The sequence below is a fragment of the Streptomyces malaysiensis subsp. malaysiensis genome (genome assembly GCF_040653035.1).
GTDB lineage: Bacteria > Actinomycetota > Actinomycetes > Streptomycetales > Streptomycetaceae > Streptomyces > Streptomyces malaysiensis.
The window spans coordinates 57,672-114,215 of record NZ_JBEZNG010000021.1; the positions used below are offsets into that span (position 1 = coordinate 57,672).

Sequence of the window (56,544 nt, forward strand, 5' to 3'; positions counted from 1 at the left end):
GGCCCGCGGGCCGGTCGACGAAGACGGTGGCGACCCCGGCCGCCATCTCGGGGGCGAGATAGCGGTGGTCATGGCCGGCCGGGATGATGACGAGGCCGTCGACCCGGCGGGCGCACAGCGCGAGCACCAGCTCCTGCTCGCGGTCGGGGTCCTCCGCGCTGGATCCGTTGATCAGCAGTGCGCCATGGGCGCGGGCGACCTCCTCCACGGCGCGGCTCAGCGGGCCGTAGAAGGGGTCGGCCAGATCCTCCAGGACCAGTCCGATGCTCGCCGTACGGCCCTTGCGCAGAATGCGCGCGCTGTCGTTGCGGCGGAAACCGAGCGCGGTGATGGCCTCCTGGACGCGGCGCTCGGTGTCGGGGGTGACCCCCGGCTCGCCGTTGACCACTCTGGAGACGGTTTTGAGGCCGACCCCGGCCCGCGCGGCGACATCCTTCATCGTGGGGCGGGTGCCGTAACGGCGTGTGGGGGTGCGGCTGGCGGTGCCCGGGGCGGTGTCGGTCACAGTGCGCTCGTCCCGTCGCTGGTCGTCGTGGGGGAAGGAGTGACGAGCATAACTGCTGGACAACGTTGTCAGCGCCGGGAAGACTGTTGTCGCACACTGAACACGCCCATGCCCCACCAGCATGCCCACCAGGAGAGTCGACACCTATGCCACGTGACCTCATCGCCGCACTGGACATCGGCGGGACCAAGATCGCGGGCGCTCTGGTGGACGGGAGCGGAAAACTGGTCGTGAGAGCCCGTCGCGCCACCCGTGCCCAGGAGGCGGGCGCGACCGTGATGCGGCAGGTCACCGCCGTGCTCGAGGAGCTCGCGGCCACACCGCACTGGTCGCGGGCCGCCGCCGTCGGCATCGGCAGCGCGGGCCCGGTGGACGCCTCCGTGGGCACCGTCAGCCCCGTCAACATCCCCGGCTGGCGGGACTTCCCGCTGGTCGCCGGGGTCCGGGAGACCACCGGCGCACTGCCGCTGACGCTGGTCGGCGACGGGCCCGCGATGACGGCCGCCGAGCACTGGCAGGGCGCGGCCCGCGGCCGTAAGGGCGCGCTGTGCATGGTGGTCTCCACCGGCGTGGGCGGTGGGCTGGTCCTGGGCGGACGGCTGCACCCGGGCCCGACCGGCAACGCCGGGCACATCGGCCACATCAGCGTGGAGCTGGACGGCGACCCGTGCCCGTGCGGCGGACGCGGCTGTGTGGAGCGGATCGCCAGCGGCCCCAACATCGCCCGCCGCGCCCTGGACGGGGGCTGGCGGCCGGGGCCGGACGGCGACACCAGCGCCCGGGCCGTAGCCGCCTCGGCACGGGCCGGTGACCCGGTCGCGCGCGCCTCCTTCGCACGGGCCGCCCAGGCCCTGGCCGCCGGGATCGCCGCCACCGCCGCGCTCGTCGAGATCGAGGTGGCGGTCATCGGCGGCGGGGTGGCGGGCGCCGGGGACGTGCTCTTCGCGCCGCTGCGGCGCGCCCTGCGCGACTACGCGACCCTGTCGTTCGTCCAGGGGCTGGAGGTCGTCCCGGCACAGATGGGCACCGACGCGGGGGTGGTGGGCGCGGCCGCCGCGGCGGCCCAGGAGGCGCGGCTTGAGGGCTTCGGCCCGGCGGCGGGCACACATCCCACCGGCGACTGACCTCGGCTCTTCACCGTCCGTCCCTGACCCGCTGTCACCGTCTGCCCCTAAGCTGTTCGCCCGGAGCCCGGCAGTGGCCAGGCGGGGCCGAGGAGCGCATCGAGGGGAAGCGGAGCGGTGGCACCGGTGGACATGGGCGGCGATCTGTCCGGCAGGCTGCTGGGCGGGCGGTATCGGGTCACGGGCCGGCTCGGCCGCGGCGGTATGGGCGTGGTCTGCAAGGCCGTGGACGCGGTGCTCGGCCGCGAGGTCGCGGTCAAGGTGTTGCGCGCCCACACCGACGCCTCCAGCGCCGAGCTGGCCGATCTGCGCACCCGGATGCAGCGGGAGGCACGGGCGGCGGCCCGGATCCGGCACCCCGGTGTGATCACGGTCCACGATGTCTCCGAGGAGAGCGGGCTGCCCCTCATCGTCATGGAGCTGATCGACGGGCCCTCGCTCGACGATGTGATCGACGAGCGGGGCACCATCGACCCCCGGGAGGCCGCGGGGATCGGCGCCGAGATCGCGGACGCGCTCGGCGCGGCCCATGGCGCCGGGGTGCTGCACCGGGATGTGAAGCCGGGCAATGTGCTGCTGGACCGCGAGGGCCGGGTCATCCTCACGGACTTCGGCATCGCGAGCCTGGAGGCGCCCGAGGACGGCGCGACCACCAAGCTGACCCGCAGCGGCGAGCTGATCGGCTCACTGGACTATCTCGCGCCGGAGCGCGCCCAGGGGCAGGACCCGAGCCCGGCCTCGGACATCTGGGCGCTGGGCATGACGCTGTACGCGGCGGTGGAGGGCTCGTCGCCGTTCCGCCGCACCTCCGTATGGTCCACGCTCACCGCGATCGTCACCGAACCGCTGCCCGAGCCGCGGCTGGCCGGGCCGCTGGCGCCCGTGTTGTACGCGCTGATGGACAAGGATCCGCGGGGGCGGCCGTCCGCCGCCGAGGCGCGCCGGATGCTGGCGGAGGTGGCGGCCGGGGAGACACCACGGGCCGTGGCGCCGCCGCCCGTTCCGCCGCCCGTTCCGCCGACCGCTGGGTCCGCGGCCGCCCCGCCGCCTCCGGGCTTCGGCCCGCCACCGGAGGTGGAGCCGCTGGTGAGCGGCGAGCCGGGCGCGGGGGATCGCGCCGACCCACGGGCCGCGGGGCGCGGGCGCCGTGGAGCGCTCATCGCGGCCGCGGTCGCCGCCGTCGTGCTCATCGGCGGCGGGGTGACCTACGCGCTGGTCGGAGGGGATGACCACACCACGGCGTCGGACGGGACGAAGGAGCCGCGGCGAGGGGCGGGGCCCGGGGAGACCGTCTCGCCGGGCGGCGGAGGGGCGAGCGGCACGCCGGGGCGGGGCAGTGCGCGGCCGGGTGACAGGGCCTCACCGCCCGCGTCCCGCGCCCCGGACGGCGGCGACCAGGGCGGACCGGCATCGGCCAGGCCCTCCGGGGCCGCGCCCGTCTGCCATGACAGCGGCGGTGGGCGGTACGACTGCGAGGTGTGGCGGGACGCCACCTCCTACACCCACGGCGGTGAGCCGGTCGGCACCCTCGAGCACGGCGTCAACTACCTCTACTGCCAGGAGAACCTGGGCCGCCGGGAGACCTACGGCAAGTGGACGAATGTGTGGTGGGCCAGGACCGACGACGACAACGGCCATCGCGATGTCTATGTGAGTGTCGTCTATGTCAAGGGCGGGGACAATGACGCGCCCCTCCCCGGGCTGCCCGAGTGCTGAGCCAGGGACGGCCGCGGGAAGGGGCGGATCTCATGGGGGCGGGACGGCTCAGCAGGTGAAGGCCGCGTCGGCCCAGTCCCCGTGGTCGCTGGTGATCCCGTCCCCGCCGTCGGTGACGATGAGCCGGACCGACTTCGCCCCGCCGATGGCGGCGTCGAGGGCGGTGGCCGGATCGGCGTTGGTCAGCGTCTTGGTGGATGCCACCTTGGTGTCGTCCGCCCAGACCTCGAAGGCGACGGTCCCGTCGGCGCCCTCCTCGTCGTCCACGCCGACCTGTGCGCCGAAGCGCGAGCACCGGCCGCCGGTGTAGTACGTGACCTCGCTGGGCGCGTGCACGCCCAGGCCCTTGTCGTATGTGGTGCCGCCGATGGTGAGCGGATGGCCGTCACCGGCCTCGCTCTCGCCGACGCTGGTGTTCTTCTCCACCGGGCCCCAGCCGTTGAGCGCGCTCAGCCAGGACAGATCGCTCGCGTACGAGCGTCCGGAGGGCGGTGCGACGGCCACATGGACCGTCGAGACCAGCCGCGCGGTGGCCTTGGTGCCTCCCGGTGAGCGGTAGTCGGCGCCGACCGTCAGCTCGTACGCGCCGGGCGCGGCACCGGCGGGCGCGGTGACCTGCCAGCGTGTGGCCAGCTTCGAGCCGGTGGGCAGCGAAGCGGCCCGGGTCGGCGAGACGGCCTTGATCCGCCAGCCTTCGGGGCCGGTCAGCCGGACCGAGACCTGCTGGGCCGGGGTGCGTCCGAGGTCGGTGAGGGTGGTCTCGATCTGGTCCGTGGCCCCGGCCTCGGTCAGCGCCGTGCCGTCGAGGCCGAGTTCGGTGGCGGGCGGGTAGGAGGCCCAGCGGGCGTCGGCCGAGACCCGGTAGAGCGCGGTGCCATGGGCCGGGACGGTGGCCGAGACGGCTCCGGCGGTGTTGTAGTCCTTGTGCGCCCACAGGTCGCGCAGCCGGTACGCGGTCGCCTCGGGCAGCCCGGCGCCGGTCGCCGTGGTGGCGATGTGCTGCGGCCGGTCGGTTTCGTTGAACAGCGCGACGGCTCGGCTGCCGTCCGCCAGCTCCTTGGCGATGACCCAGCGCCCGCCCTCGGAGGAGACCACGGTGCCCTGTTTGCCGAGCGGGTCCTGATCGACGGCGATGACCTCGTGGTTGCCGAGGATCTCATAGGTCTCGTCGGTGGCCTTGCGCAGATCGGTGCCGATCAGCAGCGGAGCGGCCATGATCGACCACAGCGAGAAGTGGCTGCGGTACTCGGTGTCCGTCATCCCGCCGTTGCCGACCTCCAGCATGTCGGGGTCGTTCCACCGGCCGGGCCCGGCGTACTGGGCGAGCGGCAGGTTCTGCTTGGCGATCGACAGCATGCTGCCCCAGCTGTCGCTGATGTCGCCCGTCGTGCGCCACAGCTGGCCGAATTCGCCGGCCCACTCCCAGGGCTTGTTCTCGCCCCATTCGCAGATGCTGTAGACGATGGGGCGGCCGGTGGTCTCGGTCGCGGCCTTCAGGGCGTCGCGCATGGCGCGGTAGCGCTGCTTGGCGTCGATGCCCTGGTTATTGCAGTTGTCGTACTTCAGGTAGTCGATGCCCCAGTCGGCGAACTGCTGGGCGTCGGACTTCTCATGGCCGAGCCCCCCGGGGAAACCGGCGCTGTTGCAGGTCTTGGTGCCCGCGCTGGTGTAGATGCCGATCTTCAGTCCCTTGGAATGGACATAGTCGGCGACGGCCTTGATGCCGTTGGGGAAGCGGACCGGGTCGGGGACCAGCTTGCCGTCCGCGTCGCGCTGCGGCAGCGCCCAGCAGTCGTCGAGATTGACGTACTGGTACCCGGCGTCCTTCAGCCCCTTCGCCACGAAGATATCGGCGATGCCCTTGACCATCGCCTCGTTGAACTCCGCCCGGCAGTGGGTGGAGTTCCAGTTGTTGAAGCCCATCGGAGGGGTGAGGGCGAGCCCATCACCGGGCGCGGCGCCCGGGGCGGAGGCCGATGTGGTGACCTCGGCGGGGTGCGACGGCTGGGCTACGGCCGGGAGTGCCAGGCCGACCGTGGCCAGCAGGCCGGCGCTCAGTGCTCCGATGACTCTTCGTCTCGCGGGTCGAAAACAGCGGTGGCGCACGATGCGGGTCCTCCGTTCCCAACGGGGTGACGCAGTGTCATGACTGCGTCACATGCGAGCGTTTACGGTAGACCCTGTTGGAGTCTGTTGGAAGAGATGCGATAACAGTTGTTCGATACCTCGTCAAAACCCTTGACGATTCGGCTGGGGTGCGGGTGAGATCCCCTCACTCGCGTTCGGTTGTGTTTGATTGAACCTCTGTGGAGGGGCACATGGCACCGTCATCGTCAGGACATCGGATCTCCCGCCGTGCGCTACTACGAGGCACCGCGGCCGGAGCCGGCGCGGTCGCCCTTCCGATGCTGCTGACCGCCTGCGGTGGTCCGGGCAACGAAGTGAAGATCGGCTCCAACGCCTCAGACGCCGTGCCCCGTAAGGCGTTCGACGAGGTGTTCAAGGCGTACGAGAAGAAGTCCGACAAGAAGGTCAAGGTCAACACCGTCAACCATGAAGCCTTTCAGGAAGGCATCAATCGCTATCTGAAGGGCACCCCGGACGACGTCTTCATGTGGTTCGCCGGATACCGCATGCAATTCTTCGCCGAACAGGGCCAGCTCGCCGAGATCAGCGATCTGTGGAAGGGCTTCGACGGCTTCTCGGACGCGCTCAAGGCGCAGTCCACCGGCAAGGACGGCAAACAGTACCTCGTGCCGTACTACTACTACCCGTGGGCGGTCTTCTACCGGAAGAGCGTCTTCGCCCAGCGCGGCTATGAGGTCCCGAAGACCTTCGATGAGTTCCGGGCGCTCGCCAAGCGCATGGACAAGGACGGCCTCGACGCCATCGCTCTTGGCGACAAGGACGGCTGGCCCGCCATGGGGACCTTCGACTATCTCAATATGCGGGCCAACGGCTACGACTTCCATATCTCCCTGATGGGTGGCAAGGAGTCCTGGACCGATCCCAAGGTCCGGCACGTCTTCGACCTGTGGCGCGGTCTGATGCCGTACCACCAGAAGGGCGCCAACGGGCGGACCTGGCAGGAGGCCGCGCAGAGTCTGGCGCAGAAGAAGTCCGGTATGGCCGTCTTCGGACTGCCCCACCCCGGACAGCAGTTCTCCGACGCCGACCGCGACGATCTGGACTTCTTCCCGTTCCCCGAGATCGACTCCGCCTATGGCCAGGACGCGGTCGAGGCGCCGATCGACGGCTTTCTGCTGGCGAAGAAGTCCAAGCGGCAGAAGGAGGGCAAGGAGTTGCTGAAGTACCTCGCCACTCCCGCCGCCGAGGAGATCTACCTCAAGCGGGACCCGAACAACATCGCCGTCAACGACAAGGCGTCCAGCTCCTCGTACAACGCGCTCCAGAAGAAGGCCGTCGACCTCATCTCGAACGCCAAGCAGATATCGCAGTTCATGGACCGCGACACCCGGCCGGACTTCGCGTCCCAGGTGATGATCCGCGCCATCCAGCAGTTCATCAACAAGCCGGACGACATCGACACCCTGACCAAGGACATCGAGTCCCAGAAGAAGACCATCTTCGCCGGCAACTAGGAGATTCGCGCCGTGCCGCTCATCAACGCGCGGCGTGCCAAACGGCGGGGTCCCCGGAGGTTCACCTCCCGTGACCTCGCCGTCATCGGCGTGCTGCTGGGCATACCCGTCCTGCTCGACCTGGCCCTGATCTGGGGCCCGACCCTCGCCTCCATCGGTCTGTCCTTCACCAACTGGGACGGTATCGGCGATATCCATTGGGTCGGCATCGACAACTACAAGACCCTCTTCACCGACTATCCGCCGTTCTGGCCCGCCGTTCGCAACAATGTGCTCTGGGTGGCCTTTCTCGGCTGTGTCGCGACCCCCTTCGGGCTGCTGCTGGCCGTCCTGCTGGACAAGGGCGTCCGGTTCAGCCGCTTCTACCAGTCCACCCTCTATATGCCGGTGGTGCTCTCCCTCGCCATCGTCGGCTTTATCGCGCAGCTGATCTTCTCCCGTGACCAGGGTGCGCTCAACGCGATTCTCTCGAACGAGAACGACCCGGTGGACTGGCTCGGAAACCCGGACCTCAATATCTGGATGGTGCTGCTGGCCGCCGCCTGGCGGCACACCGGGTATGTGATGATCCTCTATCTGGCCGGGCTGAAATCCGTCGATCCCTCGCTCAAGGAAGCCGCCGCGATCGACGGCGCCAGCGAGACCCAGACCTTCTTCCGGGTCGTGCTGCCCACCCTGCGGCCGGTCAACATCATCGTCGGCGTGATCACCGTGATCGAGGCATTGCGCGCCTTCGACATCGTCTATGCGATCAACCACGGCCGCAACGGGCTCGAACTGCTCTCGGTGCTGGTCACCGACAACATCATCGGTGAGGCCAGCCGGATCGGCTTCGGCTCCGCGATCGCCGTCGTCCTGCTGACCGTGTCCCTGGGATTCATCGTGACCTATCTGGTCCAGGAGCTGAGAGGGGGGAAGAAGGGATGAGCACCACCCGGACCGCCCCCGTACGGACCGTGGCCCCGGTGACCGGCCCCGGCAAGCGCCGGGTGACCCGTGGCCGGCTCGGGCTGCACGCCTTCCTCATGGTCGTGTCGCTCGCCTTCCTCGCCCCGCTGCTGCTCGCCGTCTACGCCTCGCTGCGGCCCTACGAGGAGACCGCGAAATACGGGTATTTCTCGCTGCCGCGCCATCTGTCGTTCGACTACTACGCGAAGGCGTTCAACGACTCCGGGATGGGCAAGTACTTCGTCAACTCGCTCATCATCGCGGTGCCCGGGGTGCTGCTGACGCTGTTTCTCGCCTCGTTCGTCGCGTTCTGTGTGACCCGGTTGAAAATACGCGGCGGACTGGTGCTGCTCATGGTGTTCACCGCGGGCAATCTGCTGCCGCAGCAGGTCATCGTCACCCCGCTCTATGTGCTCTTCACCAAGATCGATCTGCCCTATTGGATGTCGGACTCGATGACGATGTACGACTCCTACTGGGCCGTGCTCGCCGTTCAGGTCGCCTTCCAGGTGGGATTCTGCGTCTTCGTCCTCGCCAACTTCATGCGCACCATTCCCGATGAGATCGTGGAGGCGGCGCGGGTGGACGGGGCGGGGGTGTGGACGCAGTACTGGAACATCACACTTCCGCTGTGCCGGCCCGCGCTCGCGGCGCTCGCCACCTTGCAATTCACCTGGATGTACAACGACTTCCTCTGGGCCCTCGTCTTCATCTCCGACGGCGAGAAGCTGCCCATCACCTCCGCGCTCAACAATCTGCGCGGCCAGTTTTTCACCGACTACAACCTGCTCGCGGCGGGTTCGGTGATCGTGGCGCTGCCCACGGTGCTGGTCTTCCTGCTGTTGCAGCGCCACTTCATCGCCGGACTCACCCTCGGCGCCAGCAAGGGCTGATACGGCGGCTGATGCGGGATCTGATGCGACAGGGGTCGCCGTGGCTCAGGTGGCCGCGGTGACCCCTGCGGCACGAGGGCCCCACGACCCCCGACGACCCGCCGCCACACCTCTCCCGGTCATGTGCCCATACGGGACGGAGCGACGCGATCCGTCACTCGGTCGTCTTCGCGCGTTTCCGTGGCAGGGTGATGCGGGCAACTGTCAGGAGGCGATGGAATAGGGGGAAATGTGATCGTCTGGCTGAACGGTGCGTTCGGTGCGGGTAAGACCGCCGCGGCCCGTGAATTGGTGGACTTCATGCCCGGCAGCACGTTCTACGACCCGGAGTTGGTCGGTAACGGTCTGCGGATGATGCTTCCGCGCAAACGACTTGAACAGGTGTCCGACTATCAGGATCTGCCCTCCTGGCGCCGGCTGGTCGTGGACACCGGAGCGGCGCTGATCGCGGAGGTCGGCGGCCCGCTCGTGGTCCCGATGACGGTCCTCAGACAGGAGTACCGGGATGAGATCTTCGGCGGTTTCGCCGCCCGTCGCATCCCCGTCCGGCATGTTCTGCTCCACACCGATGAAACGATCCTTCGCGAGCGCATAGCCGAGCGCGAGGAGATACCGGGGGACGCGGACGCGAGCGAGTCCGTACGCCAGTGGTGCCTGGCCCATCTCGCGCCCTACCAGGCGGCCCTGACCTGGCTGACCACCGACGCCCATGTCGTGGACACCACCGGGCTCACCCCGCGCCAGACCGCCCAGCACATCGCCGACGCCGTCCGCGAGGGCGCCGGGCACTGCGACATCGTGCAGACCCCGGAGCCGAGGGCCGAGACGCTGGCCGCCGGGGTCCTGCTCTTCGACGAGGAGGACCGGGTGCTGCTCGTCGACCCCACCTACAAACCCGGCTGGGAGTTCCCCGGCGGCGTCGTCGAACCGGGCGAGCCCCCGATGTGTGCCGGGTTGCGCGAGGTCACCGAGGAGCTGGGGGTACGGCTGGACGAACCGCTGCGGCTGCTGGTGGCCGACTGGGAGCGCCCCCAGCCGCCCGGCTACGGGGGGCTGCGGCTGCTCTTCGACGGCGGCAAGCTCTCCAGCGCGGCCGCCCGGGAGGTGCTGCTGCCCGGCTCCGAACTGCGCGGCTGGCGCTTCGTCACCGAGAGCGAGGCCGCCGCGCTGCTGCCCCCGGTGCGGCTGAGCCGGCTGCGCTGGGCGCTGCGCGCCCGTGAGCGGGGCCGCCCGCTCTATCTCGAAGCGGGCGTCCCCACCGACTGATCCCACCGACTGATCTCACTGGCTGACACCACCGGCTGATCCCACCGGCTGACACCACCGATTGACCGACGGCTGATCCCGCCGCCCGCCGACCGCGTATCTGGCGACACGGCGGGAAGGGGGGCTCAGCCCTTGCTCTCCGCGTACATCCCCAGGAACAGCGCCTCGGTGAGCGAGAGCTTCTCCAGCTCCTCCGGGGAGACGCTCTCGTTGACCGCGTGGATCTGCGCCTCCGGCTCGCTCAGCCCGATCAGCAGGAGCTCCGCCTCCGGGTAGAGCGAGGCCAGCGTGTTGCACAGCGGGATCGAGCCGCCCTGCCCGGCGATCGCCATCTCCTGGCCGTCGTACGCCAGGCGCATCGCCTCCCGCATCGCCGCGTACGCCGGGCTCGTGGTGTCCGCGCGGAACGGCTGGCCCTGGCCGATCTGCTCCACCGAGAGCCGGGCGCCCCACGGCACCGAGGACCGGAGGTGCTCGGCGAGCAGCCGGTTGGCCTCCTCCGCGTCCACGCCCGGCGGCACCCGCAGGCTGACCAGCGCCCGCGCGCTCGCCTGGACGGACGGCGTGGCGCCGATCACCGGCGGGCAGTCGATGCCGAGCACGGTGACCGAGGGGCGCGCCCAGATGCGGTCGGCGACCGTACCGGAGCCGATCAGTCCGACCCCGTCGAGCACCTTGGCGTCCTTGCGGAAGTCCTCTTCCGGATACTGCAAGCCGTCCCACTCGGCATCCGGGTCGAGGCCCTTGACGGTGGTCGAGCCGTCCTCGGCACGCAGCGAGTCCAGGGCGCGGATCAGCGCGGCGAGCGCGTCCGGGGCCGCCCCGCCGAACTGACCGGAGTGCAGATTCCCCTCCAGGGTGTCCACCGAGACCCGCAGCAGTGTCATACCGCGCAGCGTGGCCGTGACGGTGGGCAGCCCGACCCGGAAGTTGCCCGCGTCGCCGATCACGATCGTATCGGCGGTCAGCAGCTCCGGATGGGCCTCGGAATAGCGCTCCAGACCGCCCGTGCCCTGCTCCTCCGAACCCTCGACGATCATCTTGACGTTGACCGGGACCCCGCCGTTCTCCTTGAGCGCGCGCAGGGCGGTGAGATGCATGATCACCCCGCCCTTGCAGTCCGCCGCGCCGCGCCCGTACCAGCGGCCGTCGCGCTCGGTCAGCTCGAAGGGCGGGGTGTGCCAGGCGTCCTCGTCCAGCGGGGGCTGCACATCGTAGTGCGCGTAGAGCAGCACGGTCGGGGCACCGGCAGGACCGGGCAGAAAGCCATAGACGGACTGGGTGCCGTCCGGGGTGTCCAGCAGCGCCACCTCCTCGAACCCCTCGGCGCGCAGGGCGTCGGCGACCCACCCGGCGGCGGCCTCGCATTCGCCGCGCGGGAACTGCGCCGGGTCCGCGACCGACTTGAAGGCCACCAGCTCGGCCAGCTCGGCCCTGGCACGCGGCTGGAGGGCGGCGACGGTGGCGGCGAGAGGCGCCTTCTCCATGGGGGACACTCCTGGGATGCGACGGGCAGACGGCGGGATGCGCTGCGATGGGCACGTATGTACGGCTTGATGCCGCGCGGCCGATCATCCCACAGCGGGGTCATCCGCCGGGGAGCCGTAGGATGCCGGGAAGGCGCATCAGGTCGGTCGATTGGGAGCGGATCCACACGTGAGCAGCGACAACGCAGCCCCGGACAATGAGACGGTATGGGACGTCGTCGTGGTGGGCGCGGGCCCCGGGGGTGCCTCCGCGGCCCACGCCGCCGCCTGCGCCGGGCGGCGGGTGCTGTTGTTGGAGAAGGCCGAACTACCGCGCTACAAGACCTGCGGCGGCGGCATCATCGGCCCCACGCGTGACGCCCTCCCGCCGGGTTTCGAACTGCCGCTGCGGGAGCGGGTGCACGCCGTGACCTTCTCGCTGAACGGCAAGCTGTCCCGCACCCGCCGCTCCAAGCAGGCGCTCTTCGGGCTGATCAACCGGCCGGAGTTCGACGCGGCCCTGGTCGAGGCCGCCAAGGACGCGGGCGCCCAGATCCGTACGGGCGTCGCGGTCAGCCGTGTCGAGCAGCACGGCCCGGCCGTGCCCGACCGGCGCACGGTCGCCGTGGTGCTCGCCGACGGTGAGACGGTGCTGGCGCGGGCCGTGGTCGGCGCGGACGGCAGCGCCAGCCGCATAGGCGCGCATGTCGGCGTGAAGCTGGACCAGGTGGATCTCGGTCTCGAGGCGGAGATCCCCGTCCCGGAGACCGTCGCGGAGGACTGGGCGGGCCGGGTGCTCATCGACTGGGGCCCGATGCCGGGGAGTTACGGCTGGGTCTTCCCCAAGGGCGACACCCTCACCGTCGGCGTCATCTCGGCGCGCGGCGAGGGCGCCGGGACCAAGCGCTATCTGGAGGACTTCATCGCCCGGCTCGGCCTCGCCGGGTTCGAGCCGAGCATCTCCTCCGGCCATCTGACCCGCTGCCGCTCCGACGACTCGCCGCTGTCGCGCGGCCGGGTCCTGGTGTGCGGGGACGCGGCCGGGCTGCTGGAGCCGTGGACCCGCGAGGGCATCTCCTACGCGCTGCGCTCGGGCCGGCTCGCGGGGGAGTGGGCGGTGCGCGTGGCCGAGGCGCACGACGCGGTGGACGCCCGCCGGCAGGCCCTGAACTACGCCTTCGCGATCAAGGCGGGGCTCGGCGTGGAGATGGGTGTGGGTCGCCGTCTGCACACGGTCTTCTCACGCCGCCCCGGGATGGTCCATGCGGCGCTCACCGGCTTCCGACCGGCGTGGCGCGCCTTCACGAAGATCACCCGCGGTACGACGACGTTGGGCGACCTCGTCCGCACCCACCCGGCCGCCCGCCGGGCCCTGGCGGCGATGGACCGGGGCTAAGCGCTTAGCTGGAAGTGCCCCGACCTGCCGTCGATCGTCTGCGGCGCCGTCGTGGCTGGTCGCGCCCCCGTGGCGGCGCCGCATTCGATACAGCCCCGCGCCCCTTCGGGGCGCCACCGAACCGCAGCCGACTTCCGCCGATCCGCTTAGGCGCTCCGCCGGGGAGGCGCTCCGTCGGGAGCGCCCCGAGCTGCCGTCGATCGGCTGCGGCGCCGTCGTGGCCGGTCGCGCCCACGTGGCGGAGCCGCACATCGACACAGCCCCGCGCCCCTTCAGGGCGGTTTTCGAACCGCGGCCCGACCTCCGCCACTTCCGCCGCTTCCGCCGATCCGCATTCGCTGAGCGGTCCCGCGGCTGTCGCTGACGCGTCGGGCGAGGGACGTCGTATGCCGTGTGGCGCGGTGGTCGCGCGGCGCACGGCGGTGCCGCGTCCCGCGATGGCCCGGCGTCGGACGACGGACTCGTGTGGCACGGCGGATCGGCTGACGGGATCGCGCCGCGCGACGGGATCGCGTGGCGGATCGGTCACGCGTCTCCTTCGGTGATGCGGAAGACCGGGTGCATCGGGGCGATCCGGCTCAGCTCGGCTCGGGGGAGCTGGCGGGTGACGCCGTCGAAGAACGCGCCGACCTCCCATCCCCACCGCTTCAATCAGCCCCGTAGCACCGCCGCCTTCTCCTCGCTCTCGGGGAGTCCGGCGGCGGTGAACGGCGGCGTTCGCCGCCCGGTGCGCAGCCGCCCGCCCCGGCCGCCCGCATATTGCGCCGCCGGGCCGGGCCTGGCGTGCCGGACCGGGCCTGGGGTGCCCTACTCCGCCGGGAGTACGTGCGGGCACCGCGCACGGGGGACGCCGGGTGCGCCCGGCCGGTTTAGCGTTGCCTCTATGCACGGATTCACGGGGGAGCACGACCCGGGGCAGTGGCCGGGGCAGGGGCCGGGCGGACGGTGGCGCCGGATGCCCTTCGGCCCGGCGCGCCCGAGCGTGCCCTGGCGCTCCTCGCTCGTCATCGCGGTCGTCCAACTGGTGGGCACGGGGTTCGCCGCGCATAAACAGCCCGACCGGATGGACCTCGGGCCCGCGGCCGCCGTGCTGCTGCTCGCCGGGCCCGCGCTGCTGCTCATGCGCCATCGCCGTCCGGGGACCGCCGTGGTCGGCACGGCGGCGGTGACGGCGGTCTACCTCGCCGTCGGCTATCCGTACGGACCCGTCTTCTTCAGCGTCGTCGTCGCCTGTGTGACGGCCGTCGCCGCCGGGCGGCGGGTCGCCGCGTGGAGCGCGCTCGGACTGCTGTGGGGGAGCCATCTGCTCATCGGCCACTGGCTCTACCGCTGGCTGCCGCCGGACGGTGACGGGCCCGTCGACTGGGGCCAGGAGCTGGTGATCACGGCCTGGGCCATGGCGATCGTGGCCGCGTCCGAACTCGCCCGCGTACGGCGTGAGCAGTGGGCCCGCGTACGGGCCGAACGGGAGGCGGCGGCGCGGCGCCGGGCGGATGAGGAGCGGCTGCGGATCGCCCGCGAACTGCATGACGTCCTCGCCCACAGCATCTCGGTCATCAACGTCCAGGCGGGCGTCGGGCTCGCCCTCCTCGACCAGGACCCCGAGCAGGCCCGCACCGCGCTGACCACCATCAAGGCGGCCAGCAAGGAGGCGCTGGGCGAGGTCCGCCAGGTTCTCGACACCCTGCGGACCTCCGGCGCGTCCGGCGCCGCGCCGCGTTCGCCCGCACCCGGCCTGGACCGTCTGGAGGAGCTGACCGGGCAGGCGGCGGCCGCGGGGCTCGCGGTGCGGGTGGAGGTGGCGGGCGTGCGGACGGCCCTGCCGCCCGGCGCCGATCTCGCGGCGTTCCGTATCGTGCAGGAGGCCCTGACCAACATCGTCCGCCACTCCGGCTCCCGGAACGCCCACGTTCTCCTGCGCTATGCCCCCGGTGAGTTGGAACTGCGGGTGGACGACGACGGCCCGGCGGCCGGGGGCGAGGTGACGGGCGGCGGGAACGGCCTGGTCGGCATGCGGGAACGGGCCGCCGCGCTCGGCGGCACGGTGGAGGCGGGCCCCCGTCCGGACGGCGGCTTCCGCGTCCGGGCCCGGATCCCGTTCAGGGGCGGGGCCCCGCACAAGGATGGGGTCCCGGGGGTCCCGCAGAGGAACGGGGTCCCGGGGGCCCCGCACACGGATGGGGTCCGGCAAGCGGATGGGGTCCCGCACAGGGATGGGGCCCCGCACGCGGACGGGGTCCCGTACAGGGATGGGAAGGAGACGCCATGAGCGGTGCGGAGGGGCACGAGGTGAGCGATGGGGAGGGGCACGAGGCCGTGATCCGCGTGGCGCTCGCCGATGACCAGAGCCTCGTCCGCGCCGGTTTCCACGCCCTGCTGGCCGCGCAGCCGGATATCGAGGTGGTCGGCCAGGCGGCCGACGGGGAGCAGGCGCTGGCGCTCGTACGGGAGCAACGTCCCGATGTCGTCCTCATGGACATCCGCATGCCGGTGCTCGACGGCCTCGCCGCGACCCGCGGGATCACCGGGGACCCGGCCCTCGGCGAGGTGAAGGTGGTCATGCTGACCACCTTCGAACTCGATGAGTACGTCTTCGAGGCGATTCGCTCCGGCGCCTCCGGCTTCCTGGTCAAGGACACCGAACCGGAGGAGCTGCTGCGGGCGGTGCGCGCGGTTGTCGGCGGCGACGCGCTGTTGTCGCCCGGGGTGACCCGCCGCCTCATCGCCGAGTTCGCGGCCCGCTCCAGGGAACCCGCGCCCGCGGAGGCGCTGGCGGAGCTGACCGAGCGGGAGCGGGAGGTGATGGCCCTGGTCGGCATGGGGCTGTCGAACCAGGAGATCGCCCGGCGGCTCGTGGTCAGCCCGCTCACCGCCAAGACCCATGTGAGCCGCACGATGGTCAAGCTCGGCGCCCGGGACCGCGCCCAACTCGTCGTACTCGCCTATGAGTCGGGCCTGGTCCGGCCGGGGTGGCTGGGCTGAGCGAGGCTGTGTGCGCTCAGAACGGCCGCTGCGCTCAGAACAGCCCCTCCGGGTCCTCCGCCGCCCGCTCCCGCGCCGCCACCGGCGCCGTCGTCGGGGCGTCCGCCGCGGCCGGCGCCAGCGGCCAGCCCGCCAGCTGACGCGTGTCCAGCAGCAGGGCGCGGCCGTCCGTCCCGGTCAGGTGGAGGTCCGGGCCCGCCACGGCGTCGATACGTCCGGCCACGGTGGTCTCGGGGACGAGCCGGATCAGCCCCGGCGCCGGACGTACCCGGTCCAGATGGAACGCCACGTCATGGTGGACCGGCTCGAAGGGGGCCAGGGCCAGCGACTCCGGCAGACCGCCCAGGCCGCGTGCCCGCTGGTGGAGCGCGGCGAGGTCGGCGGCCCGCCGCTCCGGCGGCGGCGGGGCCTCGCGGGCCGTGCGCTTGGCGGCGTAGGGGAAGCGGTCCGGGACGCCGAGCGCGGCGCCCAGCACGGCCTCGGCGCGGCGCGCGGCCATCAGCGGGCCACGGCCCAGCAGACAGTACGAGAGCGCGGCCTGCTCCAGCAGCCGTGCCCCCTCCCGCTCGGCCGCGGTGATCCCGACCTTGACCAGATCCGGGCCGAACCAGGCGAGATAGACGTCGTAAGGGCGCGGATCGTCCGTACGGGTGTCGGCGGCCACGGAGTACGAGCGGTCCAGCCGGGCGCAGTCCGGGCATTGGGCCGATACGGCGGAGGCGGGAACCTCGGCCCCGGTCGGGCACGGGGTGTGCCGGGCGCCCCTGCGGACGCCGACGCAGTCGCGCCGGGGACCGGTGGTGAAGGAGAGCGGGCGGTCCGGCGTCAGCGGGGAGAGCCGTTCCCCCTGGGCCGGATGGCGCCAGACCAGCGCGGGTCCATGGCGGTCCCAGCGGGCCCCCGCGCACTGCCACAGTGGTGCCGGCCGCGGGCCCCGCGTCATCAGCGCCTCTGCCGGGAGAAGAGCCACAGCGCCCGCACCAGCCGGACGGCGAATCCGACGGCGGCCACCGCGACGGCGGCCCCCTGCCAGACCGCCTCCTGGGTCCGGCCCAGGTCGCCGAAGAGCGCGGGGCTCGCGACCGCGACATAGAGCACGGCCGCCAGCAGACCGGCCGTGACCAGGGCGAAAACAATCTCGACGGTGAGCGCGTCGCGCTCGTCCTGGGAACGGGGTCCGGTCATTCCGTATCAGCCCTCCGTCGGGTGTCCGGTGGCCGCCGCCGGCTCCGTCCGCTCCGGCTCGGGCCGCCCGGCACGGTGCTTTCGGCGTACGTACAGTTGTTTCCGTACGCGTGCCACGACCGTACCGTCAGCGGCGACCACTTCGTTCTCGAACCACGGCAGTGCCTTGCCGCCGTCCGCCGTGGCCTCGCGGATCTCCTCCAGCCGCTCCTCGGTGACCTTGAATTCGGCGAACACGTCACCGCGGCCGGGCGAGATGAAGTCGATCTCACCGGCCTTGTCCCAGACGATGTAGTCCCGGCCGAGCCGGTTCATCACCAGCAGCATCCAGAACGGGTCGCTCATCGAGAACAGCGAGCCGCCGAAATGGGTCCCCACGTAGTTGGTGTTGAAGCGGCGCAGCCGCAGCCTGACGCGGGCGCTGCTCCAGTCCTCCGCGAGGTGGACCACCCGCACTCCGGCGAAGAGATAGGGCGGCCACCAGTTCATCGCACGGCGCAGGCCGCGCGGAGACATCGATCGACGTGACATGACAAAAAGCTAACATGGGATATTACTCGCTGGTAACCCTCGTGGTCGGTGTCTCAGATGCCCGAGCGCTCCCGCCACAGCTCGGCCAGCTTCCCATCGCCCTCCGTGCTCAGCGCGGTGATCGGCAGCCGGTTCCAGAGCGCGAGATACAGATCGCGGGCCGGGCCGCCGAGCTCGCAGTCGGCCGCCCCCTCGCCGTGGCGCTCGGTGCGCGGGGCGTCCTGAGACAGCCGTATCGTCCAGACCGCGTCCTGGTCCATGGCCCTCACCCGGAGCGTGCCCGGGGTGTCCGTGCGCACCTTTGACCGGTCCAGGCCGTGGAAGCCGGCCAGCAGCTCATCGACCCCGTCGGCCGCGAACTCAGGGGTGAACGGGGAGAGCTCTCCGCCCCGCGCCGATTCCGCGTCGACCCGGTGGATGGCCGCCTCATGGGCCTGGCGCCGCGCCCAGAACGCCAGCGAGGAGGACGTCGGCAGGAAGGTGAAGCACTTCAGCTCGGGGTCGGCCTGGGTGAGGGTGTCCACCAGCCGGCCATGGGCCTCGCGATACCACGCCACCAGCTCGGCGTCCGGCGGCGCCGGGTCCACCGCGGGCCGGACCGGCTCCGTCAGGCCCTCGCCGACGATCCGGGTGGCCCAGCCGTGCACCCGGCCGATATGGGACAGCAGGTCCCGGACGCGCCAGTCGGGACAGGTGGGCACCGGGGCGTCCACCCCGGCCTCGGCAGCGGCGTCGGCCAGCAGCCGGCCCTCGCGGTCCAAGATTTCGATCAACTCGACAGTCTCCATGGCGGAATCGTGCCAGCCGCCACTGACAACGGCCGGGCCGGAGCGGAGGGGGATGTCAGCTTCCGGCCGGGCGCACGGCGTTTCGCGTGCCGTACGCGACGACCGCCGCCACGGCGGCCAGCGCCGCGACCGTGGTGAGCGCGATCGGCAGCGAGTACCAGTCGGCGAGGAAGCCGATCGTCGGCGGGCCCAGCAGCATGCCGCCGTAGCCGAGCGTGGAGGCCGCGGCGACCCCGCCCGGCCCCGTCAGCGCGCCCGCCCGCGCGATGGCCACGGGGAAGAGGTTGGCCAGGCCCAGCCCGGTGACCGCGAAGCCGAGGAGCGCGAGCCAGATCATGGGCGAGAGCGAGCCCAGCAGCATTCCGGCCGCGGCCGTGGTACCGCCCGCGATCAACGCCCTGGTCTGGCCCAGCCGTTCGAGCAGCGCGGTGCCGCTGAGCCTGCCGACGGCCATCATCAGGGCGAAGACGGAGTAGCCCGCGGCGGCCAGCCCGGCGGACGCGTCGAGGTCCTGGTGCAGATGGAGCGCCGCCCAGTCGGCCATCGCGCCCTCGCCGTACGCCGTGCAGAGCGCGATCAGGCCGAAGACGGCGACGAGCCACCGTGCGCGGCCCGGCCGCTCCGCGACGGGGGAGGGCTCAGGGGGCGCGGTGTGCTCGGGCCCGACGGTGGCGTGCTCGGACTCGGCCGCGGACCCGGCCTTGGCGTCGGACTCGGCCTTGGTCGCGAGCGCAGGCTCGGTGGCGGACTCGGTCTCGGCCGTGGGCTCGGGCTCGGTGGCGGGCCCGGACGTGGCCGTGTGCTCGGACGAGGTGGCCGGCCCCGGCTTCGCCGCGGACCCGGGGCCGCCCTGGGGCGTGGGCACCGGCAGTGAGATCAGCGTCCGGCCCGCGGCCGCCGCGAGCAGCAGCCCGAAGACCGCGAGCAGCGACAGATGGCGGGTGGGGGAGAGCTGGTCGGCGATCAGCCCGCCCAGCCCGGCCCCCGCCATCCCGCCCAGGCTGAAGGCGGCGTGGAAACCGGGCATGACCGGGCGGCGCAGGGCGGCGATGAGGTCGACGGCGGCGCTGTTCATGGCCACGTTGAGCGCGCCGAATCCGGTGCCGAACACCAGCAGCACCAGGCCGAGGGCGAGCGCGGAGTGGGTCAGCGGCGGCAGCGCGACGGAGCCCGCGAGCAGCACACCGGAGGCCACCGTCGTCGGGTGGCTGCCGAAGCGGCGGCACAGCCGTCCGGTGGCCATCATCGTGGCCGTACCGCCCGCGGACACCCCGAGCAGGGCCAGCCCCAGCGCGCCCGCCGAGGCGCTCGTCTGGTCCTTGATCGCGGGGATCCGGGCGACCCATCCGGCGAACACGAAACCGTCGAGGAAGAAGAACGCGGTGATGGCGGCGCGGAGCCGGGCGAGGTCGCGAGGTGTGGCGACGGACCGGCGCGCGCCCGGGATGGCCGTCCGTGTTTTGTTTGGAGTCGGCACAAAGTGAGAATAGGGGCGTGACCCAGACACGGACAAGGCTCGAGCGCGGCCGAAGCGCTCTTGGCCCGGCACTGGCACTCGTCCACACCGGCCGCGCCCCCACCCGCGCCGTGCTCACGGCCGAACTCGGCGTGACCCGCGCGACCGCGGGCGCCGTGGCCGCCGAGTTGGAGGCGCTCGGCCTGATCCAAGTCGACTCGCGGCCGCTCGGGGCCGCCGGGGCACAGGGCCGTCCCTCCCACCGGCTGTCGATCGCCCCCCATGGGCCGGTCGCGCTCGCCGCCCAGGTGCACGCCGACGGCTTCCGCGCGGCGCTCGTCGGACTCGGCGGCCGGACCGTGGCCACCGCCCCGGGCTGTATGACCGTGCCCGCGGATCCGGCGCATGTCATCGACGCGGTGGTCGAGGCCGGTGCCCAACTGCTAAGGGAGACCGGCCGCCGCTGCGTGGGCGCGGGGCTCGCCGTCCCGTCCGCGGTCGCCGAACCGGAGGGCACCGCCCTCAACCCGCTGCATGTCGCCTGGCCCGCGGGCGCTCCGGTGCGCGAGCTGTTCAACCGCAGCCTGGCCGCGGCCGGTATCCGCGGCGAGGACGGGGGGCCGGTCACCGGCTTCGCGGGCAATGACGTCAACCTGGCCGCGCTCGCCGAACACCGCCATGGCGCGGGCGGCGGCGCCCAGCATCTGCTCTGCGTCGCCACCGGGCACCGGGGCGTCGGCGGCGCGCTGGTGCTCGACGGTCGGCTGCACACCGGTAGCGCGGGGCTCGCCCTCGAGGTCGGCCATCTGACCGTCAACCCCGAGGGCCCGCCCTGCCACTGCGGCAGCCGCGGCTGTCTGGACATCGAGGCCGATCCGCTCGCCTTCCTCACGGCCGCCGGGCGCGACCCGGGTCCGGAGGTGTCCCTGTTGCAGCAGGCCCGCGATCTGCTGCGCGAGGAGTACGCCACGGAGCCGTCCGTACGGGCAGCCACCGGGCAGCTCATCGACCGCCTCGGCCTCGGACTCGCCGGTCTGGTCAATATCCTCAACCCGGACCGCATCATCCTCGGCGGGCTGCACCGCGAGCTCCTGGAGGCCGACCCGGAGCGGCTGCGCGCGGTGGTGGCGGAGCGGAGCCTGTGGGGCCGGAGCGGGGGCGTGCCGATCCTGCCGTGCACACTGGACCACAACAGCCTGGTGGGGGCGGCGGAGTTGGCGTGGCAGCCGGTGCTGGACGACCCCCTGGCGGCCCTGGGCGTGGGCTGACCCACTCACCGGGCGGCCCGGGGGCATGGACCCCTGAGGGGCGCCGCGAGAGCCGCGGTCGGGGCCGGGATCGGGGACGCGTCCTTACGGCGGTCACCACTGCCGTCCCCGGGGGAGTTCGGCCAGGTCCGGGGTCGACAGATGGAGCACCTGGTAGCGGTCGCCGGGCTCCGAGGGCGGTGCGGAGTCCTCCCAGAGCGTGAAGTGGATCAGCTCCCAGCCGCGCGGGTCGATGCCGAGGGCCGTCGTGTGGACGCCGTCCTTACGGGTGCGTTCGGCCAGCCGTGCCAGCGCGTCCTCGACGGCGGCGACGGGGTCGGCGGCGGCCGGGACCGGCGTGGCGTGGCGGGTGGCGGTGCGCGGCACGGCGCCCGCTGAGGGGCCCCGCTCGAAGGCGAGCCCCTGCCAGTGCTCGACCGAGGGCCTGCCGAAGTCCCGGACGATGCCCTGGAATCCGGGGCCCCACAGAAAGCGGTTCATGGCCTCGGGTGCGGTCCACAGATAGAACGGGGCGTACTGGTGGACCGGTGAGCCGTCCACACCGCGCTCCCGGATCCCGTACGCCTTGAGCCCCAGCCCCGAGAAGTCGTCGAGCAGCGGCCCCTTCGTCTCCACCCGGCGCCGGATGATCCTCATGTCGTAGTCGGCGGGCAGGGTGATCCGGTACTGCATGGCGAGCATCGGCGAACTCCTGTCGGCGGGGCGTGCGTTCGTATGCGTTCGCCGCGATCGTACACACTAGTAGGTACAGAAGGGATCGCCTCAGCGCAGCCGTACTCCCCGGGAGGTACCGGGACTGTCGTCGGCCGTACGACGACCAGGGCACCGTAAGGAGGTGATCCTCGGGAGTGGCCTTGAGACAAGGGCCATGAGAACACCACTCCCGAGGAGCGCGATCATCATGAACATCCTGGCGCACGGCTTCGCCGACGGCGACGGACCCGGACCGTGGATTCTGCTCTTCCCGCTGATGTGGGCCCTGGTCGTCGGCGGCGCGGTCTTCCTGTTGAGGCGCGCCGGATGGCGCCGACGTGCCCCCTGGCGACAGGGCCCCGTGGACTTCGGCGAGCGATCGCCGATCGCGGTGCTGGGCCGTCGCTTCGCGGCCGGTGAGATCGATGAGGACGAGTACTGGCGCCGACTGTCCGTCCTGGACGAGCAGTTCGGACGCCATGCGACGAAGGGCGGGGCCCTCTGACCGTGGCCACCGGGGGCGCCGACACCCCCGGGCGTTCGGTCCGGTCGGGCCGGTCGGTCCGATCGTCAGGGCCGGGCAGGTCGTCAGGGTCGGGCAGGTCGTTCGGGTCGGTCCGGTCGTTCGGGTCGGGCAGGGCGGTCCGCTCGATCCGGCCGGTCCGGTCCGGTCAGGCGGGCCGGGGCGTCAGGGCCGCCTGGGCCATCGCGGCTGTCCGGGCCGCCGGGCCCCTCGGGCCGTCCCGCCTCCCGCGAGGCGGGACGCCCGCATGCTCAGCGGGAAGCCGCCGACCGGGCGGCGGCGGGGGCCCGCTCGCGCACCGCGGGCGCCGGAGCGGCGGCGGCCGGTGCCGGGGCCGGTGCCGGAGCCGCGGCGGCGGGGGCCGGGGCGACGGGCGGCGCGGGGGCGACGGGTACGGGACTGGGCGCCGTGGCGGCAGGTGCCGGTGCCGTGGCGGGCTCCCGGGCGGGCGCGGGGCCGGTGCCGGGTGCGGTGAGCGCCGGCGCCGGACGGGAGGCGTCCGTGCGATGGGGCGGCGCGGTGCGGCCCGCTCCGTGCGCCGGGAGGGGCGACTTGGCGGTCGCGGTGGGGCGCGGCACGGCCAGCGTGAACCAGACGACCTTCCCGCTGCCGTCGTCCCGCGCATGCATCCCCCAGCTCTGGCTGACGGACGCGACCAGCGCGAGCCCCCTGCCGTGGGTGGCGAACGGATCGCAGGTCCGGAGGCGGGGCAGCCGCGGATCCTGGTCGCGGACCGAAACGGTCAGCCGGTCCAGCATGAGAGCGATCTCCACCGTGCACTGCTTGTCCGGTTCGGCGTGCCGATGGACATTGGTGAGCAGTTCGGTGACGCCGAGCGCCGCCGGGTCGATGAGCGGATCCAGATGCCAGTAGCGCAACTGCGCCGACACAATTCTGCGGACCTGTCCGATCCGCGACGGCAGGGCTTGCAGCTCCACCGTGCAATGCCTGCTAGGACGACTGATCACGGCTGCGACTCCCTGAAGAAGTTGGGGCTAGCCTGATTCAGATGCGGGCGACGAACACGTTCAGCAGTGGTGGCTGCTGGGCGCGACCGGTGGGACGGTTCTCAGCGTCACCGCTTGTTGACCCTCAGTGATACTGATACTCGTCCAGCGTCGGTCCGGCCGCGCGCATGCGCAACTCGGCCGTCTCACCTCTTCGGCGAGTGCCCCCGGGCGGACCGGACGGCGTCGAGGAAGCGGCTGGCGGCGCCGGAGCCGGACTTGGCCGAGGTGGACTTGGCGTCCTGCGAGCCGAGGGTGAGGCGATAGCGGGTGCCGTTGACGGTGGCCATGGCCTGGTCCCCGTCCACGAACCAGGGCTTGCTCGCGCGCACCGACTGCACGGGCGCGCTGTCGATCTCGCTGCCGTAACTGGTCAGCAACTGAAGCCTGCCGTCCTTGATCATGACCTGTCCGGCGCGGGTGACCGAGCGCAGGAACCGCTCGATCCGCACTCCCCTGGCGTTGAACTCGTTATCGGCCATCACAACCGCCTCCCCGATGGCTCCGACTGGCACGTGTGCCGCTGCCTCTCATTTTCCCTGTTGCGCAGTGTGCCCGTGACCGGGCCCGGACACCAGGGCGCACTGGGGGACAATGAGGATCGAAACGGCATGAGTATGCCACTCGGGCCGGGCAAGGGCACAAGCAGGAGGAGTGGGCGTTGGACGGCGAGGCGCGCGGGATCATCGGGACGATCGACGTGGACCGCAGCGATCACGGCTACCGCGAGTGGCTGAAGGAGGCCGTCCGTAAGGTGCAGGCCGATGCCCAGCGGTCCGCGGACACCCATCTGCTGAGCTTTCCGCTGCCCGAGCGCTGGGGGATCGACCTCTACCTCAAGGACGAGTCCACCCATCCCACGGGGAGTCTCAAGCACCGGCTGGCACGCTCGTTGTTCCTCTATGGGCTGTGCAACGGCTGGATCCGGCCGGACAAGCCCGTGATCGAGGCGTCCAGCGGCTCGACCGCCGTGTCCGAGGCGTACTTCGCCAAGCTGATCGGGGTGCCCTTCATCGCGGTGATGCCCCGCACGACCAGCCGGGAGAAGTGCCGCCTGATCGAATTCCATGGCGGCCGATGCCATTTCGTGGACGACCCGCGGACGATGTACGAGGAGTCCGCGGCTCTCGCGGCGGAGTCCGGGGGTCACTACATGGACCAGTTCACCTACGCCGAGCGGGCCACGGACTGGCGGGGCAACAACAACATCGCCGAGTCGATCTATCAGCAGCTGCGTCTGGAGCGGTATCCGGAACCGGCGTGGGTCGTCGCCACGGCGGGCACCGGAGGCACCTCGGCGACCATCGCCCGCTATGTCCACTACATGCAGTACGACACCCGGGTGTGCGTCGCCGACCCGGAGAACTCCTGCTTCTTCGACGGCTGGGTCCACCAGGACGCCCACGCCTTCAGCGACCGCGGCTCACGCATCGAGGGCATCGGCCGCCCCCGGATGGAGCCCAGCTTCGTACCGGGCGCGATCGACCGGATGATGAAGGTCCCGGACGCGGCGAGCGTCGCGGCCGTCCGCGCCCTGGAGCGGGCCATCGGCCGTAAGGCGGGCGGCTCCACCGGGACAGGGCTGTGGAGCGCCCTGCGGATCGTCGCGGAGATGGTCGCCGCGGGGCGCACCGGGAGCGTGGTGACGCTGCTGTGCGATCCGGGGGAGCGGTATCTGGACAAGTACTACTCGGATGTGTGGCTCGAGGAGCAGGGGCTGGACATCGAGCCGTATGTGAAGACGCTCGACGTCTTCCTCACCACCGGCGACTGGACCGATTGAGGTCTCTCCCGCCGACAGGACCGGCTGACGTCCGCCCGTACGGCCCGTCAGCCCGCCGCCACCATCCGGTCCAGGTTCCGCACCGCCTGGTGGAACGCGCGCCGCAGACCCGGCCGCAGCGCCCGCACGGCACCGCGCAGCAGCACCGTGCCGTCCACCGCGAAGACATAGCGCACCACGGTCCCGCCGCTGCCCGAGGGCCGCAGCGTCCACTCCTCCAGCAGCGCCCGCAGCCCCGGCGCGTTGGTCTCGTCGACGCGGTAGGCATAGCGCTCGTGCGGATCGGAGGCCATGACCGTCTCATGGAAGCGGGTGCCGCCCACGAGCCGGATCTCCCTGCGCTTGCCGCCGTCCGTGGCGCGGGCCTGCTTCACCTGCCGGTACCACCGCGGCCAGCCCTCGACGTCGGCGAACGCCTCGAACACCGCCTCCGGAGGGGCCGAGATCTCGGCGACGAAGACGAGCCGCACCGGGGCGGTCTCGGCGTACTCCAGTCCGACCGAACGCAACCGGTGTGTCATGGGCACACGATAACTGCCGGGGTGTCAGATGTCTGCGGTGCGGGACGGCTCGCCCGCCACCACCAGCTCCGGCAGATACTCGGAGATCTCCGCCCGCGCCTCCTCGGGCAGCCCCGGGTCCGTGACCAGCGCGTTCACCTGCTCCAGCGAGGCGAAGGAACTCAGCCCCACCGTGCCCCACTTGGTGTGGTCCGCGACCACCACCACCCGCCGCGCGGCCCTGACGAAGTGGCGGTTGGTCTCCGCCTCCGCGAGGTTGGGCGTCGACAGACCAGCCTCCACCGATATGCCGTGCACTCCGAGGAACAGCACATCGAAGTGGAGCGAGCGCACCGCCGCGTCCGCGACCGGCCCCACCAGCGTGTCCGACGGTGTCCGCACCCCGCCGGTGAGCACGACGGTGGCCGCGCCGGGGCGCGGGCCCACTCCGCCGAGCGCCGCCGACCGCTGGGCGTTGTAGAACACATCGGCGACCCGGACCGAGTTCGTCACCACGGTCAGATCCGGCACCTCCAGCAGCTGCTGGGCCAGTGCGAAGGCCGTGGTGCCCCCGGCCAGGGCGATCGCGGTGCCCGGTGTGACCATCGCGGCCGCCGCCTTCGCGATGTCCTCCTTGGCGCTCAGCTCGAGACCCGACTTGGCCTCGAACCCGGGCTCGTACGTGCTCGCCTCGGCGATCGGCACGGCCCCGCCGTGCACCTTCTCCACCACACCCAGCCGGGCCAGCGCGTCCAGATCGCGACGGACCGTCATGTCCGAGACATTGAGCTTGCGCGTCAGCTCATTGACCCGCACCCCACCGCGCCGCCTGACCTCATCGAGGATCAGGGCGCGCCGCTGCTCCGCGAGGAGGTTCTGGTTGTCGCTCACCCGGCCTCGTCTCCTTCCGGTCGGCCCTCGTCGCCCGCGCGTTCATCTTCGCACGGGGTGGGGACAGCCGATCGCCGGAGCACCCAGGGTCACGATTTCGCCACGCCCGCCCTGTCATGGTCGGGGCAGGCGGCCGGTGGGCACAATCCTGGAGCCGAACGACCGCACCACACCGGAATCGGGGGAGACGGTGCCAGCGACCATGCCCAAGGACACGCCGCCCGACGCGGCGGAGGCGATGACGGCCCGCAAGGGCGGAGCGCCGCCACCCGATCTCGAACTCCTCGTCCACGGAGTGGGCGGCACCACTCCCGAGGAGATGCTGGGCGATCCGCGCACCAGCCTGGTGACCGGCGACGAGACGGCGGCGGTCTACCGCAGGACGGTCGACCTCGACGCCGAGCGGCTCCCGCCCGAGGAGCGCGAGGGGCCGGACCGCGAGGGCCCGATCCGCGAGGCGTACGTCTGGTGCAATCTCACCTCGGGCAACAGCTCGCGCGCCCTGTGGCTGCTTTTACTGCCCTTCATGGTCGCCAACCTCGCCCACTGGATGCGGCCCCCGGCCGACCGGCGCGAGCGGACCGTGCGCACCTACGGCCTGTTCGTCCGGCTCGTGGCGCTCACCTTGACCGTGCTGCTGATCGCCGGGGCCTGCGAGGTGGGCCTGGACCTGTTCGCCTGGCAGTGCGCCGGTTCTGCCGACTGCGCCGGGGGCAAGTCCTGGCTCGGCTTCCTGTCCCCGGAGAACCACGGCTGGTGGAGCCAGCCCGGCCGCAGGCTCGCGCTCGCCGCGGTGCTGCCCGGCGCGCTCACCGGACTGCTGTGGTACCTGTCCAACCGCACCTGGAGCGCGTACGAGTCCTCCCCGCCGCTGGAGCGCCCCGTCGACGAGTCCGCCCCCGAGGCGGGCAACCGCCCCGCGCTGTGCCTCCCCGGCTTCTGGTACGGCCGCAGGATCGTCGCCCGGCTGCGCGCCGCGCACACCGCCGCCGGCTTTCTCACCGTCGCGGCGGGCCTGACCCTGCCCACCACCGCCTACGACCGCGGACCGGGCGGCAGCGGGTTGCCGGACGCCGTGGGCTGGGCGCTGCTGACGCTGCTGGTCATGGGCGCGGTCGCGGTGGTGGCCGTGGTGTGCTTCAGAGGCCGCAGCGAGACCAAGGTCGACGGGGAACTGGACCGCATCACCATCACCGCGCTGCCCGGCGCGGCCCTCGGGGTGCTGGCGCTCTCCGTCCTGTACGCCGGCTGGTCCCGCCCCGACTGGGCCTCCTCCGGCAAGCTGCCGGGCAACCAGGCGTTCATCGTCATCGTCATCGGGGAGGGCGCGCTGATCGTGGCCATGGCGGTGTGCGCCCTGGTCCTCCACCGGGCCGCTCCCGGCCGCACCCCGCTGTATGGGCTCGCCGGGCCCGCCGTGGCGGTGCTCGCCTGCGGGCTCGGCGCGGTGCTCTCGGGCGGTGTCGCCCAGCGCATCGCCGACTGGCTGGACGGCGGCGCCACCCCCGGTGAGGGGCCGGGCATCGCCCCGCCGGTCCTGCTGACCTGGCTGGCCACGGCCATCCCGGCGCTGCTGCTGGCCCTGGTCGGACTGCTGGTGATCTTCACCGTAAGGGTGTGGCGGACGCGCGACCGGCTGCTGCCGACCATCATGGACGGCTATCCGGGGGAGCGGCCCGACGCGGTGCGCACCCGGCGCATCGCGAGCACGATCGCCCGCGCCGGCCTCACCGACTCCGCCCCGTGGATCGTCGGTCCTTTCGCGCTGCTGACCCTGCTGTTCGGCGCCTGCGCCGTCACCGGGGCCTGGGCCACGCACCAGGTGCCCGGGCGGGCCGCCGACAGCGCGCCCGGGGTCGTGGACGCCGCGGCCCAGACCGCGCAGGCCCTGGGCTCCTGGCTGATGGGGGTGGCCTGCCTGATGCTGGTCACCTGGGCCCGGCGCGCCTACCGCAGCCCCTCCGCCCGCCGCACCATCGGCATCCTGTGGGACGTGGGCACCTTCTGGCCGCGCGCCGCCCACCCCTTCGCGCCCCCGTGCTACGCCGAGCGGGCGGTGCCCGACCTGACCTGGCGGATGGAGACCTGGACCCGCAGGCACGGCGGCCGGCTGGTCATCTCCGGCCACTCCCAGGGCAGTGTGCTGGCCGCCGCGGCGGTCTGGCAGGTGGACCACCGCACCCGCGGCCGGGTCGCGCTGCTCACCTACGGCTCACCGCTGGAGCGGCTCTACGGGCGCTGGTTCCCCGCCTACTTCGGCCCCACGCAACTGCTCTCGCTCCACGGCGAGGTGCGCTGCTGGCGCAATCTGTGGCGCTACACCGATCCGATCGGCGGCCCCATGCTGCTGCCCGATGGCAGCGGGCCCGAGGTCGACTGCGACGCGCTCAAGGACCCGCTGGTCTACGGCCGTACGCCCGAACACCCGCTGCCCGCACCGATCCTGGGCCATGGGGACTATCAGGCCGACCCCGTCTTCGACCGGGAGCGGGCCGGGCTGCTGGCCCGGCTCCCGGAGCAGACGCCGCCACCTCCCCAGGAGGGGGCCCCGGTCAGATGAGCTCGGGCAGGTCCTCGGGGTAGAGCAGTGTGAGGTCCTCCGTGGTCGGGTCGCTCATCTGGGCGACCCGGCCGGCATGCCGCTCCACCATCGCCTCGAAGGTCTGCCGGGCGGTGCGGCCGTTGCCGAACGCCGGGCCCTTGGGGAGCGCCGTGAAGTACTTCAGCAGGGCCTCCGACGCACCGTCGCCGATCCGGTACTCATGCTCCTCGGCCTGCTGCTCCACGATCCGCAGCAGCTCCTCCGGGGCGTAGTCGCCGAAGGTGATGGTGCGCGAGAAACGGGAGGCCACACCGGGGTTGACGGACAGAAAGCGCTCCATCTCCGCCGTGTACCCGGCCACGATGACCACGACCGCCTCCCGGTGGTCCTCCATCAGCTTCACCAGGGTGTCTATCGCCTCCCGGCCGAAGTCCCGGCCGGAGTCCTCCGGTGACAGGGCGTATGCCTCGTCGATGAACAGCACCCCGCCGCGCGCCCGGTCGAACGCCTCCTGGGTGCGGATGGCCGTGGAACCGATGTGCTCACCCACCAGGTCCACCCGGGAGACCTCCACCAGATGGCCGCGCTCCAGCACTCCGAGGGAGGCCAGGATCTCCCCGTAGAGCCGGGCGACCGTCGTCTTACCGGTGCCGGGGGAGCCGGTGAAGACCAGATGGCGGCGGACCGAGGCGGCCTTGAGCCCGGCCTCCTGACGCCGCCGGCCCACCTCGATCATGTCGGTGAGGGCGCGCACCTCGCGCTTGACGCTCTCCAGCCCGACCAGCGCGTCCAGCTCGCCCAGCACCGCGGAGGACGGGCGGATGTCGACCGGGGGCTCGGCGGCGGGCGCGGAGGTCTGGGCGGACCGCTGCGCCGGGACGCCGCCCAGCAGCCCGCCCGTGGAGGCGGCGGTCTCCACGGCGGGCGCGGTGACCGGCGGGTGGGCGGGCGTGGTCGGGGAGCCCAGCGCCGTGGTGGCGCTCTCGTCGCTGGTGCAGTCCTCGACGATCGGCCCGGCCTCGGAGAACTCGTACCCGCCGCGGGCACACCGCTCCGTACGGCACTTGGTCAGGGTGGTGCGGCAGCCGTCGATGATGTGGAAGCCGTAGCCCCCGCTGCCGGTGACCCGGCAGCCGGTGAACGTGCCGCGGCCCTCGGCGGACACATAGAACCCGGCCTCGGTCGGCCCGGTGACCGTGGTGCGCTCGACCGTCGGATCGGCGCCCTTGGTGACGATCACTCCGGTGGCGGCGCCGTCGATGGTGCAGTTGGCGAGCGTGCCGCCGCTGCCGTGGTCGCGGAACCACGCCCCGGTGGCCGCCTCCCGGATGCGGCAGTCGTCCAGCTGGACGATGGCCCCGTCGCTGACCGAGACCGCGGTGGAGCGCACCTGCGAAAGATCGCTGTCGACCACGTCGACCCGCGACCCGCGGTCCAGGACGAACAGCGCGTCGGGCACCTCGCGCACCCGGCACGAGTCGAGCACGGCGGTCGCCCCGTCGCTCACCCACACCGCCGGATAGTCGCCGGTGCTCTCGTGCAGCTCGCACTGGTTGGCGTCCACCCGGGTGCCCGGGTCCCACACCGACAGGCCGTTGCGCCCGAAGCGGCGCACCGTGGAGCGGGTCAGCGTCAGCACCGAACGCGACCTCAGGTCGATCGCGTTCTCCGGGATGTCATGGATCTCGCAGTCGGCGAGGGTGAGCACCGCGTCGGTGTCCAGGTTCACCCCGTCCGCCGTCGTGCGGTGCACCCGGCAGTCGGTCAGATTGCCGGTGGCGCGCCCGGAGACCTGCACCCCGGCGCCCCTGATCTCGTACACCTCGCAGCCGACGGCCTCCAGCGAGGAGCCCTCGCCGGTCAGCGAGAAGCCCGATCCGGACGCGTGGTGCACCCGGCAGCGGTCCAGGCGCGGACGGGCGCCGCCGCGCACCGCCACCCCGGACTGCCCGGCGGCCACCACCTCGCACTCCTCGAACACCCCGCCTGCGCCGTCCAGCACGCTGAGCCCGACGCCCGCGGGGTTGTCCACGGTGCAGCGCCGCACGGTCGGGCGGGCGCCGCCGCGCACCTCGATGCCGACCGCCGAGCGCGTGGCGACCCGGACGTCCGTCAGCTCCGGGGTGGCGTCCTCGATGAGCAGCGCGGGGGCGGCCGAGTCCTGGCCCTCGACATGCAGATCCTGGACCACGGCGGAGGCACGTATCGTCAGCGCGACTCCGTCCACCGGCGCGATCCGCACCGAACCGCGCGCCGAGCCCTCGGGCCCGCGCAGGGTGACGGCCCGGCCCACCACCAGATTCTCGCGGTAGGTGCCGGGCGAGATGGAGAGCACATCACCGTCCCCGGCGGCCTCCAGGGCCGCCGAGAGGGAGGCGTACTCTCCGGTGCGGCGCCGCCACCGCGACGTTCCGCTGTGCGTCACCTGGACGACCGAGCCCTGTGCCATGGTGCTGCTGTGCCCCCACCTCGTGCGATGCCGGTGTGCGCGCCCGACAGCCGCTGCTGACTGCCGCTGCGCATATGGAATGCCCCACCGTAGCGTGCGCACGGCACCCCGAGTTGACGTGCCTGTGGAGCACGGGGGGAGTTGGCGTTCATATGACAACTCCCGCCCGTTTACTGCCTTCGCTGCCCGCTCGGACAGGCTAGCTGTCGGCGTCCGCCCGGCCCCAGTCCTGACCGGCTCGCTCCCAGGCGATGTCCCACTGCACATAGCGCCGACGCATCAGCTGCCATACGACCAGCCGCCTGGCACCGTCCACCAGGACCGCCGTGGCCCCCGCCGCGCCGATCCCCGCCAGCACGGCGTGGGTGGCGGCCGTCGCGGTGTCCAGCGGACGGCCCACGGGGCGGCCGCGGTCGTCGGTCCAGATCCGGAACCGCTCACCGGGGTCGGCACCGGGATGGGCACCCAGAGTGCCCTCGTGTTTGCTGCCGTCCGGCCCCGTCCAGCGGGCGAGGACGCGGCGGTGGGCGTCTCTCGCGGACGCGGTCTCGGGATCGGAGTCGATGGGTGGGTGCGGCAACACCTTCACCACCGTGGCCGAGAGTAGATGCCGCTCCGCACGCTGCTCGCGCGCGGCCTTCACCAGAGCCCCGTGCGCCAACGACCCCGATGCCCAGCCGACGGCGGGGGCGAGGAGCAGGATGAGCGACGCGGCGATCAGCGCCGCGCACGCCTCCACGACGTCGGTCCTACGGCGCAGCGGGTTGCGCCGCCAGCGCCACAGCCCCCAGATCTTTCGCATGGATCAGACACCCCCTTCCCCACTCGTGGGTACCGCATGGCGGGCCGGATATGCGCGAATTCGGTGAAGAGAGAGCAATATCACGGGGCCGTCCCTTTCGCCCTTCCGGCGGGCCGTCGGCGGTCAAGAGGGACACACCAGACCAGCCGGGTGCCACCCGCCTCGGGCGCCTCGATGTCCAATGTGCCGCCCAGCAGCTCGGCCCGTGACCGCATATTGACCAGCCCGCCGCTGGGCGCGGCGCCCCCGATGCCCACTCCGTTGTCCGTGACCTCCAGGGTGATGCGCGCCCCGACGGTCAGCCGCACCTCCACCCGCTGGGCATGGGCGTGCCGCACGGTGTTGCTGAGCGCCTCGGCGAGCACCGCCAGTACATGGTCACCGGTCTCGTCCGGCACATCGGTGTCGACCGGGCCGTCCATCAGCAGCGACGGCGCGAAGCCCAGGGTGTCGGAGGCCGACCGGACGGCCTTGACCAGCCGCCGCCGCAGCGTGGCGGGTTCGCCGCCGTCGTCCCCGACCGTGCGCAGGGCGAAGATCGTGGAGCGAATGATCTTGATGGTCTCGTCCAGGTCGTCCACGGCCCGCCCCACCCGTTCGGCCGCTTCCGGGCGTTCGATCAGCCGGCCCGCGCTCTGGAGGGTGAGCCCGGTCGCGAAGAGCCGCTGAATGGCCAGATCATGAAGGTCCCGGGCGATCCGATCACGGTCCTGGAGGATCGCCATATGCTCGGACTCGGCGCGGTGCCGGGCCAGTTCCAGCGCCAGGGCGGCCTGCGCCGCGAACCCCGAGAGCAGCGCGACCTCATGGTCGTCGAAGGGCTGCCGCCCGGCGAGCCGGCACAGCCGCAGCGCCCCGGAGGCCCGCTCGCCCGCGACCAGCGGAACGGCCACCACCGGCCCGAACTCGCTCTCCGGAGCCGGCAGCGGCCAGGATCTGGCCCGGGAGTCCACCCGTACGTCCGAGGCGAACGCGGGGCGTCCGGTGCGGGCGGCGAGCCCGGCCAGCGAGCCGTCGGACGGCACCACGAGCCCGCCGATGCGCTCCGCGTCATGCCCCTCGGCCACCTCGACCATCAGGGAGTCGGTGCCCGTGGCGGGCAGCAGGATCGCCGCCGAGTCGGCGAGGGCCACCTGGAGGGCGAGCCGGGCGATCAGGCTCAGCGCCTCGGCCGCCGGGGTGCCCGCCAGCAGTGTCCGGGTGATGACACCGAGCGCTTCCAGCCACTGCTCGCGGCGCCGGCTCTCGTGGTACAGCCGGGCGTTGTCGATGGCCACCCCGGCGGCGACCGACAAGGTGGTCAGCACCGCCTCGTCATCGGCGTCGAACTGGGCGCCGCCGCGCTTCTCGGTCAGATAGAGATTTCCGAAGACCTCGTCCCGCACCCGTATCGGCACGCCCAGGAACGAGCGCATCGGCGGATGGTGCTCGGGGAAGCCGTAGCTCGCCGGATGCTCCGACAGATCGGTGAGCCGCAGCGGCTGGGGGTGGCGGATCAGCTCGCCGAGCAGTCCGTGGCCGCTGGGTAACGGGCCGATGCGGTACGCCTGTTCCCCGGATATGCCCACCGGCAGGAACTGCGAGAGCCGGTGCCGGTCGACCACGCCCAGCGCGCCGTACTCCGCGTCGGCCAGCACCACCGCGGCCTCCACGATCCGGCGCAGCACCTGCTCCAGGTCCAGCTCACGGCCCACGCTGAGCACGGCCTCCAGGAGGCTGTGCATCCGGTCCTGGGTGGACCGGGCCGCGTCCAGCCGCGCCTGGAGCTCGCCGAGCAGCTGGTCGAGCCGGAGTTGGGGGAGGGCCGGATGGCGTCCCTGGTCCGCACTGCCCGACGACACCTGGCCTCCATCCCCCCCATGAGCCTCTCACCAGCAGAGTAGCCGGGGCGGGGACCGACAGTGACGGAAAGGGGAGGAACTCGGCCAGGGCCGGGTGCGGCGCCGCGGAGCCGGTGGCTAGGAAACCGGCACCACGGCGACCGGGCACCTGGCGTGATGCAGAACGGCGTGGTTGACAAGCCCCAGTTGCATGCCGAAGTGCCCCTGTCGCCGCCGGGCCCCGACCACCAGCAGATCGGCGTGCGCGGAGGCGTCCAGCAGCGCCTTGCGCGCCGAGCCCTCGACCGGGCGGTGCGCCACCGGCACCGGCGGCAGCCCGGCCGCCGAGGCGCCGCCCAGCGTCTCGTCCAGGAGCTCGGCGGCGCGCCGTGTGTGAGCCTCGCGCGCCCCCTGGCCCCCATGCGCCCGGTGCTCCTCGCGTCCCCCAGGGTTCTCGCGTCCTCTGCGCTCCTCGCGTCTCCCATGTCCCTCGCGCGCTCCATGGTCCTCGGGGCCCGCACAGCGCCAGGCGTGCACCGCCTCCAGTTCGCCGCCGCGCAGCCGCGCCTCGCGGAGGGCGAACGCCACGGCGGCGGAGGGCGGCGCGGGCTCCTGGTCGCCGGGGCGCTCGCGCTCGGCGATCCCCACCGCCACCCGGTTCATCCCGCCCCGCACGTTCTCCGGGCGGCCGCGCACCACGACCACCGGGCACAGGGCGCGGGCCGCGATGCCCAGGCCGACCGAGCCGAGCAGCAGGGAGGCGAACTCGCCGCGCCCGCGCGAGCCGACCACCAGCGCCTCCGCACTCTGCCCGGCACGTAGCAGGGCCGTGACCGCGTCGTCGGCCGCCAGGTCGGTCATCACCTTCAGGGCCGGCACCCGCCGTCCGGCCCGCTCGGCCGCGGTGGCCAGCACCGCCTCGCTGTGGAGCCGCTCGGCGGGCCGGTCGGCGGACGTACCGGGGATGTAGCCCTCGTACCGCTCCCACAGGGAGGCATGGACGACGCGCAGCGGCAGCCCGCGGCGCCCGGCCAGCTCGGCCGCCCAGTCCAGCGCGTCCGAGGCGGCGTCCGAACCGTCGACCCCGACGACCACGGGAAGCTCCACCGTGTCCACCGCCTCTCCTGCCGGCACATGGCTACGTCCCTTCCCATTGTCCCGCCGAAGCGGTGGCCGAGGGAGTCCGGCGGCTCACTCAGCGCAGCCGCATGGCCAGCGTCACCACGGCGCCCACCGCCCCCGCGCTGATCGCCAGCCGGTCGGTGACCAGCTGGGTCAGCCACAGGCCGCGGCCGCTGGTCGCGCCGTCCAGCCCCGGCAGGATCCGCGGGATGACGTCCTCGGAGAAGCCGGGGCCGGAGTCGCTGATCCGGCACTCCAGCTCGTCGCCGACCCGCCGCAGCAACAGGGAGCCGGTGCCGCCCGCGTGCTCGATGGCGTTGTTGGCGATCTCGTCCACGGCCAGCACGAAGTCCCCGCGGCGGGTCTCGCTGAGCCCGGCCCAGGCGGCGCACCGCTCGACCTGCACCCGCAGCCGGGGCAGCTCCTCGGCGGTGAAACGACGGTGGAGCAGGTGTTCTCCGGCTCGATCGGCGGACCGACGACGAGGGTCGGCTAGCACCAGTGCCTCCCGTTTGGTGACGAGTACGAGCGACATCGCAGGGTCGGTGAAGCAGCCGAGGGTACGGGGAGCGGGGTCTCATCGGTCACGACGACCATAAATGACGTGTCATATCGGAAACGTGACCGGAAATGGGTAAGGGTGAATCGATACCCGTTCGTCGGTGTATCGCTTTGGATCGGCTGCCTCTCGTAAGCACACCTGGTAGATACAGCTCGTGCACACAGTGCGTATGCGCGGCTCTTACGCACGGTGACCGCCGAGGGGTGAGGGGGGAGAAGGAGACGACAGAGTGAGGTCATGATGGGACTTCTGAGCGCGCTGAAGACCGAACACCGTGAGCGGCTGATGGCGCTCGCCCACGATGTGTCCTTCCCCTCCGGCGGCCGGATCTTCGAGGAGGGCCGTAAGGCCGACCACTTCTGGATCATCCGCACCGGCGCGGTCACCCTCGATCTGCATGTCCCGGGGCGGCGGGCCGCGGTGATCGAGACGCTCGGGCCGGGAGAGCTCATCGGCTGGTCCTGGCTCTTTCCGCCGGACACCTGGCATCTGGGCGCGGAGGCGCTCAGCCCGGTGCGCGCGCACGAGTTCGACGCGGAGGCGGTGCGCCGGCTGTGCGACGAGGACCCGGAGCTCGGCTACGCCCTCGCGCTGGCCTGCGCCCAGGTGATCGGGCGCCGTCTCCAGAGCGCCCGTACCCGGCTGCTGGATCTCTACGGGCCGTACGCGGGCGGGATCTCGCCATGATCGGGCCGATGGGCGCGGAGAGCGGCCCGGGGCCGAACGGCCCCTTACGCTTCCTTGCGCCGGAACGTAAAGCTGGGCAGCCGGATCGCGACCGGCGACCCGCGCGCCATGGAGGAGAGGCCGGTGCCCCAGACAGCCGACGCCGACGGCCCCATCAGGGTCTTTCTGCTCGACGACCATGAGGTGGTGCGGCGCGGACTGCGCGATCTGCTCGACGCCGAGCCCGATCTCGAGGTGGTCGGCGAGGCGGCCAACGCCCGCGAGGCCATCGCCCGCGCCCCCGCCGTACGGCCACGGGTCGCGGTGCTCGACGTACGGCTCGGCTCCTCGGGCGAGGGCGGCGACCACGAAGGGATCGAGGTCTGCCGGGAGTTGCGGACCCGGCTCCCCGATCTCGCCTGTCTGATGCTGACGTCCTTCGACGACGACGAGGCGCTGTTCGACGCCATCATGGCCGGGGCCGCGGGCTATGTGCTCAAGCAGATCAACGGATCCGACCTGGTGTCCGCGGTGCGCACTGTGGCCGACGGCCGCTCCATGCTCGACCCCGGCGCCACCGCCCGGGTGATGGCCCGGCTGCGCGGCCCCGCGCCCAGCGGGCCCGTGGAGCTGGAGAACCTGTCCCCGCGGGAGCGGGAGATCCTTCAGCTCATCGGCGACGGGCTGACCAACCGGCAGATCGCCGAACGGCTGTTCCTCGCCGAGAAGACCGTCAAGAACCGCATCTCCTCGATCCTGGCCAAGCTGGGCGTGGGGCGGCGCATTCAGGCCGCGGTGATCGCCGAGCGGCTGAAGGAGCGCGAAACGGGTCAGTGAGCCCGTGAAGAGCGCGGCCAGGAACGGATGACGTCCTTACGGTGGCCGGGCGTGCGTTTCGCGTGGAGCGCGAGACCGGATCCCCATACCGGCCCCGCGCCCCACGCCGAACGGGCGGCCGGTCGAAGCGCTCATCACCGCAGTGGAGTGAGAGCCCGGTCCGCCCCGGTGGTGGAGATGGTCGCGGAACTGCTCGGTTCCAGCATCGCGGTGCGCTTCGCCGCCGGGGAGGGCCGAACGGCCCTCGAAATGGGGCCCGTTGAGAGGCAGGCCCTCAGGGGCCGGGCCTCAAGCGTCGGCCCTCAAGCGTCAGGGGCGGGCGGCCCCCGGGAACCCAGCGGCCGGACAGCCGCCAAAGATCAGGGGCCGGACGGGGATGCCCCATCCGGCCCGGTCCTTCCCGCGACCGGGCACCGGCCCGGTCGCATCACCTCCCGACATATGTCAGTAGCCGCCTCCCGGGTGCGGCGACCGGCCGCCCGGGTACTGCTGACGGCCGTAAGGGTCGTCGTACGGAGAAGGCGCGGGCGCCGCCGGACGAGGCGCGGCCGGACGCGTCATGGCCGGGCGCATCGCCTCGTACCCCATGGGCGAGGCCGGCCCGGGGCGCTGCATCTGCTGCGGCTGCTGGGCGCCCGGGTAGCCCCGCGGTCCCGTCGGCTGCGGCGGGATGTAGGGCGAGTGCGCCTGCTGGAGCCCGGTCGGCTGCGGCGCCTGCTGCTGGTACCCCTGGTGCATGGGCTGCGGGGAGGGAGCGGCGGGCAGCGCGGGAAGCGCCGAGGGCAGGGCCGGAAGATGACTTCCGGTGTCATAGGCCGACGGCACTCTGATGGGTGCGATCTGCGGTGTACCCCGCTCGGCGACAAGACTGTCGTAGATGGGGGTGTCCGGGAAGGACGGCGAGGAGTAGTAGCCGCCACCGTAAGTGCTGCGGGGGGAGGTCATAGACCATAAGTTAAGCCCACCATGTGCTCATTGGGGAGTCCGGTAGGAGGGTTGTTTTCAGTGTTCGGAGTGGTCGCGGATCCCCAATCAGAGCGAACCCGGGAAAATCGGTCGTCAGGGTACGTTGAGATCGTGTAAAGAGCGCGTTTTCAGCGGGTTGCCGCGGGCCATCCGCGGTATGTGGCGGCCGAGCCGCCCGGCGACCGAGCGAACAGAGAGGCAGGGGGACGGAAATGGCCATGCGCAAGGGCGGTAATACGCCAGTACCGGCGGACGCGGTGCGGATCGAGCTCGGCTGGCGCGCGGGACCTGGGGTGCCGGACGTGGACGCCTCGGCGCTGCTGCTGGCGTCCGGAAAGGTCAGGTCCGACGCGGACTTCGTCTTCTACAACCAGGCGGCGCACTCCTCCGGCGCGGTGCGCCACGAGGGGAAGCGGACCGCGGGCGACACCGTGAGCGACACCCTTTCGGTGGACCTGGCCCGGGTGGAGCCTGCCATCGACACCGTGGTGCTCGCGGGCTCGGCCGATGGGGGAACGTTTGGTCAGGTCCCCGGACTGCATATCCGGGTGCTGGACGCGGCGGGCGGCGCGGAGATCGCCCGGTTCGACAGCGAGGACGCCACGGTCGAGACCGCGTTCGTCCTCGGCGAGCTGTACCGCAGGCAGGGCGCGTGGAAGTTCCGCGCGGTGGGCCAGGGGTACCAGAGCGGGCTTTCGGGGCTCGCCACGGACTTCGGCATCACCGTCGACGACGAACCGCGGCAGACGCCGGCTCAGCCCGCCGTCCCCGTCCCCGCCCCTGCCCCGGCGCCCGCCCCCGCCGTCCCGCCGAACGCCGGGCAGAACCCGTACGCGGGACAGAACCCGTACGCGGCCGCCCAGAGCCCCTACGCCGCGCCCGCGCCGCCGTCCGGCCCTCCGGCCGGGGCGTACCCGCCTCCGCCGCCCACCGCCGCCTCCACGCCCCTTCCGCCGCCTCCGCCCACCGCACCGGCCCCCGCGGCCGCCCCGGCGCCGGTGAGCCTCAGTAAGGTCACCCTGACCAAGGAGGCGCCCGCCGTCTCGCTCACCAAACAGGGCGGCACTTCCGGCACCATGCGGGTCAACCTCAACTGGCAGGTGCACAAGCAGTTCTCGGGTTGGGCCTCCAAGCTGGGCAAGGCCATGGCCATGCACAACGATCTCGATCTCGACCTGGGGGCGCTGTTCGAACTCGCCGACGGCAGCAAGGGCGTGGTCCAGGCGCTCGGCAACTCCTTCGGCTCACTGCACCAGCCGCCCTTCATCCAGCTGGACGCCGATGACCGGACCGGCGCCCGCGCGGCCGGTGAGAACCTCACCATCAACCTGGACCACCAGCAGTCGTTCCGCCGGATCCTGGTCTTCGTGACCATCTACGAGGGCGCCCGCAGCTTCGCCAACCTGAACGCCACGGTCACCCTCCAGCCGCAGTTCGGCGCCCCGATCGACTTCTCGCTCGACGAGTGCACCGTCCAGTCGCCGGTCTGCGCGCTCGCGCTCATCACCAACACCGGCAGCGAGCTCGTCGTGCAGCGCGAGGCCCGCTATCTGGTGCCGCAGCGCGGTGTCAGCCCGCAGCGCACCCTGGACCACACCTACGGCTGGGGCATGAACTGGACCCCCGGCCGCAAGTGAAGCCTCGGTGTACGGGGCGCGGCCATCAGGGCGCGGCGCTGGGGCGGGCGTAGCTGCGCCCCTTCCAGGCCGCGCCCTGCCCGAGGTGGTGCCGCACCGCCGAGTCCACGGTCATCAGGAGGTAGAGAAGGGCCGTCAGGGGCAGCAGCGGCGCCAGCCACAGGGTCTGCCGGTAGTAGCGCAGCATCGGGATGTAGGTGCCCGCCATGAGGGCCCAGGCGGCCGCGCCCATCGCCAGCGGCGCGGGCCGCCCGGTCAGCGCCCCGGCGGCCACGGCCGCGGGTGGTACGAGATACACCACCGCCAGCCCCGCGACCGTCACCAGCAACAGCAGCGGATTGTGGCGCAGCTGGGTGTACGCGCTGCGCGAGACCATCCGCCACAGCTCGCCCAGCCGTGGATACGGCCGCACACTGTCGACCCGGTCGGCCAGCCCCAGCCAGATCCGTCCGCCGGACCGTTTCACCACACGGGCCAGCGCCACGTCGTCGATGACCGACTGACGGATCGCCTCCGGGACACCGGCCCGCTCGGCGGCCTCCCGGCGCAGCAGCACACAGCCGCCCGCGGCCGCCGCGGTCCGCCCCCGGGGCCGGTTGACCCACCGAAAGGGGTACAGCTGCGCGAAGAAGTAGACGAAGGCCGGCACGATCAGCCGCTCCCAGTAGGTCGCCACCCTCAGCCGTGCCATCTGGGAGACCAGATCCAGCCCGTTCGCCTCGGCCGCGCGCACCAACTCCCGCAGCGAGTCCGGCTCATGTGCGATGTCGGCGTCCGTCAGCAGCAGATAGTCCACGCCGCCGTCGTCCTCACGGTCGGCGGCGAGACGGGTCGTGGCGAGCGCCATGCCGTGCCGCACCGCCCACAGCTTGCCCGTCCAGCCGGGGCCGGGTTCGCCGGGGGAGTCGACGGTCAGCGGCAGCCCGCCGTACTCGTCGGCCAGTTGACGGGCCAGCTTTCCGGTGCCGTCCGAGCTGCCGTCGTCGATCAGGAAGATCTCCGCCGGCCCCGGATAGTCCTGGGCGAGCAGCGAGGGCAGGCTCGCCGGAAGCACCGCGGACTCGTCCCTGGCAGGCACCACGACGGCCACCGAGGGCCATCCCGCGGGCTCCGGCGGCCCTGAGCCGCCCGGTCCGGTCCGGGGCAGCCGGACGTCCGTACGCCAGAAGAAGCCCTGGCCCAGCAGCAGCCACAGCCACGCGGCCAACGACCCGGCGGCGATCCACATCAGCGCGCTCACCCGCCGAAGTCTGCCCGAAGGTCCGCCCGGCCGTCGGGCGCACCGGACCGATCCCTTAAAGTGACCGGGTGAAGATCGCGCTTATGGACTCCGGAATCGGGCTCTTGCCCACCGCCGCCGCGATGCGCCGACTGCGACCGGACGCCGATCTCGTCCTCTCCTCCGACCCCGCCACCATGCCGTGGGGGCCGCGCACTCCCGAGGACGTCACCGAACGCGCCCTGGGCTGCGCCCGGGCCGCCGCCGCGCACCGCCCGGACGCGCTGATCGTCGCCTGCAACACCGCCTCCGTCCACGCCCTGCCCGCGCTGCGCGCCGAGCTGGAGCCCGGGCTGCCGGTCATCGGGACCGTGCCCGCCATCAAACCCGCGGCGGCCGGGGGAGGGCCGATCGCGATCTGGGCCACCCCGGCCACCACCGGCAGCCCGTACCAGCGCGGACTGATCCGCGACTTCGCGGACGGCGTCGAGGTGACCGAGGTGGCGTGCCCGGGGCTCGCGGACGCCGTGCAGCACGCCGACACCGAGGGGATCGACGCTGCGGTGGCCGTCGCGGCGGCCCGCACCCCCCGCGATGTAACGACCGTCGTCCTGGGCTGCACCCATTACGAACTGGTCGCCGACCGCATCCGGGCCGCCGTGCAGCGGCCGGACGCACCGCCGATCGTCCTTCATGGCTCGGCCGGGGCCGTCGCCGCCCAGGCCCTGCGCCGGATCGGCGCCGATCCCTTTCCGCCGGACGGCCCGATCACCCCGGGCGGTCTGACGGTCATCCTCAGCGGGGACGAGGCCGCCTTGCCGGACGCCGCCCTGACCTATGCCGAGGGAGTGCTGCTGGCACCCGTCGCACCGGCCCGCGGTTGACCGGAACGCCTCGTGCGGTGAGCTGACCGAACCGCTCCTCACCAGCGGATTCACCCGCCCCGCTGCCGCGGTGCCGGAAGGTGGGTACGCTGCCAAGCATGAGGCACCACGACCACGGAGAGCCGACGGCCCACGGGCAGCCGCCCGCGGTCTGGACCGGACGCGCCCACAATCGCGTGCAGTGGCTGCTGGCCGTGGCGGGGGCCGCGTGTCTGGCGCTCGGAGTCGACCTCGCCGTCGACTCCCCATGGGGTTCGGGCATCGCCCCGCTGCTGATGGCCGTCATCGGCTGTGTGGCCGCCGGGCTGCTGATGCTCTTCGGCACCCTCGCCTTCGTCCATGTGGCGGTACGGGTCGACGACGAGGTGCTGGAGATCCGCTGCGGCCATATGGGGCTCCCACGCCGCCGTATCCCGCTCAGCGATGTGGTCCACGCCGATGTGGCCCACAAGGTCACCCCCTGCCAGTGGGGCGGCTGGGGCTACCGCTGGCGCCCCGAGAAGGGCACGGCGGTGGTGGTGCGCCGGGGCGAGGGCCTGGTGGTCCGCCTCGGGGACGGCCGCGTCTTCACGGTCACGGTGGATGACGCGGAGGCCGCGGTCCGGGTCATCCGTGACCGGCTGCGGCTGATCGCGGCGCGCACCTCCCAGGTCTAGCCGGTGCCCATGTCCCCCTTTCAGGGGATGCGTTCCACATGTTCTCGTTCGCGGCTTTCGAGGCCCGCGTTCTCGTTGAGGCGACGGGTATTCGCGAGCCGTGCCGGGTCTCATGGCACCGTTCCCGGGGTCTGGTCCAGACGGCGGGCCGTCGCCAGCCCGGCGAGGAGGCCCGCCCCCGCGGTGACCTGGGAGAAGCTGAGGGCGTTGCCCAGACAGGACTCGACGGCCAGGGCCGTGAGCGTCGCGGCCGCCGTAAGGACCACCGGAGTGGGGCGTGGGGAGCACCACAGGGCGTGCAGCATCCAGGCGAAGGCCGCACCCAGCAGCGCCACTCCCGGCAGCCCCTGACCGGCCGCCTGCTGAAGCGGCGCCGAATGGGGCTTGGCCTCCGGGCCCTGTGGCTGGGCCACCGCGGGGCTCAGCTCGCCGAAGCGGTCCGGGCCCGCACCGCGCAGCGGGTCCGTCTCCTCGATGCGGGCGGCGTCCTGCCACAGCCGGATCCGGTGCTCGGTGAGGTGGTCGCGCAGGGCGGGCGCCAGCCCGCCGGGGACCGCGTCCTTGGCCACCGCCCAGGTGCCGCCGACCGCGACCGCCGCGACCAGCGCGCACGCCGCGAGCGCGGGCAGCCGCCGCCGCGGCCGGGCGGCGGCGAGCGAGCACACCAGCACGGCGCCGCTCGCCACCGAGCCCGCCGTCGAGCCGCCCACCACGGCCGTCAGTGTGATCGCCGCGGCCAGCAGCCACAGCGCCGGGCGGAGGACCCGCGGGGCGGCCCAGGCCGCGCAGCAGATCGCGCCCGTGGCCAGGGTGAGCTGGGCCGCGCCCGGCCCCTCATGGCCGGCGAGCCCGTACGGCGAGGCGCAGGCCAGGCCGAACCCCGCGAGCCCGGCGGCCGCCGTCGAGGCGACCGGCAGCAGCGATCCGGCGATCCGGCCGCAGGCGTAACCGGCGGCCACCGCCAGCACGGCGAGCAGCACCCCCTCGGGGCGGGCGGGCCGCCCCATGGCCGCGATCAGGGCCCAGACCGCGCAGCCGGCCAGGATCAGAACCCCCGCGATGTCGGCCGCCCCGGCGCAGCCGTCGGCCGGTCTGCCGTGGTCCTGTACGACAGGCTCCACCACTGATGACGTCATCCCGCCGACCCCCCGTCGTGACGGGCACCGCACCGGCGGCCTTACGGCCGCCGTGCGAGCCATGACACCCGAAACCGTAGCGCTTGTCGTAAGGAATGTGTATATGGTGCGCAGAAACGATGCGTCGGTGGTGAAACGCCCACCGTGGAGGGCGCCGTGCGGCCGCCGCGCGCGCCCCCTTTTCCGCCCGATACCCTCGGCCCATGCCGACCCCCGACTTCATCCGTGACCTCAGGGCCTCCATCGGTCACCAACTGCTCTATCTGCCGGGCGTGAGCGCCGTGGTCTTCGACGACCAGGACCGGGTGCTGCTGGGCCGCCGGGCCGACAACGGCCGCTGGACGATCATCTGCGGTATCCCCGAGCCCGGTGAGCAGCCTGCCACGGCGGTGGTCCGCGAGGTGGAGGAGGAGACAGCGGTGCGCTGTGTCCCCGAACGCATCGTGCTCGTTCGGACCCTGGCCCCGGTGACCTACCCCAACGACGACAAGTGCCAGTTCGTGGACGTCTGCTTCCGCTGCCGCGCGGTCGGCGGCGAGGCGCGGGTGAACGACGACGAGTCGCTGGACGTCGGCTGGTTCCCACTCGACGCGCTGCCCGAGATGGAGGACTTCTCCCTGTCCCGCATCAAGCAGGCGCTCGAGGACGGCCCGACATGGTTCGAGCCCATCGTCGCGGAGTGAAGTATGTGCCGCCCGCACATCGGTCCGGGCACGATGGCTGCCTAATGTGCCACTCATGAGCGCGTCCACCACACCGGGCCCGGGCCCCCGGCCGTCCGACGGCCCCGATCTGTCCTGCCGTACCGCACTCGTCACGGGCGCCGCCGGGGGCATCGGCCGGGCCTGCACACTGCGGCTGGCCACCGCCGGGGCGCGGGTGCGGGCCGTCGACCTGGACGCCGAGGGCCTCACCGACCTGGTCGACGCGGCCGCCGGACTGCCCGGCCAGGTCGAGGCCCACCCCCTGGACCTCACCGACCTCGACGCCGCCGAACGGGCCGCCGCTGGCATCGACATCCTGGTCAACAACGCCGGGCTCCAACTCGTCCGGCCCATCGAGGACTTTCCGCCCGAGGTGTTCTCCCGGGTGCTCACCGTGATGCTCGAGGCCCCGTTCCGGCTGGTGCGCGGCGCGCTGCCGCATATGTACGCGCGGGGCTGGGGCCGGATCGTGAACATCTCCTCGGTGCACGGGCTGCGCGCCTCCCCCTACAAATCGGCCTATGTGGCCGCCAAACACGGCCTGGAGGGGCTGTCCAAGGTCGCCGCCCTGGAAGGCGCGGCGCACGGGGTGACCTCCAATTGCGTCAACCCCGGCTATGTGCGCACCCCGCTCGTCGAGCGGCAGATCGCCGACCAGGCCGAGGCCCATGGGATCTCGCCGGAGCGGGTGGTCTCCGATGTGATGCTGGCCGATTCGGCGGTCAAGCGACTGGTCGAACCCGAGGAGGTCGCCGAGGCCGTCGCGTATCTCTGCGGTCCGCATACGTCCTTCATCACCGGTGCCTCGCTCAGCATGGACGGCGGATGGACCGCCCACTGAGCGGCTCATCGGATCGTTCATCGGCCGGTGAAGGCCGATTGGCCGAGCCACTGGGCCAGGGATTGGCTGAGCCACCGGCGGACGGTGGCCGATTGGCTCAGCCACTGCCGGAGGGGCGGAAGAGCGGCTCAGTGGCTCAGCCACTGCCGGACGGGCGGAATGGTGGCTCATTGGCTCAGCCACCGGACCGCCTCTTGCCCGGCCGCCCCCTCGAAAGGACACCGGGCCGCCCTACGGCTGGCGCCGCCGCGTCCGGCGGGAGTATGCCTGTGACCATGCCCGACGACCGGCCGGAGGCCCCCTACCTGGAACTGCTCGTACGCGGCGCGCCCGCCGAGGCGTACGAGCGCCCGGTGCTGCGCGCCCGCGCCGACAAGGCCCCGGCCGAGCTGCTGGCGGCCCTGGAGCGCGCCAAGCTGCTCGCCCTGCGGGTGCGCGGTGAGCTGGAGGGGCGACGGCGCCGCGAGGCCGAGCTCTCCGCGCTCTTCGAGACCGCCCACGATCTGGCGGGGCTGCGCGATCTGGACGCGGTGCTCCAGGCCATCGTCCAGCGCGCCCGCTCCCTGCTGGGCACCGAGGTCGCGTATCTGACGCTCAACGATCCGACGGCCGGTGACACCTATATGAGGGTCACCGACGGTTCGGTCTCGGCCCGCTTCCAGCAGTTGCGGCTCGGCATGGGGGAGGGGCTCGGCGGTCTGGTGGCCCAGACCGCCCGCCCCTATGTGACCGAGAACTACTTCGACGATCCGCGGTTCCAGCACACGCACGCCATCGACGCGGGCGTCAAGGACGAGGGGCTCGTCGCCATCCTCGGGGTGCCGCTGCTGCTGGGCAGCGGTGTCATCGGCGTGCTGTTCGCGGCCGACCGCAGGGCCCGGGTGTTCGAACGCGAGCAGATCGCGCTGCTCGGCTCGTTCGCCGCCCACGCGGCCGTGGCCATCGACACCGCCCATCTGCTCGCCGAGACCCGTACGGCGCTCGCCGAACTGGAGGCGGCCAACGAGATCATCCGGGACCGCAGCCGGGTCATCGAGCGCGCCTCCGACGTCCATGACCGGCTCACCGAGCTGGTGCTGCGCGGTGGCGGGGTGCACGACGTGGCGGACGCGCTGGCCGAGGTGCTCAGCGGCTCCGTGGAGTTCCTCGAGACCGACGAGGCGCCCGCGGCGGCCGTCGACCGGTCCCGGGCCGATGGCCACGCGGTGCGCGACGGCGAGGAGGACTGGGTCGCCGCCGTCTCGGCGGGTGGCGAACTGCTCGGCGCGCTCGTACTGCGCGGCCACCCCCGGCTCGACCCCATGGACCAGCGCACCCTGGAGCGCGCCGCCATGGTCACCTCGCTGTTGCAGCTCGCCCGCCGCTCGGCGGGTGAGGCCGAGCAGCGGGTGCGCGGTGAGCTCCTGGACGACCTGCTCGACGCTCCCGACCGTGAGCCCCGGCTGCTGCGCGAGCGCGCCGCGCGGCTCCGGGCGGACCTGGACACGCCCCATGTGGTGCTCGCCGCGGGCATCGAGGCCCCGGACACCGGTACGCCCGCCGCCGGTCCCGGCGGGGCACCCGGAAGCGGGCCGGGCACCACACCCGGAGGCGGACCCGGCACCGCGCCCGCGAGCGGTCCCGGTGGCGCACGCGCGAGCGGTCCCGGCGGGGCATCCGGAAGCAGGCCCGGCGGCGCACCGGGAGCCGGGCCCGGAGGCGGTCCCGGCGGCGCCCCCGCCGAGGACGCCGCGGGCCGCCGTCGGCTGTGGTCCGCCGCGTCCCATCTGGCGGCCACCCGGCACGGTCTGGCCGCCGCCCGCGACGGCGGCACCGTTCTGCTGCTGCCGCTGGCCGAGGGCGACACCGCCGACGCCCTCGCCCGCCGCACCGCCCGCCAGCTGGGCACCGCCGTGCACGCCGCGGTCACCGTCGGCGCCTCCGCGCCGGTCCCCGCGCCCGCCGCGCGGCCCGGGGACGTCGCCGCGGGCTATGCCGAGGCGCGGCGCTGTCTGGCCGCCCTGCGGGTGCTGGACCGGGCCGGACAGGGCGCCGCCGCCGAGGACTTCGGCTTCCTCGGTCTGCTGCTGGCAGGTACCCGCGAGGGCGCCCCGGCCGGCACCGGCGTCCAGGACTTCGTGCAGCGCACCGTGGGCGCGGTCATCGACTACGACGAGCGGCGCGGCACCGAACTGATCCGCACGCTCGACGCGTACTTCGCCGGTGGGATGAGCCCGGCCCGTACGAAGGACGCCCTCCACGTGCACGTCAACACGGTGGCGCAGCGGCTGGAGCGGATCGGGCGGCTGCTCGGCCCCGACTGGCAGTCGCCCGCCCGCTCCCTGGAGATCCAGCTCGCCCTGCGGCTGCACCGACTGGCCTCGGCCGTGGGCTACTGAGCCGAGGCCGAACGGGCCTTGCGCCCCGCACCCTCCGACGCCGGACGCGGGGAGGGGGCCGAGGTCGGTTCCACGGCCGCCAGATCGCGGTCCCGGGTCTCCTTGGCGACGCCCACGGCCACCAGGGTGAGCAGGGCCGCCGCGATCACATAGAGGGCGATCGGGGTGGCGCTGTCGTAGTCGGCCAGGAGCGCGGTGGCGATCAGCGGGGCGGGCGCACCGGCCGCGACGGACGAGAACTGCGCCCCGATCGACGCCCCCGAATACCGCATCCGGGTCGCGAACATCTCGGAGAAGAACGCCGCCTGGGGCGCGTACATCGCCCCATGGAAGATCAGCCCGACCGTCACGGCGAGCAGCAGGGCCGGGAAGCCCTTGGTGTCGATGAGGAGGAAGAAGGGGAAGGCCCACGCGCCCACACCCGCCGCGCCCAGGAGATACACCGGGCGGCGCCCGATCCGGTCCGACAGCGCGCCCCAGGCCGGGATGACCGCGAAGTGCACGGCCGAGGCGATCAGTACGGCGTTGAGCGCGGTCTGCTTGCCGAGGCCCACATGGTCGGAGGTCGCGTAGACGAGGACGAAGGCGGTGATGACGTAGTAGCTGATGTTCTCGGCCATCCGCGCGCCCATGGCGATCAGCACATCCCGCCAGTGGTGGCGCAGGACGGCCACCAGCGGCATCTTCTCGGCGGCGTCCGCACCGCCGTCCGTGGCCGCCTTACGGGCCTCGGCCCGGGCCAGCGCCGCCTTGAACACCGGCGATTCATCGACAGAGAGACGAATCCACAAGCCGACTACCACCAGCACGCCCGAGAGCAGGAACGGCACCCGCCACCCCCATGACTCGAAGGCGCTGTCGGAGAGCAGGGCGGTCAGCGCGGAGAGCACCCCGGTGGCCAGCAGCTGCCCCGCGGGGGCGCCGGTCTGCGGCCAGGACGCCCAGAACCCGCGCCGCCGCGCGTCCCCGTGTTCCGACACCAGCAGCACCGCCCCGCCCCATTCGCCGCCCAGCGCGAACCCCTGGAGCAGACGCAGCGCGGTGAGCAGTACGGGTGCCGCCGAACCGACCGTGGCGTGGGTGGGCAGCAGCCCGATGGCGCAGGTCGCGCCGCCCATCATCAGCAGACTCAGGATCAGCAGCTTCTTACGGCCGAGCCGGTCGCCGTAGTGGCCGAAGACCAGGGCGCCGACCGGCCGGGCGGCGAAGCCGACCGCGTACGTCAGGAACGAGAGCAGCGTGCCGACCAGCGGATCGGAGTCCGGGAAGAAGAGCTTGTTGAAGACGAGCGCGGCGGCCGAGCCGTAGAGGAAGAAGTCGTACCACTCGATGGTGGTGCCGATGAGGCTCGCGGCGACGATACGGCGCAGCGAACCGGGTGGGGTCGGGGGAGCGGAGGCCGGGGAATCCGGGGTGGGCATGGGTCACCACTTCCGAGCGGGGTGCGGGAACGGTTTTGTGTTGCCACACCGTAGAAATGCGCTCTTCGGCTCGGATATGTAGGCGGGCGACATACTTCGCCCGGCCACTGTGGTGAGGTGCCTCGCCCGGACCCTCGCCCCGGTGCCTCCATATCGGCGCGCCCGGACGACGTCCTCCGGCCCGCGCTTCCGGAGAGTCGGCGCTTCCGGAGCAGGGGGCGCTCCCGGAACAGGGGGGCGCTCCCGGAGAGCAGGCTCTCCCGGACCCCGGCTAGTCGGCGCGCCCAGCGCGCGGCCGCCGCACCTTGCCGAGCTGGAGCATGGCGGCGTTGAGCTGCTCCGTGGTGAGCGAGGGGGCCGGGAGCGGATGGGACCCCTCGGGGCGCAACCCGTCCAGCAGCAGGAACAGATAGCGGCGCCAGGCCAGTGGCGCGGCGACCGTCGAGCCGGGGACCGCGCGGCCGAGTGCGGCCAGCATGAACTGAAGGTCCTCCGCGGTGGCGTCCTTCCGGACCGCGCCCTGTTCCTGGGCGCGGCGCAGGAGGACGTCGAGTGTCTTCGCGTTCTCCTCACGGAGCGCGTCGAGCGAGGGGACGCCCTGTATACCGGTGGTCATCAGATCGTTGGTGCCCCGGTCGGCGGCGAGCAGCCCGAAGATGCGCTCGAGATAGGCCGTCAGACCGACCCAGGCGTCGACCGCCGAGCGGGCCTCCTCCGCTGCCCGCAGAATGTCCCGAAGGGAATCGCCGAAAACCGCCTCGATGAGTTCCGCCCGGCCGGCGAACCGCCGGTAGAGGGTGGCGCTGCCGACTCCGGCCCGACGGGCGATGTCGTCGAGCGGGGCGTCCACCCCCTGATCCGTGTAGATCTCCCGGGCGGCGGTTATCAGCATCTCGCGATTGCGCCGCGCGTCTCGGCGCAATGGTGTCTCTTTCTCCACACGGCTGCCCATGGCCCGCAACCCTAACACTAACCGGGGGAATCTCTCCGGTTAGGTGTTAAGATCATCGACAGAGCGGGGAACGATCCCCGGTTCTGGCTTCGGGGGAAGCCGTCAACCGACTGAGGGGATCACATGCCCCAGGATCTGTCCGCGCTCGGCGCGGATTTCGTCGTCAACCCGTATCCGGTCTATGCACGTCTGCGGGAACGGGGCCCGGTCCACCGGGTGCGCACGGACACCTCCGGTGTGTTCTGGCTCGTCGTCGGCCATGAAGAGGCCCGCGCCGCGCTGACCGATCCCCGGCTGAGCAATGACGTACGTCACTCGGCCGCGTGGCAGGACGACGGCGGCAATGCCATCGGACGGAACATGGTGCAGACCGACCCGCCGCACCACACCCGGCTGCGGGGGCTGGTGGCCCGCACGTTCACCCCGGGACGGATCGAGGCCCTGCGCCCCCGCGTCCAGCGGATCGCGGACGAACTCCTGGACGCCATGGTCCCGCTGGGCCGCGCGGATCTCGTCGAGGACTACGCGTTGCCGCTGCCCCTGGCCGTCATCTGCGAGCTGCTGGGGGTGCCGGAGACGGACCGTAAGGTGTTCCACGACTGGTATCTGGAGAGCACCGACCTGACCTGCCCGGAGACCGCCGGTGCCGCCGCCCAGGCCCTGACGGGCTACTTCGCGGAGCTCATCGAGTCCAAGCGCAGGGCCCCGGGCGACGAGCTGCTCAGCGCCCTGGTCCGCACGATGGAGGGGGACGGCGACGCGCTCTCCGCCGAGGAGATGCTCGGCATGACGTTCGTGCTGCTGGTCGCCGGCTACGAGACCTCCGCCAACTTGATCTCCAGCGGCACCCTCGCCCTGCTCCGCCACCCCGGGCAACTGGCCGCGCTGCGCGCCGACTGGTCGCTGCTGGAGGGCGCGATCGAGGAGATGCTGCGCTACGACGGCCCGGTGGAGAGCGCCGCGTTCCGCTTCACCCGGGAGCCGGTGGAGATCGCCGGTACGGCCATCGCGGCCGGGGAGCCGGTCGCGGTCGCCCTGGCCGCCGGGTCGCGTGACCCCCGGCGCTTCGCCGAACCGGACCGTTTCGACATCCGGCGCTCGTCGCGCGGCCATCTCGCCTTCGGGCACGGTGTGCACCACTGCCTGGGCGCCCCGCTGGCCCGTCTCGAAGGGGCCGTCGCCTTCCGGGCCCTGCTGGAGCGCTGCCCCGATCTCGCCCTGGACGGCGATCCGGCCGAACTCGCCTGGCGGCCCAGCCTGATGCTGCGCGGCCTGCGGCGCCTGCCGGTACGTTTCTCCACCGCCCCGGACGCCTGAGTCCCCGCCCACGGGATGTGCGCCCTGGCCGGCCGCGACCGTGCAGGCCCGGTGGACCCCGGCGGTCCGGCGGACCCCGGCACCTCGACGGATCCCGGCAACCTGATGGACTCCGGCAGTCCGGCGGACCCCGGCTGCCCGACGGACTCGACGGACCGCGGTGGCCGACCACCGCGGTCCGTGGGGCAGGGCGGTCAGCGTGGTTCCGGAATCATCCGCAGGGGACCGGCGGTGAGGCTCATCTGCGGCCTCGGCCGGATCTTCGTCCCCGGAATCGGGCGCATCCGCCAGCGGCCGGCGATCGCGGCCAGGGCCAGCGTCGCCTCCGTCATGCCGAAGACGTCGCCGATGCACTTGCGGCTGCCGCCGCCGAACGGCAGATATGAGTTCCGTGCCACGTCCTTGGCCCGCTCGGGGAGCCAGCGGTCGGGGTCGAAGGACTCCGGGTCGGGGAACAGCGCCGGATCGCGGTGCATCACATACGGGCTGATCAGCACGTCCGACCCGGGGGGCAGCCGCCGCCCGCCGAGCTCGGTGGCCTCGGTGGTGGTCCGGGTGAAGAGCCACGCGGGCGGGAAGAGCCGCAGTGCCTCGCTGAACACCCGCTGGGTGTGGGCGAGCCGGGGGACATCGGCGTAGACCGGGGCCCGCCCGCCCAGCACCTCGTCCACCTCGGCGTGCAGCGCGGCCTCGGCCCGGGGGTTGCGGCCGAGCAGGAACCAGGTCCAGGTCAGCGCGGAGGCGGTGGTCTCGATCCCGGCCAGCAGCAGGGTCATGACCTGGTCGTGGATCTCCTGGTCCGACATCGTGCCGCCGGTCTCGTCGTCCTGTGCGGCGAAGAGGGCGGAGAGTACATCGCCGCGGTCGCCGTCGTCCGCCGCCTTGTAGTCGTCGATCATGCGGTCGATGAGCTGGTTGAGCCGGTGGAGCGCGTCGTCGAAGCGCCGGTTCGCCGCGAGCGGAAGCCTGGCCAGCAGCCCGGTGGGGTCGATCGCCTGCCGGTAGGCGCCCTCCACGACGATGGGCAGACAGTGCTGGATCTCGGCCACGGCGTGCGGCGCCATATCGGTCGAGAAGAGCGCACGGGCCGTCACCCGCGCGGTGAGCGCGAGCATCTCATGGCTGACGTCGATGGGCCGCCGCGCCGACCACGCCGTCGACTCGGCCGCGCACTCCTCCTCCATCACCTCGGCGTACTTGGCGATCCGGGCGGCCTGGAAGGCGGGCTGCACCAGCCGGCGCTGCCGGCGGTGGTCCGCCCAGTCGGAGGTGATCAGGCCATTGCCCAGGATGGGCTTCGCCTTCTCCTTCACCGGTCCGCCGGTATCGTAGATCCGCGCGTTCACCAGCACCTGCTGGACCAGCTCCGGATGACACGGCAGAAAGACGGGCCGGGGCCCCAGCCGGAGCTCGACCAGATCGCCGTGGGCGGGCAGGGAGGCCAGGAACTGAAGCGGCTTGCGGCCCATGAGCAGGGCATGGCCGGCCAGTGGAAGCCCGCCGGGGGCGAGGGCGTGCCGCCAGTGGCGCGTCGCCGGGTGCTGCGCGGTCCTCATGCGGAAGATGTCCTTCATTCGCGAGGTGGGGTACGGAAGGTACGGGGCGTCCGGTCCGGGGCGGCCCCCGGACCGGACGGTGTCAGCGCGGCTCGCACACCATGGGCAGCGGGCCGGGTTCGAGCGTCGCCTTCGGCTCGGGGCGCAAGGTGGTCCCGGGCACCGGGCGAAGACGCCACCGGCTCGCGATCGTCGCCACGATGAGGGCGGTCTCGGTCAGCGCCAGGACGTCCCCGATGCACTTGTGGCTGCCCGCGCCGAACGGGAGCAGCGCCCCGCGCGGCACCTCCTCGGCGCGGCCGGGGAGCCAGCGCTCGGGGTCGAACCGCTCGGGGTCGGGGAACAGTTCGGGGTTGTGGTGCAGCGCCTGGGCGCTGTAGAGGATCATCGTGCCCGCCGGGATGGTGCGGCCGCCGAGTTCGGTCTCGGCCGCCGTGACCCGCATGGCCATCCAGGACGGCGGGTACAGCCGCAGCGACTCGGTGATGACCCCGCGGGTGTACTCCAGGGACGGCAGGTCCTCGAAGGTGGCGACGCGACCCTCGAGGACCTCGTCGATCTCGGCGTGCACCCGCTTCTCCACCTCCGGGTGGGCGCCCAGGAGATGGAAGACGAAGGCGAGGGTGGAGGCGGTGGTCTCGCTCCCGGCGACCAGGAAGGTGACCACCTGGTCCAGGACCTCGCCGTCGTCCAATCCCCTCCCGGTCTCGGGGTGTTCGGCGCGCAGCAGCGTGGAGAGCAGATCGCCGTGGTCGGTGCCGGAGCGCCGCCGGTCGCGGATCATCTCGTCCACGATCTGCCGCAGCCGGGCGTTGGCCCGGTCGTAGCGCCGGTTGCCCGGCGTCGGGAGCTTCTCCATGATCCCCAAGGGCGCCATGGTGCGCTTGTAGATGCCGTCCGAGACGGTGCGCAGACAGTGGCGCGCCTCGTCGATCGTCGCCTCGTCGATCCCGGTGGAGAACAGGGTCCGCGCGGCGACCCGCATCAGCAGGGCGTGCATGGTGTCGCTGATGTCCAGGGTCCGCCCCGGCTTCCAGGAGCCGATCGCGGCGCGGGTGTCATCGGCGACCGCGGCGGTGTAGGCGGAGATCTTCGGGGTGTGGAACGCGGGCTGGATCATCCGCCGCTGGGAGCGGTGTTCCTCGCCCCGGGAGACCGAGAGGCTGTTCCCGAGCAACTGCCGCGCCTTGTCGAAGACCCCGCCCTTGTCGAACGTACGGGGGTTGAGCAGCACATGGCGCACCAGCTCCGGATGGCAGACCAGATAGGCGCGGCTGGGCCCCAGCCTGACCTCCACCAGATCGCCGTGGGCGGGCAGGGAGGCCAGGAACTGGAGCGGTTGGCGCCAGAGCGCCAGGGTGTGCCCCAGCAGCGGCACCGAGCCGGGCGCCGTGCCGGTGGTCCAGGAGCGCTCCGGCTGTGCGGAGCTCTTCGCGGGAGTCACGGTTCCCCGTTCCCTCACCGGATGCGGGAGTTGACGTCGTTGATGGCCGTCTTGTAGCGCTTGTTGCTGGTGGTCCAGACGAAGTTGCCGTAGATCAGATCGAGGAAGACGTCCTGCGTCAGCTGGTCGAACGCCTTGATGCACTCGATGTCCTCGATCATGTCGTCGAGGCGGGCCTGGAAGAACTCCTTGAACGCCGTCTCGTCGCTCACATCGCAGAGCCGGAAACAGTTGGTGATCTGTCCCAGGGAGACCTCGCGGTCATAGGAGTAGAAGTCGTTGACGATGGTGAGTCCGCGGGTGGTCATCCGTGCGGCCAGGCTTGTCTTGGCGTGTTCGGTGAACTCCGGATGCCGGTAGATCGGATACGACATCTTCATCCAGAAGTCGACACCGATGTCCGTGACCCGGAAACGGAAATACTGCTCCGGGGACGTGGTGCACAGCGCCGCCTTGATGGGTGAGTCGCGGAACATGTGATCACTGGTGACGAAGGCGCGCGCCGCCTCGTACGCGACCTCCGCGTCCTCGGGGCTGTAGTACTTCTCGCAGATCTTGCGCAGCTGGGGCAGGAAGAGATCGAAGTCGTGCAGCGCGGGATCCATGTCGTCCCATACGAAGGTCACGCAGTTCAGGACGCAGACGGCCTTGAACGCCTCCATGTCCTTGATATGGCGGGGGCTCTGGGACCAGAGCACCACCCCCACATAGGAGATCCAGCGCTCATCGGAAACCGATTTGCCGAGGGGGGCCACCGCCGCGTTGCAGTCGTCTATGACCTCGCGCAGTTCGGCGTCGGTCAATTCGACCTTGGTGGGCCGGGTGACGACATAGCGGTCGAACATCTCCTGGAAGCGGCGGGTGCACTCCTCCAGGTACGGGCGGACGCTGGTCCGGCTGATGTCCTGGGCCCCGGCCGTGGAAGGTCCGGTCGTCATGAGTTCCTCACAGTGGCCATGCGGGCGATCTGCTTGAGCGCGTGGACCGCGTCCGCGGTGAATGGGGCGTCGTCGAGGGCCCGCAGGGCCTGCGTCCGGCGGTCGTCGATCATCTGCTCGACGGCCTCCCGGGCGGTGGTGGCGGCGAAGATCTCCTGAACGGTCGCGGCGTCCCGCTCGTCCAGCAGCGGATTGCCGATGAGGCTGCGCAGCCGCGCCGCCTGGACGCTGTCGGAGCCGCGCAGGGCGAGCGCGATCAGGGTGGTGTTCTTCCCGGCCCGCAGATCGTCCAGCTGGGACTTGCCGGTCGACTCCGGATCGCCGTACACGCCCAGCAGATCGTCGCGCAGCTGGAACGCCTCGCCCAGCGGCAGGGCGTAGGCGCTGATCGCCTCCATGGCGTCCGGGCCGGCGCCCGCGATGGCGGCTCCGACGTGCAGCGGACGCTCGATGGTGTACTTGGCGGTCTTGTACCGGATGACGGTGAGGGTGGCCTCGATGTCGTCGGTCAGCTCCCCGGTGGCCTGGAGATCGAGGTACTGGCCCAGCATCACCTCGGTGCGCATCTCCGACAGCAGCGGCAGTACGGCGTTGAACTGGGCGGGGGTGAGGCCGGCCGAGTGCAGGAGCTCGTCCGACCAGGTGAGTGCGAGGTCGCCGAGCAGCACCGCCCCGCCGACCCCGAACCGCTCGATCTGATCGGGCCTGCGGTCGGCGGCGCACAGCGCGGCCAGGGTGCGATGGATGGTCGGCCGGCCGCGGCGGGTGTCGCTGTCGTCCATGACGTCGTCGTGGATCAGCGCGAAGGCGTGGAACATCTCCAGGCAGGCGGCCACCCGGAACACCGCCTCGGTGTCCTCCCCGTTGCCGACGGCCTGCCAGCCGGTGACACACAACAGGGGGCGTATGCGTTTTCCGCCGGACAGGAAATCCCGGAGCAGCCCGGAGAGATACGGCAGATGGTGTTGCGGTGTGGTGCGGGCCTTGGCCGCCAGAAAGTCTTCGAGTACGACGTCCACCGACTCACGGACGGTATCCGCATCCAAGCGGCCGGGGCTGAGCGTGGGTGTGGTCATGCGACTGACTCCTCCACGTCGAAATGTCGAAATCCGTTGATTAACGAGAAAAAAACAGGAACGCGGAAACCCCTGCTTTGTATGGAAAAGATGGAT

50 protein-coding genes (1 of these 50 cut by a window edge) are annotated in these 56,544 nt (G+C 72.2%); 22 read left to right on the forward strand and 28 right to left on the reverse strand.

The genetic code is table 11. From position 1 onward, the window contains the following. On the reverse strand, positions 1-505 hold the 5' end (the start) of the coding sequence (locus AB0E24_RS32895; RefSeq protein WP_359382490.1) for a LacI family DNA-binding transcriptional regulator. The gene continues 569 nt to the left of window position 1, outside the view; only the first 505 of its 1,074 coding nucleotides appear in the window; the start codon lies at positions 503-505; its stop codon lies off the left edge, out of view. A 146-nt stretch (positions 506-651) separates the two neighbouring features. On the opposite strand from AB0E24_RS32895, the gene AB0E24_RS32900 reads away from it, so the two are divergent. Together AB0E24_RS32900 and AB0E24_RS32905 are read left to right on the forward strand one after the other, a co-directional pair. After that, positions 652-1,629, forward strand: a complete 978-nt coding sequence (locus AB0E24_RS32900) for an ROK family protein (RefSeq protein WP_069871267.1) — start codon at positions 652-654, stop codon at positions 1,627-1,629. 132 nt (positions 1,630-1,761) lie between these two features. Further along, complete coding sequence (locus tag AB0E24_RS32905; protein WP_359382637.1) at positions 1,762-3,345, forward strand: serine/threonine-protein kinase; 1,584 nt, start codon at positions 1,762-1,764, stop codon at positions 3,343-3,345. 48 nt (positions 3,346-3,393) lie between these two features. On the opposite strand, the gene AB0E24_RS32910 is transcribed toward AB0E24_RS32905, so the two are convergent. Continuing rightward, positions 3,394-5,451, reverse strand: a complete 2,058-nt coding sequence (locus AB0E24_RS32910; protein WP_359382494.1) for an NPCBM/NEW2 domain-containing protein — start codon at positions 5,449-5,451, stop codon at positions 3,394-3,396. A gap of 212 nt (positions 5,452-5,663) precedes the next feature. Between AB0E24_RS32910 and AB0E24_RS32915 the strand changes: the two genes are divergently transcribed. The 4 genes from AB0E24_RS32915 (at position 5,664) to AB0E24_RS32930 (ending at position 10,054) form a co-directional block, all read left to right on the forward strand. Beyond that, entirely contained in the window at positions 5,664-6,947 is a 1,284-nt protein-coding gene (locus tag AB0E24_RS32915; protein ID WP_173963344.1) for an ABC transporter substrate-binding protein, read from the forward strand. Between the two features lie 12 nt (positions 6,948-6,959). Next, on the forward strand, positions 6,960-7,874 hold the full coding sequence (locus AB0E24_RS32920) for a carbohydrate ABC transporter permease (RefSeq protein WP_079256595.1): 915 nt from the start codon (positions 6,960-6,962) through the stop codon (positions 7,872-7,874). Further along, positions 7,871-8,788 (forward strand): carbohydrate ABC transporter permease, encoded by a 918-nt coding sequence (locus tag AB0E24_RS32925; protein WP_079256594.1) that lies wholly within the window; start codon positions 7,871-7,873, stop codon positions 8,786-8,788. The genes AB0E24_RS32920 and AB0E24_RS32925 overlap by 4 nt, the downstream gene beginning before the upstream one ends. Before the next feature lie 231 nt (positions 8,789-9,019). Further along, a complete protein-coding gene (locus AB0E24_RS32930; RefSeq protein WP_069871277.1) occupies positions 9,020-10,054 on the forward strand; it encodes an NUDIX hydrolase in 1,035 nt (344 codons plus the stop codon). 125 nt (positions 10,055-10,179) lie between these two features. Here AB0E24_RS32930 and AB0E24_RS32935 read toward each other — a convergent pair whose 3' ends face one another. Further along, positions 10,180-11,541 (reverse strand): dipeptidase, encoded by a 1,362-nt coding sequence (locus AB0E24_RS32935; protein ID WP_359382499.1) that lies wholly within the window; start codon positions 11,539-11,541, stop codon positions 10,180-10,182. A gap of 169 nt (positions 11,542-11,710) precedes the next feature. On the opposite strand from AB0E24_RS32935, the gene AB0E24_RS32940 reads away from it, so the two are divergent. After that, positions 11,711-12,916: a geranylgeranyl reductase family protein gene (locus AB0E24_RS32940; protein WP_069871282.1), complete on the forward strand. Its 1,206-nt coding sequence runs from the start codon at positions 11,711-11,713 to the stop codon at positions 12,914-12,916. 525 nt (positions 12,917-13,441) lie between these two features. Here AB0E24_RS32940 and AB0E24_RS32945 read toward each other — a convergent pair. Next, complete coding sequence (locus AB0E24_RS32945) at positions 13,442-13,567, reverse strand: hypothetical protein (RefSeq protein ID WP_359382503.1); 126 nt, start codon at positions 13,565-13,567, stop codon at positions 13,442-13,444. A 232-nt stretch (positions 13,568-13,799) separates the two neighbouring features. Here AB0E24_RS32945 and AB0E24_RS32950 point away from each other — a divergent pair, with 232 nt between their 5' ends. Both AB0E24_RS32950 and AB0E24_RS32955 read left to right on the forward strand, forming a co-directional pair. After that, on the forward strand, positions 13,800-15,185 hold the full coding sequence (locus tag AB0E24_RS32950; RefSeq protein WP_435865349.1) for a sensor histidine kinase: 1,386 nt from the start codon (positions 13,800-13,802) through the stop codon (positions 15,183-15,185). A 47-nt stretch (positions 15,186-15,232) separates the two neighbouring features. Further along, positions 15,233-15,898, forward strand: coding sequence for a response regulator (locus AB0E24_RS32955; protein ID WP_079260325.1), 666 nt, complete (start codon positions 15,233-15,235; stop codon positions 15,896-15,898). A 34-nt stretch (positions 15,899-15,932) separates the two neighbouring features. Here AB0E24_RS32955 and AB0E24_RS32960 read toward each other — a convergent pair whose 3' ends face one another. The 5 genes from AB0E24_RS32960 to AB0E24_RS32980 are packed head-to-tail and all read right to left on the reverse strand — an operon-like array spanning position 15,933 to position 19,879. After that, positions 15,933-16,841 (reverse strand): DUF2797 domain-containing protein, encoded by a 909-nt coding sequence (locus tag AB0E24_RS32960; protein WP_359382504.1) that lies wholly within the window; start codon positions 16,839-16,841, stop codon positions 15,933-15,935. Then, complete coding sequence (locus AB0E24_RS32965; protein ID WP_359382507.1) at positions 16,841-17,083, reverse strand: DUF6332 family protein; 243 nt, start codon at positions 17,081-17,083, stop codon at positions 16,841-16,843. Before AB0E24_RS32965 ends, AB0E24_RS32960 begins: the two co-directional genes overlap by 1 nt. Before the next feature lie 6 nt (positions 17,084-17,089). Then, positions 17,090-17,614 (reverse strand): DUF4442 domain-containing protein, encoded by a 525-nt coding sequence (locus AB0E24_RS32970; protein ID WP_234701471.1) that lies wholly within the window; start codon positions 17,612-17,614, stop codon positions 17,090-17,092. 53 nt (positions 17,615-17,667) lie between these two features. After that, the gene (locus AB0E24_RS32975) at positions 17,668-18,402 is read right to left on the reverse strand and encodes a maleylpyruvate isomerase family mycothiol-dependent enzyme (protein ID WP_283887653.1); all 735 of its coding nucleotides are present in this window, start codon (positions 18,400-18,402) and stop codon (positions 17,668-17,670) included. 55 nt (positions 18,403-18,457) lie between these two features. After that, positions 18,458-19,879 (reverse strand): MFS transporter, encoded by a 1,422-nt coding sequence (locus AB0E24_RS32980; RefSeq protein WP_435865350.1) that lies wholly within the window; start codon positions 19,877-19,879, stop codon positions 18,458-18,460. Positions 19,880-19,896: 17 nt separating this feature from the next. Here AB0E24_RS32980 and AB0E24_RS32985 point away from each other — a divergent pair, with 17 nt between their 5' ends. Further along, positions 19,897-21,126 (forward strand): ROK family protein, encoded by a 1,230-nt coding sequence (locus AB0E24_RS32985; protein ID WP_359382511.1) that lies wholly within the window; start codon positions 19,897-19,899, stop codon positions 21,124-21,126. Between the two features lie 93 nt (positions 21,127-21,219). Here AB0E24_RS32985 and AB0E24_RS32990 read toward each other — a convergent pair whose 3' ends face one another. Next, positions 21,220-21,807: a DUF4865 family protein gene (locus AB0E24_RS32990; RefSeq protein ID WP_359382514.1), complete on the reverse strand. Its 588-nt coding sequence runs from the start codon at positions 21,805-21,807 to the stop codon at positions 21,220-21,222. A 220-nt stretch (positions 21,808-22,027) separates the two neighbouring features. On the opposite strand from AB0E24_RS32990, the gene AB0E24_RS32995 reads away from it, so the two are divergent. Then, positions 22,028-22,324, forward strand: a complete 297-nt coding sequence (locus AB0E24_RS32995) for an SHOCT domain-containing protein (RefSeq protein WP_069871300.1) — start codon at positions 22,028-22,030, stop codon at positions 22,322-22,324. 269 nt (positions 22,325-22,593) lie between these two features. Here AB0E24_RS32995 and AB0E24_RS46045 read toward each other — a convergent pair whose 3' ends face one another. After that, on the reverse strand, positions 22,594-23,310 hold the full coding sequence (locus AB0E24_RS46045; RefSeq protein WP_435865351.1) for an ATP-binding protein: 717 nt from the start codon (positions 23,308-23,310) through the stop codon (positions 22,594-22,596). Positions 23,311-23,495: 185 nt separating this feature from the next. Beyond that, a complete protein-coding gene (locus tag AB0E24_RS33005; protein WP_069871304.1) occupies positions 23,496-23,831 on the reverse strand; it encodes a hypothetical protein in 336 nt (111 codons plus the stop codon). A 179-nt stretch (positions 23,832-24,010) separates the two neighbouring features. Here AB0E24_RS33005 and AB0E24_RS33010 point away from each other — a divergent pair, with 179 nt between their 5' ends. Next, positions 24,011-25,132: a PLP-dependent cysteine synthase family protein gene (locus AB0E24_RS33010; RefSeq protein ID WP_069871306.1), complete on the forward strand. Its 1,122-nt coding sequence runs from the start codon at positions 24,011-24,013 to the stop codon at positions 25,130-25,132. A 47-nt stretch (positions 25,133-25,179) separates the two neighbouring features. On the opposite strand, the gene AB0E24_RS33015 is transcribed toward AB0E24_RS33010, so the two are convergent. Together AB0E24_RS33015 and AB0E24_RS33020 are read right to left on the reverse strand one after the other, a co-directional pair. Further along, positions 25,180-25,653 carry an SRPBCC family protein gene (locus tag AB0E24_RS33015; protein WP_079153620.1) on the reverse strand — a complete coding sequence of 158 codons (474 nt, stop codon included), beginning with the start codon at positions 25,651-25,653 and terminating at the stop codon, positions 25,180-25,182. A 24-nt stretch (positions 25,654-25,677) separates the two neighbouring features. Next, positions 25,678-26,523: a DeoR/GlpR family DNA-binding transcription regulator gene (locus AB0E24_RS33020; RefSeq protein ID WP_069871309.1), complete on the reverse strand. Its 846-nt coding sequence runs from the start codon at positions 26,521-26,523 to the stop codon at positions 25,678-25,680. Between the two features lie 202 nt (positions 26,524-26,725). On the opposite strand from AB0E24_RS33020, the gene AB0E24_RS33025 reads away from it, so the two are divergent. Beyond that, entirely contained in the window at positions 26,726-29,083 is a 2,358-nt protein-coding gene (locus tag AB0E24_RS33025) for a hypothetical protein (protein WP_435865352.1), read from the forward strand. Here AB0E24_RS33025 and AB0E24_RS33030 read toward each other — a convergent pair. The 5 genes from AB0E24_RS33030 to AB0E24_RS33050 form a co-directional block, all read right to left on the reverse strand. Continuing rightward, a complete protein-coding gene (locus AB0E24_RS33030; protein WP_359382520.1) occupies positions 29,076-31,514 on the reverse strand; it encodes a right-handed parallel beta-helix repeat-containing protein in 2,439 nt (812 codons plus the stop codon). The two genes, AB0E24_RS33025 and AB0E24_RS33030, sit on opposite strands and share 8 nt — an antisense overlap. A gap of 199 nt (positions 31,515-31,713) precedes the next feature. Continuing rightward, complete coding sequence (locus AB0E24_RS33035) at positions 31,714-32,316, reverse strand: Rv1733c family protein (protein WP_079256582.1); 603 nt, start codon at positions 32,314-32,316, stop codon at positions 31,714-31,716. 80 nt (positions 32,317-32,396) lie between these two features. Next, complete coding sequence (locus AB0E24_RS33040; protein ID WP_147968573.1) at positions 32,397-34,040, reverse strand: sensor histidine kinase; 1,644 nt, start codon at positions 34,038-34,040, stop codon at positions 32,397-32,399. 234 nt (positions 34,041-34,274) lie between these two features. Beyond that, on the reverse strand, positions 34,275-35,252 hold the full coding sequence (locus AB0E24_RS33045; protein WP_359382523.1) for a universal stress protein: 978 nt from the start codon (positions 35,250-35,252) through the stop codon (positions 34,275-34,277). A 79-nt stretch (positions 35,253-35,331) separates the two neighbouring features. Continuing rightward, positions 35,332-35,793 carry an ATP-binding protein gene (locus AB0E24_RS33050; RefSeq protein ID WP_069871319.1) on the reverse strand — a complete coding sequence of 154 codons (462 nt, stop codon included), beginning with the start codon at positions 35,791-35,793 and terminating at the stop codon, positions 35,332-35,334. A 264-nt stretch (positions 35,794-36,057) separates the two neighbouring features. Here AB0E24_RS33050 and AB0E24_RS33055 point away from each other — a divergent pair, with 264 nt between their 5' ends. Further along, entirely contained in the window at positions 36,058-36,507 is a 450-nt protein-coding gene (locus AB0E24_RS33055) for a Crp/Fnr family transcriptional regulator (RefSeq protein ID WP_069871321.1), read from the forward strand. Positions 36,508-36,615: 108 nt separating this feature from the next. After that, complete coding sequence (locus tag AB0E24_RS33060) at positions 36,616-37,323, forward strand: response regulator (RefSeq protein ID WP_069871527.1); 708 nt, start codon at positions 36,616-36,618, stop codon at positions 37,321-37,323. A gap of 444 nt (positions 37,324-37,767) precedes the next feature. On the opposite strand, the gene AB0E24_RS33065 is transcribed toward AB0E24_RS33060, so the two are convergent. Continuing rightward, complete coding sequence (locus AB0E24_RS33065) at positions 37,768-38,268, reverse strand: DUF6643 family protein (RefSeq protein ID WP_069871323.1); 501 nt, start codon at positions 38,266-38,268, stop codon at positions 37,768-37,770. Positions 38,269-38,507: 239 nt separating this feature from the next. On the opposite strand from AB0E24_RS33065, the gene AB0E24_RS33070 reads away from it, so the two are divergent. Continuing rightward, positions 38,508-39,926 carry a TerD family protein gene (locus AB0E24_RS33070; RefSeq protein ID WP_359382651.1) on the forward strand — a complete coding sequence of 473 codons (1,419 nt, stop codon included), beginning with the start codon at positions 38,508-38,510 and terminating at the stop codon, positions 39,924-39,926. Positions 39,927-39,951: 25 nt separating this feature from the next. On the opposite strand, the gene AB0E24_RS33075 is transcribed toward AB0E24_RS33070, so the two are convergent. After that, positions 39,952-41,166, reverse strand: a complete 1,215-nt coding sequence (locus tag AB0E24_RS33075) for a glycosyltransferase (RefSeq protein WP_174885861.1) — start codon at positions 41,164-41,166, stop codon at positions 39,952-39,954. A gap of 68 nt (positions 41,167-41,234) precedes the next feature. Between AB0E24_RS33075 and AB0E24_RS33080 the strand changes: the two genes are divergently transcribed. Continuing rightward, entirely contained in the window at positions 41,235-42,029 is a 795-nt protein-coding gene (locus AB0E24_RS33080; protein ID WP_347237361.1) for a glutamate racemase, read from the forward strand. A gap of 98 nt (positions 42,030-42,127) precedes the next feature. Then, positions 42,128-42,685 (forward strand): hypothetical protein, encoded by a 558-nt coding sequence (locus AB0E24_RS33085; RefSeq protein WP_257634015.1) that lies wholly within the window; start codon positions 42,128-42,130, stop codon positions 42,683-42,685. A gap of 110 nt (positions 42,686-42,795) precedes the next feature. Here AB0E24_RS33085 and AB0E24_RS33090 read toward each other — a convergent pair whose 3' ends face one another. Then, complete coding sequence (locus AB0E24_RS33090) at positions 42,796-43,821, reverse strand: O-antigen ligase family protein (RefSeq protein WP_079256575.1); 1,026 nt, start codon at positions 43,819-43,821, stop codon at positions 42,796-42,798. A 203-nt stretch (positions 43,822-44,024) separates the two neighbouring features. Here AB0E24_RS33090 and AB0E24_RS33095 point away from each other — a divergent pair, with 203 nt between their 5' ends. The 3 genes from AB0E24_RS33095 to AB0E24_RS33105 all read left to right on the forward strand — a co-directional run bounded on the left by AB0E24_RS33095 (position 44,025) and on the right by AB0E24_RS33105 (position 47,744). Then, entirely contained in the window at positions 44,025-44,504 is a 480-nt protein-coding gene (locus AB0E24_RS33095; RefSeq protein WP_069871333.1) for an NUDIX hydrolase, read from the forward strand. Positions 44,505-44,559: 55 nt separating this feature from the next. Next, positions 44,560-45,366 (forward strand): 3-hydroxybutyrate dehydrogenase, encoded by an 807-nt coding sequence (locus AB0E24_RS33100; protein ID WP_359382529.1) that lies wholly within the window; start codon positions 44,560-44,562, stop codon positions 45,364-45,366. Positions 45,367-45,629: 263 nt separating this feature from the next. Then, the gene (locus AB0E24_RS33105) at positions 45,630-47,744 is read left to right on the forward strand and encodes a helix-turn-helix domain-containing protein (RefSeq protein ID WP_359382532.1); all 2,115 of its coding nucleotides are present in this window, start codon (positions 45,630-45,632) and stop codon (positions 47,742-47,744) included. Here the strand turns inward: AB0E24_RS33105 and AB0E24_RS33110 are convergent. Next, entirely contained in the window at positions 47,738-49,165 is a 1,428-nt protein-coding gene (locus AB0E24_RS33110; protein ID WP_093700777.1) for an MFS transporter, read from the reverse strand. The genes AB0E24_RS33105 and AB0E24_RS33110 overlap by 7 nt on opposite strands. Positions 49,166-49,436: 271 nt before the next feature. After that, entirely contained in the window at positions 49,437-50,117 is a 681-nt protein-coding gene (locus AB0E24_RS33115; protein WP_069871341.1) for a TetR/AcrR family transcriptional regulator, read from the reverse strand. Positions 50,118-50,240: 123 nt separating this feature from the next. Between AB0E24_RS33115 and AB0E24_RS33120 the strand changes: the two genes are divergently transcribed. Further along, complete coding sequence (locus tag AB0E24_RS33120) at positions 50,241-51,434, forward strand: cytochrome P450 family protein (protein ID WP_359382536.1); 1,194 nt, start codon at positions 50,241-50,243, stop codon at positions 51,432-51,434. 194 nt (positions 51,435-51,628) lie between these two features. Here the strand turns inward: AB0E24_RS33120 and AB0E24_RS33125 are convergent, their stop codons facing one another. The 4 genes from AB0E24_RS33125 to AB0E24_RS33140 all read right to left on the reverse strand — a co-directional run bounded on the left by AB0E24_RS33125 (position 51,629) and on the right by AB0E24_RS33140 (position 56,448). After that, positions 51,629-52,990 carry a cytochrome P450 gene (locus tag AB0E24_RS33125; RefSeq protein WP_069871531.1) on the reverse strand — a complete coding sequence of 454 codons (1,362 nt, stop codon included), beginning with the start codon at positions 52,988-52,990 and terminating at the stop codon, positions 51,629-51,631. An 82-nt stretch (positions 52,991-53,072) separates the two neighbouring features. Beyond that, positions 53,073-54,434 (reverse strand): cytochrome P450, encoded by a 1,362-nt coding sequence (locus tag AB0E24_RS33130; protein WP_359382540.1) that lies wholly within the window; start codon positions 54,432-54,434, stop codon positions 53,073-53,075. A gap of 14 nt (positions 54,435-54,448) precedes the next feature. Further along, positions 54,449-55,372 carry a terpene synthase family protein gene (locus AB0E24_RS33135; protein ID WP_359382543.1) on the reverse strand — a complete coding sequence of 308 codons (924 nt, stop codon included), beginning with the start codon at positions 55,370-55,372 and terminating at the stop codon, positions 54,449-54,451. Further along, complete coding sequence (locus AB0E24_RS33140) at positions 55,369-56,448, reverse strand: polyprenyl synthetase family protein (RefSeq protein WP_069871350.1); 1,080 nt, start codon at positions 56,446-56,448, stop codon at positions 55,369-55,371. Before AB0E24_RS33140 ends, AB0E24_RS33135 begins: the two co-directional genes overlap by 4 nt. Positions 56,449-56,544: the final 96 nt, after the last annotated feature.

Excerpts from the sequence above, each read along its gene's own strand:
- AB0E24_RS33030 (WP_359382520.1), bottom strand. The coding sequence starts at position 31,514 with ATGGCACAGGGCTCGGTCGTCCAGGTGACGCACAGCGGAACGTCGCGG.
- AB0E24_RS33135 (WP_359382543.1), bottom strand. The coding sequence starts at position 55,372 with ATGACGACCGGACCTTCCACGGCCGGGGCCCAGGACATCAGCCGGACC.
- AB0E24_RS32975 (WP_283887653.1), bottom strand. The coding sequence starts at position 18,402 with ATGGAGACTGTCGAGTTGATCGAAATCTTGGACCGCGAGGGCCGGCTG.
- AB0E24_RS33100 (WP_359382529.1), top strand. The coding sequence starts at position 44,560 with ATGAGCGCGTCCACCACACCGGGCCCGGGCCCCCGGCCGTCCGACGGC.
- AB0E24_RS32970 (WP_234701471.1), bottom strand. The coding sequence starts at position 17,614 with ATGTCACGTCGATCGATGTCTCCGCGCGGCCTGCGCCGTGCGATGAAC.
- AB0E24_RS32960 (WP_359382504.1), bottom strand. The coding sequence starts at position 16,841 with ATGACGCGGGGCCCGCGGCCGGCACCACTGTGGCAGTGCGCGGGGGCC.
- AB0E24_RS32925 (WP_079256594.1), top strand. The coding sequence starts at position 7,871 with ATGAGCACCACCCGGACCGCCCCCGTACGGACCGTGGCCCCGGTGACC.
- AB0E24_RS33115 (WP_069871341.1), bottom strand. The coding sequence starts at position 50,117 with ATGGGCAGCCGTGTGGAGAAAGAGACACCATTGCGCCGAGACGCGCGG.
- AB0E24_RS32995 (WP_069871300.1), top strand. The coding sequence starts at position 22,028 with ATGAACATCCTGGCGCACGGCTTCGCCGACGGCGACGGACCCGGACCG.
- AB0E24_RS33025 (WP_435865352.1), top strand. The coding sequence starts at position 26,726 with ATGCCCAAGGACACGCCGCCCGACGCGGCGGAGGCGATGACGGCCCGC.
- AB0E24_RS33005 (WP_069871304.1), bottom strand. The coding sequence starts at position 23,831 with ATGGCCGATAACGAGTTCAACGCCAGGGGAGTGCGGATCGAGCGGTTC.
- AB0E24_RS32905 (WP_359382637.1), top strand. The coding sequence starts at position 1,762 with ATGGGCGGCGATCTGTCCGGCAGGCTGCTGGGCGGGCGGTATCGGGTC.
- AB0E24_RS33055 (WP_069871321.1), top strand. The coding sequence starts at position 36,058 with ATGATGGGACTTCTGAGCGCGCTGAAGACCGAACACCGTGAGCGGCTG.
- AB0E24_RS33095 (WP_069871333.1), top strand. The coding sequence starts at position 44,025 with ATGCCGACCCCCGACTTCATCCGTGACCTCAGGGCCTCCATCGGTCAC.
- AB0E24_RS32965 (WP_359382507.1), bottom strand. The coding sequence starts at position 17,083 with ATGACCGGACCCCGTTCCCAGGACGAGCGCGACGCGCTCACCGTCGAG.
- AB0E24_RS33015 (WP_079153620.1), bottom strand. The coding sequence starts at position 25,653 with ATGACACACCGGTTGCGTTCGGTCGGACTGGAGTACGCCGAGACCGCC.
- AB0E24_RS33125 (WP_069871531.1), bottom strand. The coding sequence starts at position 52,990 with ATGAGGACCGCGCAGCACCCGGCGACGCGCCACTGGCGGCACGCCCTC.
- AB0E24_RS32915 (WP_173963344.1), top strand. The coding sequence starts at position 5,664 with ATGGCACCGTCATCGTCAGGACATCGGATCTCCCGCCGTGCGCTACTA.
- AB0E24_RS33060 (WP_069871527.1), top strand. The coding sequence starts at position 36,616 with ATGGAGGAGAGGCCGGTGCCCCAGACAGCCGACGCCGACGGCCCCATC.
- AB0E24_RS33140 (WP_069871350.1), bottom strand. The coding sequence starts at position 56,448 with ATGACCACACCCACGCTCAGCCCCGGCCGCTTGGATGCGGATACCGTC.
- AB0E24_RS33040 (WP_147968573.1), bottom strand. The coding sequence starts at position 34,040 with ATGCACAGCCTCCTGGAGGCCGTGCTCAGCGTGGGCCGTGAGCTGGAC.
- AB0E24_RS32900 (WP_069871267.1), top strand. The coding sequence starts at position 652 with ATGCCACGTGACCTCATCGCCGCACTGGACATCGGCGGGACCAAGATC.
- AB0E24_RS33070 (WP_359382651.1), top strand. The coding sequence starts at position 38,508 with ATGCGCAAGGGCGGTAATACGCCAGTACCGGCGGACGCGGTGCGGATC.
- AB0E24_RS33050 (WP_069871319.1), bottom strand. The coding sequence starts at position 35,793 with ATGTCGCTCGTACTCGTCACCAAACGGGAGGCACTGGTGCTAGCCGAC.
- AB0E24_RS33120 (WP_359382536.1), top strand. The coding sequence starts at position 50,241 with ATGCCCCAGGATCTGTCCGCGCTCGGCGCGGATTTCGTCGTCAACCCG.
- AB0E24_RS33035 (WP_079256582.1), bottom strand. The coding sequence starts at position 32,316 with ATGCGAAAGATCTGGGGGCTGTGGCGCTGGCGGCGCAACCCGCTGCGC.
- AB0E24_RS33090 (WP_079256575.1), bottom strand. The coding sequence starts at position 43,821 with ATGACGTCATCAGTGGTGGAGCCTGTCGTACAGGACCACGGCAGACCG.
- AB0E24_RS33085 (WP_257634015.1), top strand. The coding sequence starts at position 42,128 with ATGAGGCACCACGACCACGGAGAGCCGACGGCCCACGGGCAGCCGCCC.
- AB0E24_RS33105 (WP_359382532.1), top strand. The coding sequence starts at position 45,630 with ATGCCTGTGACCATGCCCGACGACCGGCCGGAGGCCCCCTACCTGGAA.
- AB0E24_RS33110 (WP_093700777.1), bottom strand. The coding sequence starts at position 49,165 with ATGCCCACCCCGGATTCCCCGGCCTCCGCTCCCCCGACCCCACCCGGT.
- AB0E24_RS33065 (WP_069871323.1), bottom strand. The coding sequence starts at position 38,268 with ATGACCTCCCCCCGCAGCACTTACGGTGGCGGCTACTACTCCTCGCCG.
- AB0E24_RS32950 (WP_435865349.1), top strand. The coding sequence starts at position 13,800 with ATGCACGGATTCACGGGGGAGCACGACCCGGGGCAGTGGCCGGGGCAG.
- AB0E24_RS32935 (WP_359382499.1), bottom strand. The coding sequence starts at position 11,541 with ATGGAGAAGGCGCCTCTCGCCGCCACCGTCGCCGCCCTCCAGCCGCGT.
- AB0E24_RS32990 (WP_359382514.1), bottom strand. The coding sequence starts at position 21,807 with ATGCTCGCCATGCAGTACCGGATCACCCTGCCCGCCGACTACGACATG.